This window comes from Clostridium sp. CTA-19 (assembly GCF_054767855.1).
Genome location: NZ_BAAABH010000003.1, coordinates 115,344 through 173,014 on the forward strand (window position 1 = coordinate 115,344; position 57,671 = coordinate 173,014).

The following is a 57,671-nucleotide window of genomic DNA, read 5'->3' on the forward strand; positions in this document are numbered from 1 at the left end:
CGCTTTTAGGTGCATCAACATCTAAAATTCTGCAAAGAGCTTCAAGTTTGTCTTTTTGACTTACTTCAAAATAAAATTGCTTTATTTTAGATACAGTTAGAGATTGTTTTGCAATAGCAATATGTTTAGCGTCAGATTTCATATAGTTTTGAGCTAAGCTTTTAATAGCTTTTGGCATTGTAGCTGAAAACAATAATGTTTGTCTGTCTTTCTTTAAATTGCTTATAATAAGCTCGATATCTTCTATAAATCCCATGTTTAACATTTCGTCCGCTTCATCTAAAACTAGGAATTTAGCGTGGTCTAATTTAAGAGTTTTTCTATTTATATGATAAAGAATTCTTCCAGGAGTTCCAACAACTATATCTACACCTTTTTTTAATGGTTTAAGTTGTTTATCAATTGATTGACCACCGAAAATTGGAAGTATTTTATATTGAGCATACTTATTTAGTTTGCTTAATTCTTCACTAACTTGTATTGCAAGTTCTCTTGTTGGAGCTAACATTATTGCTTGAACGTTTCCGTTGGAGGGTTCCATTAGACTAAGAAGTGGAGCACCAAATGCAACAGTTTTTCCAGTACCAGTTTGTGCTTGACCGATTAAGTCAAAACCTTCTAAACTTACTGGTATACTTTTAGCTTGAATATCAGACGGATATTCAAATTTTAAATCATTAATAGCCTCTAATATTGAAGGCTTAAGATTTAAATCTTCAAATTTAATTTTATTCATTAACATTCCTCTTTCTATTATGTTTTATATAAAAATTTAAATAACTTATAAACTTAATAATGTTATTCTATAATGTAGTTAGTCATATAAATCTATAAACTTATTAAATAATTAATATTTTAAGTTTTTCTAAAGTTGAAATACAACTTATAGTAACATAGTATTAACATAATATCAATGGAATATATTGAAAAAATATATATTATAACATCAATCGTGAAAATAATATAGTAGGAAAATGCAAAAAAAATTATAAATTTGATGATAAAATATAAGATTTGCTTTAGTAAGGGCAATATATTATAGTAATTTATAGGAATAAAAGAATTATTCTTGTTATGTTGAAATAAAATGATATAATAAAAATATTTAGTTTAAAACATTAAAAAATAATAATTCAGTATTCTTGTATATTTTGAAACAAAATATTATTTGGATTTTGAGTGTTATTTTTAAAAATATGTCTAAAATGATTATGAAAATTTTGGGAGGAGGGTATTACTATTAAGAATATATTTGATACCTGTGATATTATTTTAGAAAATGGAATAAGACTTATAACAATAAAGAAAGAAACTCAGTTAGCTTCAGTTCATGTTGGGTTTAATATAGGGGCGTTATATGAAGTAAATGATAAAAAAGGAATAGCCCATTTCGTTGAACACATGCTTTTTAAAGGTACTAAAAACAGAGATAATGAGGCTTTAAATTATGAATTAGAATGTTTAGGGGGAGAGTATAATGCTTATACAGATTATAAGTGTACAGTATATAGTACTACAACTCTTAATGAGGAATTAAATAAGTCTTTAGATTTGTTAGCAGATTTGACAACTAACTCTATATTTCCTAGAAAACAGTTAGAAAAGGAAAGAGGAGTTATTATCTCTGAAGTAAAAAGTGGAAAAGATGATTTAGAAGAATTAAGTTTTAATAGAATAAATAACATGGCATTTTTAAAAAGTCCACTAAAGTGTGATGTAATAGGAAAAGAAAAACATATAAATGCTATGACAAAAGAAGACTTAATTGAGTTTTATAATAAATATTATGTTCCAAATAATTGCTATATATCAATAGTTTCAAACTATGATCATGATTATATAAGAACTTTAATTAATAATTATTTTGGGGATTGGGAATCAAAGGAAGTAAATAAGCCTATTGTAGAATTTGAAAAGAATATATGTAAAAAAGAAATAACTTATAAAAAGGAAATAGAACAAAGTACAGTATTGTACTTATATTCTTTCAACAATCTTACAAAAGAGGAGGAATTAGCACTTAGAGTTTTGAATCATAAGTTCGGAGAAAGTTCCAACTCAATATTATTTAGAGAGTTAAGAGAAGACAGGGGACTTGCTTATGATGTGTATACAACATTAGACTTAAGTGAAGGATTAAAAACATTATATATTTATACATCAATAGCAGAAGAAAATGTTGAAGAAACATTAGAAACTATTGATAAATGTATAAAAGATATAACAGAAGAAAAGATAGTATTTGATGATGAAACTATAGAGATTATGAAAAAGGTATTTAAAACTGCAGTGGCATCAACGTTGGAAGATGTTACAGATTTAGGGAATTATGCATTGCATCAATCTATGGAAGGTGAACCTATATATGAATTCATAGAGGAAATGGAAAAGCTAAGTGATGTAACTAAAGAAGATTTATATAAAGTGGCAAGAAAAGTTTTAAAAAATCCTACAATTCATATATTACTTAGAGATAAATAAAAGTAAAGCTTAAACTAATGAAATTTTTATTGGTTTAAGCTTTTTTAAACAAGAACGCTTAAATATTCACTCTTAACTAAAGTAAATCGTTAACTAGAAGTGAAATATTAATTTTAAATTTTCTCATTTGAAATATTTTAAAGCTATTGAATAAATTTAAATGGGAGATTGTCTACCTAGAGTTCTTAAAGATATATAGATGCTAAAGAAAGGATCCTAATAAAAATTATTATGAAATACATTATAAGTAAAATTCAAGTTCAAAAAAATAATAAAGATAGAGTAAATGTATATGTTAATGACGAATTTTTATTTGCTTGTAGCGGTGAATTGGTTTATTATCATAATTTAAAAAAAGGTTTAGAATTAGACAAAAATAAGATTATAGAAGTTGTAGAGGAAGATAATTATATAAAGGCTAAAAATGTTGCATTAAAGGTTTTAGAAAGATCTTATAAAACAGAAAAAGAGATATATGATAAATTACTAAGTAAAGAATATGATGATAAAACTATACAAAGAGTTATAAAATTTTTAAAAGAATATTCATTTGTTGATGATATAAGATATGCAGAACTTTATATAAAAGATAAAATTAAAGTTCACGGGAAATCAAAAATAAAATTTTCACTGTCAAATAAAGGAATAAGTGAAGAGGTTATAGAAAATAAGTTAAGTAATATTTCTAATGAACAAGAGGAATTAACAGCATTAAAATTAGGCGAAAAGAAATATAACACTTTAATCAAAAGTGAAAAAAATCATTTAAAATTGAAAAAAAAATTAAGTGATTATCTTTTAAGAAATGGATATAATTTTAGTATAATAAATAAAGTGGTAAATAGTATTGTAGTTTGTGATGATTTTTCAGAAACTGTAGAACAAAAGGAAGTAAACTTTGAAGAATTAAATAATTTAGCATTAAAAAGATTAAATGTTTTAAAAAAATCAGAAAAAAATAAAGATAAACTACATAAAAAGTTATATGATTATTTATTAAGACGTGGATATAAATATGATGAAATAAAAACTATATTAAAAGAAATATTGTAGTATATGGGGAAACAAGCCAAATTTAATTTATCCGTCACATTTTTGTTATCAGTTAGGAAAAAATAAATATAACTATTAATTATAATCTTAAATGTTCTCATTTGATAAATGCATAAATTTAGATGCAAACTTAGAACCATATAACTATAAAAGGTGGTGTTATATTCTGAAAAATAATGTGGTAAATATAATATTGATAGCAGTTTTCATATATCCTATTATCATAGGATTTCTTAAAAAGAATTCATCAGAAGCATTAAAAGAAGTAATAAATTCTATTTTTACTAGTTTAGCATTGATAGTTTCTATAATAATAGGCAGTAAAAAGGTATGGATTATTTTTCAAATGCATAATGAAGGTAAGTTCAATAATATTTATGAATACTTACCTAATTGGATAATGAATTTATGTACTAAAAATCTTTTTATTACTAGAATTGTAGTAACAATATCTTTTATATTAGTAATTCAAGGGATACTTGTGTTTATTTTATGGGTTGCTAGTAGCATAATATTAACCCCAATATTAGAGGCTATTGATAATAGTTTAAAAAGAAAATCCAATTTGTCAAGAAGAATATATGGTGCATTATTTCAAAGTCCTAAGGCAATTTGCAACTTAGTTGTACTATGCTTTTTATTAAGCTTTGGAGCTATGTTTAATAAAAATCCAAAGTATATGAATACTTTGGAAAAATCACAAATATATACTTATCTATCAAATAATGTTGTAAATCCAGTTATAAATTCAAATGTAGTTAAAAATTTGCCTCAAGTAGTGAATGATTCTTTTAAGATAATTGTTGAAGATACGGACATTAGTAAAAATGATAAAAGTGTTTTTAATGAGTATTTGGATAGAAAAGCTATAATTTATTACAATGGAATTACTTTAGATGAAGGGGTTAAATCTAGCGCTTCTATAAATAAAACTGCTTTATCTATTGTAAAAGAAAATGGAAGTACCTATGAAAAATCAGAAGATATTTATAATTGGATAGGTAATAATATAAAATATGACGATGAAAAAGCAATGGAAGTTATATCAAACAACTTAAAAATAGTAAAATCAGGAGCAGTAGAAGCTTTTAACACAGGAAAAGGTGTATGCTTTGACTATGCATGTCTATTTGTGGCAATGTGTAGAGCTAATGATATTCAAGTTAGAATGGTTATAGGTGAAGGATTTAATGGCGAACAATGGGTAAGTCATTCATGGAATGAGTTTTATGATGAATCAAGTGATAGGTGGATAAGTGTAGATACAACATTTTATTCTGGTGGAAATTACTTTGATAATAATAATTTTGAAAATGATCATAGGAATTCTAAAGTTGTAGGACAATGGTAAAATAACTAGTCAATACTGTTGATGTTTTATAGAAAAAAGCTTAATTAAAAATTAGCTTTGCATATGGAAGTAAAAATCATTCCGTAACTTATATCAGGAGAAATTTCTTCCACTATAGTTTCTACAAAATTTGAAATATCAATAGGTTTTGACTAGTTATTTCTATGTTTTTTATGAAGATGCTTTGTGAAGATAAGATTTTAAAATTAAATTAATAGCTTTTTCACACTCAGTATCTTTAGGGTTTAATGACCATGCAATGTTAAAATAATTTAGTGCCTTATTTTTTTCATTAATCATTGCATAACAATAGCCAAGATTAAAGAAATAGGAGCTTTCCTTCTTTAGGTTTAATGCGTTATGTAAATTTATAATAGCTTTATCAAATTCTTTTAATTTGATAAAACATACTGCTGTATTATAAAGGGAAGCAGCCTCATTTTCTTTAGTTTCAATAGATTTTTTATAAAAATTTATTGCATGTTCATATTGTTTTTTATTATAAAGATCATTAGCTTTTTCAAAATATTTCATACAAGACCTCCCAAATAAAAATATAATTACATTTGTAATAATTGACAATAAGCCTTAAATTATACATATTTAAATATAATTAATAACAAATTTACAATTTAATCTAGTATTTTGGGAATACTATAGGGAAACAAGCACCAATTTAAATTTATTCAATAACTTTAAAATATTTTTATACAAAATATAGTGTTGAGTTCCAAGTGATTCAGAGAATGTCTCACTATTTGGGGTATCCAAGTTTTGGAATGAATAAATTTATATATAAAACTACAGTTTCGCTATATTTACTCTGTTGACTTTTATGGCAGAGTTAATATATAATTATTTAAAATAATATTTAAAATAAAAGCATTGAAAAAGAGGAGTAGGATTTGGAAATATCAAAGAGAGGAAAACTCTAGGGTGAAAGGTTTTCTATATGGAATAATCTGAAGGTAGCTTTGGAGCTTCTTTATTGAACTTTAGTAGATAAAGACGGTTGTCAAATCGTTAATTTATATGAGCCTGTTTTTGCAGGGAAAAAAGGTGGTACCACGAGTTTTTTCGTCCTTTTGGATGAAAGAGCTCTTTTTTTGTTTTATAAATTATGAAATTTAAGTATATACATTGAAAATTTAGCTTTGTAAAAACAAAAACAGATTAAGAAGAGGAGGATTTATTATGGAAAATAATAAAGAATTAGCAAAAAATTATGATCCGAAAGAGTTTGAAGAGAGATTGTATAAATGGTGGGAAGAAAAGAAGTTTTTCACACCAGAAGTTGATAAAAATAAAAAACCGTATACAATAATAATGCCACCACCAAATATAACTGGACAATTACACTTAGGTCATGCTCTTGATAATACACTTCAAGATATATTAATAAGAACTAAAAGGATGCAAGGATATAGTACTTTATGGCTTCCTGGACAAGATCATGCAAGTATAGCAACAGAAGTTAAAGTAGAAAATGCTTTACTTGAAAAAGGTTTAAAGAAAAAAGAAATGGGTAGAGAAGCATTTTTGGAAAAAGTTTGGGAGTGGTCAGAAGAATATAGAGAGAGAATAAGAACACAACTTAAAAAAATGGGTTGTTCCGCAGACTTTACTCGTGAAACATTCACAATGGATGAAGGGGTTAGTAAGGCAGTTAGAGAAGTTTTCGTAAAACTTTATAATGAAGGACTTATGTACCAAGGAAATAGAATAACAAACTGGTGTCCTAAATGTATGACAGCACTTTCAGATGCTGAAATAGAATATGAAGAACAAGGTGGACATTTCTGGCATATCAATTACCCAGTAGTAGGTAGTGATGAAAAAATAGAAATAGCAACTACAAGACCAGAAACATTACTTGGAGATACAGCAGTAGCAGTTAATCCAAAAGATGAAAGATATGCTCATTTAGTAGGAAAAATGCTTAAGTTACCACTAGTGGATAGAGAAATTCCAATAGTAGCAGATGATTATGTTGACGTTGAATTTGGTACAGGTGCAGTTAAAATAACACCAGCTCATGATCCAAATGACTATCAAGTAGGTAAAAGACATAAATTACCTGAAATAGTTGTTTTAGAGGAAAATGGTAAAGTAAGTGAAGGTTATGGAAAATTCTCTGGTCTTGATAGATATGAAGCAAGAAAACTTATTGTTGAAGAATTAGAAAAAGAAGGATATCTTGTTAAGATTAAAGATCATAGTCACAATGTAGGAATACATGATAGATGTAAAACAGTTGTAGAACCAATGTTATCAAAGCAATGGTATGTAAAAATGGATGTTTTAGCAGAACCTGCAATTAAAGCTGTAAAAGAAAAAGAAACTAAGTTTATACCAGAAAGATTCGAAAAAATATACTTTAACTGGATGGAAAATATTCAAGATTGGTGCGTTTCAAGACAATTATGGTGGGGTCATAGAATTCCGGTTTGGTATTGTAAAGACTGTGGAGCGTTAACAGTATCTGTAGACGATGTTACAGCTTGTTCAAAATGTAACTCTTCAAATGTAGAACAAGATAAGGATGTACTTGATACTTGGTTCAGTTCTGCATTATGGCCGTTTTCAACATTAGGTTGGCCAGAAAAGTCAGAGGATTTAAGTTATTTCTATCCAACAAATACATTAGTAACTGGATATGACATAATATTCTTCTGGGTAGCTAGAATGATATTCTCAGGACTTTATAATATGGATCAAGTACCATTTGAAAATGTTCTTATGCATGGAATTGTTAGGGATGATCAAGGAATAAAAATGTCTAAGTCTTTAGGAAATGGAGTAGATCCATTAGAAGTAATAGAAAATTATGGTGCTGATGCATTAAGATTCTCATTAGTAACAGGAAATGCTCCTGGAAGTGATATAAGATTCTATGAGTCAAGAGTTGAAGCTGCAAGGAATTTTGCAAATAAAATATGGAACGCTTCAAGATTTGTTATGATGAACTTTGATGAAGATTTAATGAAAAAATACAAAGATTGTACTAATTACTCAATAGCAGATAAATGGATATTATCAAGAATGAACTCTATTATCAAAGAAGTTACTGATAATATAGAGAAATTTGAGCTTGGAGTTGCACTTCAAAAAGTATATGACTTTATGTGGACAGAATTCTGTGATTGGTATATTGAACTTGTAAAACCTGTATTATATAGTGATGATGATGAAGCTAAAGGTGTTACATTAAATGTATTAAATGATGTATTAGTAGCTGGATTAAAATTACTTCATCCTGTAATGCCATTTATAACAGAAGAAATATATACTCACTTAAAAGAGGATTCAGAATCAATAACAATTTCTAATTGGCCAGAATTTGCAGAAGAATTGAAAGATGAAAAGGCAGAAGAATATATGAATTATATTATAGATGCTATTAAAAATACAAGAAATGCTAGAAGTGAAATGAATGTTCCACCTTCAAGAAAAGCAAAAACTTATATTTATGCAACAGAAGTATCAGAGCCTTTTAAAGAGGGAGTTCCATACTTTGAAAAATTGGCTTCAGCAAGTGAAGTTATATTAATAAAATCTAAAGAAGATGCACCAGAAAATGTTGTAACAGTAGTATCTAAAGGTGCTGAAATATATATGCCACTATTAGAACTTGTAGATTTAGAAAAAGAACTTGAAAGATTAAACAAAGAAAAAGTTAAATTAAAATCAGAAATTGAAAGAGTAGAAAAAAAATTATCTAATGAGAGATTTGTATCAAAAGCACCAGCTGCTGTTGTAGAGGAAGAAAAGGCAAAAGGTGAAAAATATAAAGAAATGTATAATGCTGTACTTGAGAGTATAGAAAATTTAACTAAATAATATATATAAAATAACTTGAAAATAGTCCTTATGATTAATTGTAAGGGCTATTTTATTTTTTATAAAATAAGATTTGTATTAAATTTTTGTTATCAGTTGAGAAAAATAATTACAATAACTCTTAACTAAAAATATATAATATTTTTAAAATGTACAGTCGTAACAATTATATAATTGACAATGGACATTTGACAATTGACAATGTCGGATGAAACTGGATCACCAGTTTCTTTTGAATTGAATGGAGTAAAACTTGAGGTTGAAAGAAAAATTGAAGAAAGTTTAGCAGCTAAGTGTACCACCGTAACAAGAAGGACAGGCGTACCAAAGTGAATTTTCCATAAGTTATTTTTACAGTGAAATCGAAAGATTATCAATAAAACCTAAAGCAATCAAAGCCGGTCCTAAAATAGCAGCTTTGCAGCGTAGTTGTTCGGGACCGACTTCGAGTACTATTGGAGAAAAACTAAAATCAACAAAAGCATCTAGCCCAAAGTATAGCAAAGTAGCCAATTACGCGTCTGTCCCTCTTGTGAAGGCGTAAAAATTTTGGATAATTGCTTATTCAGGTGTTCGGGACTGGCTTCGATTTATTAGTAGAAAAATATAAAACTAGAAGAGCATCAAGTGTTAGCGGAGAAAATAGACCTTGCCGTGCCTGTCCCATTTGTTATGGAGCCAATGTTTAGAGGTATTGCTTGTTTAAATTTTTAGATAAGACCAAATTAAAAAGATACGTTGAGAATTACTAGGAACTAAGTGAGTAGTAATAACCATAACTGTTAACTATTCACTCTTAACTAAAATAATCTGTTAGTTATTGATAAAATATTAATTTGAGTTTTCTCATTTAATAAATAAATAAGTTTAAAATTTAACTTGGAATCTTATATAGGGTTCCAAGTTGACTTTTAAAATTATCCATTCCAAAACTTGGATACCCAAAATAGCGAGACATGCTCTGAACCGCTTAGAATTCAACACTACATTTTATATGAAAATATTTTAAAGTTATTGAATAAATTTAAATTCGAGCTTGTTTCCCTATATGAATACAGTTTTATAAATTAAGAAAATAAGTTGGTAAAAGTTCTTTTAAATAGGTTTTATATTGTTTCAGTTTAAGAATAAAAAGAGTTATACATACAAGGTTTTTTCTATATTAAATGGATTAAATATGATAAAATCATATATAGATAAATTAAGAATTTTTACGTTACTTAAAGACAGGGGGCTTACAAATGAATTATGAAGAAGCTATTAGATATATAAAAGAAACAGCTAAATTTGGAAGTAAATATGGGCTTGAAAGAACAGAAAAATTATTAGAATTTTTAGGGAATCCCCATAAAAAAATAAAAACAATTCATGTTGCAGGAACTAATGGTAAAGGATCTACAACAGCAATGTTAACTTCAATTCTTATGGATAGTGGATATGATGTAGGAACGTATATATCGCCTTATATAGAAGAATTCGAAGAAAGAATACAAATAAATAGAAAAAATATACCTAAAGATGACTTGTGTTATATAGTTTCTAAGGTTAAAGAAGCAGTAGAAAAAGTTTGTGAATGTGGATATGGAAATCCAACAGAGTTTGAAATAATAACCTGTTGTGGTTTTTTATATTTCTACAATAAAAATGTTGATTTTGTAGTAGTGGAAGTAGGACTAGGAGGAAGATTAGATTCTACAAATGTTATAAATCCAATCTTAAGTATAATAGGTTCTATAAGTTATGACCATACACAGATATTAGGTGATACAATTGAAAAAATAGCCTATGAAAAGGCAGGTATAATAAAAGAGAATACACCGATTGTATTATTTCCACAAAAAAGAGAAGTAGAACTAGTTGTTGAAAGTGTTGCAAAAGATAAAAATGCTCCGCTTATAAAAGTACCAAAGGATATTGCAAAGTTTGACAAAGTAATTACTATAGATGAGGAGAAAAATTTAGCACAACATATATTAATTAACGATGATATGTTGCAAGAGTATGATTTAGCATTATTAGGAACTCATCAGATATCTAATTCTACTGTAGTTGTTTATGCAGCAAAAGAACTTATAAAATTAGGAGTGAATATATCTAAAAAGAATATAAAAGAGGGACTAAAAAAAGTTAAATGGCCAGCAAGGCTAGAAATTATGAATAATAATCCTATGGTAGTAATAGATGGTGCACATAATATAGATGGAATAAAAAAATTAGATGAAAGTATAAAAAAATACTTTAATTATAAAAAGATGGTGCTAATATTAGGGATATTAGCAGATAAGCAAGTTAAGGACATGGTAGAGGTAATAGCACCCAATGCATATAAAGTAATTTGTGTCACTCCAAATAGTGAGAGGGCAGAATTAGCAACAGAATTAAAAAAAGAAATAGACATGTTATCAATTGATTGTGAAGCTATAAAAACTTATGATAAGGCTTATGAAAAAGCCTTATCATACTGTGAAAATGAAGATTTATTATTAGTAAGTGGATCTTTATATATGATTGGAGATATGAGGAAAATAATAAGAAATTTTAAGTAAGGCATAATCAAAGAAATAATAGACCTATATGCTTCGAATCTTTGGTCTATTATTTCTTTTTTACAGGCCTAATAAATCAAAAAATGACAAAAACTGTATCAGAATAAATCACTTCAACATAAGATATATGTATAAAAGTAATAGACTTATATAGTGTAAGTTTTAAAATATGTATGTCTTGTGAGGAGGTGATTTTTTGAGTTATCTTTATATTTGCAATTCTACTAGAGATAGAATAGATAAAATAAATATTAATAATTTTACTGTAGAAGATTCTATAGAATTAAATTATCATGAGAAAATAAAACCATTTAAATTATGCCTTTATGATAAAACATTTATAATATCTAGTTTTGAGAATAATAGAATATATTTATTAAAAAATGATGGAGGGATAGAGGAGTTTTATATAGGTTCAGGGTGTAGTCATATGGATTTAATAGGTAGGCAGTTATATATAGTTTGCGAAGAATCTAACACAATAGTGTGTTTTGATGTTCTATCTAAAGAAATAGTAGAAGTAATAAGTTGTGGTATATCACCTCATAGTTTAGACTTTTCACCAGATAATAATAGCATTGTTATAGCAAATACTTTAAGTAATGATATAAGTATCATAGATTTAAAAGAAAAAGAAAAAATAAAGAATATAAAAGTTGGTAATTACCCTGTAAAAGCTGTATGGTATGAAAATGGTGAAAAAATATTAGTATGTGAAAGTAATATGGGAGAGGAAACAAAGGGAGAATTAAAGGTTATATCATTAAAATATAATGAAAGAAATAGTATAACTATAGGTAATATACCTATAGATATGTGTTGTTATAATAATTATTGTTATATATCGAATTTAGGTGATGGAACAATAACAATCGTTGACATTACAAAATTAGAAAAAGTTGATGAAATAGAAGTAGGGGGGGTATTAAAAGATATTATTGTAGATGAAAAAAATATATATGTTGAAGATATATATTATAATCAATTAATACAAATAAATAAAATAAGTAAAAACAAAAAAATCATTCCTTTAGATTTTGAACCAAAAGGAATGATTAAAATTTAAGTTTAATCTTCGTCAATTAATGCATTAATAATTTTTGTATATAAATCTGAAGAATTAGATTTCCATTTATAACAAAGTTCTCTAGCTTGCTTATTAGATGCAACACTAACTTTTAAATCTATAAGTGTAGTATCATTTTCGGAAGCAATTAAATTAACTAAATAACTATTTTTATTTTCTATAGTATAATCAGCAGTTACAGTAAGCTCTTTTTTTATACTAGAGATTTTATGCTCCATATATTCTTCAAGCTGAGAAAGTTTTTCTTTAGAGATTCTGTTTTCAAATAATGAAAGAACTTCTTTTCCGTTATCAGCAATAACTAGCCTATCTTTCCCATGGTCAGTAATATGTTTTAAAAGATTTGCAGAGGTTAGTTCTACTATATATTGCTGTAGAGTGAAATAATTCATAAAGTTATTCTCTAAAATTATTTCTGTAATTTGCATATTGGAAATAGGAAGTTTGATTTTATTTAGAATATATAATAATAATAATTTATTCTCTGCTAAGTTCATGGAATCTTCAAACATTCAATTTCCTCCTTTGAATAAAAGTAAAGAGTTATCAATAAAATGTAAGTTCTATTATTTAGTAATTTACATTTAGATTAATTATGATAGTGAAATACGTACTCCATTAATTAGTTTATAAATTATAAAAATATTTTAAGCATTTTTTATAATTAAGTTACTTAGAAGTATTATTCACCTTATGGGTATCCAAAATTCACATCATGTAATTTTGGAGCCCTATATATTTAATATTCATAATATATAAAGTAACCCAGTTAATTATATCTATTTAAATATAATTAAAGAAATTCACATTAAAATTTTTTTATTCACATTAAAGGTATATTTTAAATATTTTCTCTTTAGTAAAATAATCTTGAGCATGTATTTATTCTTTTAATGTTCTTAAATATATTTTAAAATGTAATGTAAAAATTAAGTTCATATTACATTATATCAATGATTAAAAATTATTTCATTATATTTATATGAAAAATTAAAATAGTTTTAGTAATATAGTGAATCAGATTTGAATAATATTTAATTGAACTAGGGAGTTAATTTTGTGGAGGGGATAGAGATATTTAAAGGGGAAAAAAGATTTATAATTACTTTATCAATACTTATGATAATGGGACTTACTATTATAGGAATAAGTAGTACAAGCACTCTTCAGGCATTTTCACAAAGCAATAAAAAGTTACCTATTTATTCAGTTGCTACAAAAGAGAAAAAGATAGCTATAACATTTGATACTACATGGGGAGAAGACAATATGGATGAAATTTTAAATGTTCTTGATAAATATAATGCTAAGGCTACATTTTATGTAGTAGGCCTTTGGATAGATGATTTTCCGGAAGAGGTAAAAGAAATTGATAAAAGGGGTCATGAATTAGGAAATCATAGTAATAAACATCCAAATATGACTACTATATCAGAAGAAAAAATAATAAAAGAATTGGATATAACTGACGCAAAACTATTAGATATTACTGATAAGACCAGTAAAACTTTTAGGTTTCCAGAAGGTGCTTTTAATGATGCAGCATTAGATATTGTAGAAAAAACAGGTAGAAAATGTATACAATGGGATGTAGATAGTATAGATTGGAAAGGTGAAGGTTCAGAAATTGAAGCGGAGAGAGTTTTAAAAAAAGTTAAAGAAGGATCTATAGTATTATTCCATAATGCAAGATATACACCACAATCTTTAACAATAGTTTTAGAAAAATTATCAAAAGAAGGCTACGAATTTGTTACTATCACAGACTTAATCTATGATGATGAATATAAAATAGATGGTAATGGAAGGCAAATAAAAAACAAATAATACATTGCATAGAAATACTATTTGTATTATAATGGAAACAAATGATTGAAAGTATAAAATTAAGAATTATAAGAATTTTCATAAAATTGGTCATAGTTATCGAATAACAAGAATATACTATGATATAAAACTAAACTGAACTAAGGGAAAGAGGGGTTACTATGGACAATACAATGTTGAATAACAAAATTTATTTAGAGGGTAAAATTATATCAGGATTAGAATTTAGTCATGAAATGTATGGAGAAGGGTTTTACAATTTTAGTTTAGAAGTTCCAAGATTAAGTGATACTACTGATATTTTAAATATAACAGTTTCAGAAAGACTTACAACTGGTATAGATATGAGTTTAGGCACTGAAGTAATAGTAGAAGGACAGTTAAGGTCTTATAATAAATTTGTAGATGGATCTAATAGACTTATATTAACTGTTTTTGCTAGAGATATTAGAGAATTAAAAGAAAAGAGCAAAAACCCAAATCAAATTTTCTTAGATGGATATATATGTAAGGAGCCTATATATAGGACAACTCCTTTTGGTAGAGAAATTGCAGATATGCTATTAGCAGTAAATAGATTATATAACAAGTCTGATTATATACCTACTATTGCGTGGGGAAGAAATTCAAGATTTTGTAAGAGCTTAGAAGTTGGAGATAACATAAGAATTTGGGGAAGAGTTCAAAGTAGAGAATATCAAAAAAGAGTATCTGATACTGAGGTGGTTAAGAAAATAGCATATGAAGTATCTATATCAAAAATGGAAAGAGTTGAAGAAGACGAAAGCGATGTGGCTATTTCTGATACAGAAAACAAGGAATTTGATATGGAAGAGAATGAAAATAAAAATTGTAATGAGAGTGAAGAAATTCAAGATGTAATATAGAAGATAAGAAAAAGGTGCTTTGCACCTTTTTTATTTTCTAAGATCATCTAATAATTCAGTTTTACCTTTAGTCTTATTATCTACAGATTTAATAATTTTAGCAGGACAACCTGCAACAACTACATTATCAGGTACATCTTCAGTAACAACAGAACCTGCTGCTACAACAGAGTTTGCACCAATTTTTACACCTTCAAGTATAACAGCATTAGCACCAATTAGAGTGTTATCTCCAATTTCACATGGAGATTTGCTAGGTGGTTCTAAAACCCCAGCAACAACAGCACCAGCTCCAAGATGAACTCTTTTGCCAAGTTTTCCTCTAGCACCTATTACTGCATTCATATCAACCATGCTCTCTTCGCCGACTTCAGCACCAATATTAATAACTGCACCCATCATTACAACTGCATTTTTACCAATACTAACTTTATCTCTGATTATAGCTCCTGGTTCTATTCTGGCATTGATATCTTTCATATCTAGCATAGGGATTGCGGAATTTCTTCTATCATTTTCTACTCTAAAATTATTGATTATGCTATTATTTTTATCTAAGAAATCTTTAACCTCATCATAGTTTCCAAATAATATGTAAAAATTTCCATGACCATAACATTCTATGTTATCAAATTTACAATTGTTTAAATCGCCGTTTACATATACTTTTACTGGGGTAGCTTTTTTTGATTCTTTTATAAATCTAGCTATCTCATATGGATCTGTTAAATTATAATTCATATATATAACTCCTTTCATTAGTTAATACTCACAACATAAATGATATAATAAAATAAAAATTATTTAAAGACATATATGTAATATTTATGTGTTTTTATAAAAAAGTTTATACGTTAATATAAAACTATACATTAATCATTATAAATTATCAACATAAATCCAATTTATGTAGGGTTCAAAAATTCATTTGAATTTATAGTTTTATAAAGGAAAATTTTTTAGAAGTTTTCTAACCCCAACTTTTAGTTTAAAACTAATTGAAAATGATGAAAATCTTAAATTTAAAATTAAAGCTTTTTATAAAAAGTGAATAGTATTTTACAATTAGATTTAAAATACATATATAATAAAGTAGGAGGAAATAATTTTGGGAAATTTAAAAGAAGGATACATTCAAATATATACAGGAAATGGAAAAGGAAAAACTACTGCAGCTATGGGATTAGCAACTAGAGCAGCCGGAAACAAATACACTGTATATATTGTTCAGTTTTTAAAAACAGGTAATACAGGAGAACTTGAAAGTGCTAAAAAAATGGCTCCATATTTTAATATATTTAGGTTTGAAAAGACTAAAGGATTTTTTTGGACTTTAAATGAAGAGGAAAAACAACAATTAAAGCTAGAAATACGAGAAGCATATAACTTTTGCTTAGAAACTATAAAAAATAGAACATGTGATATTTTAATATTGGATGAAGTAATTGGTGCTGTAACCAATAAACTTTTAACAGAAGAACAGATAATATATCTTATGGATAATAAGCCTAACGATATGGAACTTATAATCACTGGCAGAGATCTTCCTGAAAAAATAGCAGAAAAGGCAAATCTTATAACAGAGATGAAAGAAGTAAAGCATTATTATAATGAAGGAATTCCAGCTAGAAAAGGAATAGAATTTTAATATAGAATTGGGGTAATTAAAGATGGATAATATTTTTTGTGAAAATATAAAAAAAGTAGAAATATCAGGTATAAGAAAATTTTATAATAAGGTTTTAAAGGTTAATGATGCAATATCATTAACGCTAGGTCAGCCAGATTTTCCAATGCCACAATCAGTAAAAAATGGAGTTTTAAAAGCAATTGATGAAAATAAAACTACATATACACCAAATGCTGGTATATTGGAGCTTAGACAAGAGATAAGTAATTACTTGAAGAATAGTAGCATAGAGTATGAGGAAGATGAGATATGCATTACAGTAGGTGGTAGTGAAGGTCTTATGAGTACTTTTATGGCACTTATAAATAGTGGAGATAAAGTATTAATACCTAATATAGCATATCCTGCATATGAAAGTATAACTCAAATTGTAGGTGGTGATATAGTAAATTACAAATTGAATGAAGATTTTACTATAAATATTACTCATTTAAAGGAAATGATTAATACTCACAAACCTAAAATATTAGTATTATCATGTCCAAGTAACCCTTGTGGAAGTATACTTACATTAGAAGAAAAGGAAAGTTTGCATCAGATAATAAAGGAAAATGATATTATAGTTATAAGCGATGAAATTTATGCGTCTCTTTGTTATGGTGATTATTATTCTATAAGTCAGTGCTATGATATAAGAGAAAAGATAATAATGGTTAGTGGTTTTTCTAAGATGTTTTCTATGACGGGTCTAAGAGTAGGGTATATATGTACTACAAAATATATTATGGAAAATATATTAAAGGTTCACCAATATAATGTATCTTGTGCTACATCTATAAGTCAGTATGGGGCTTTATCAGGATTAAAATATGGTCTTAAAGATGTTGAAATTATGAAATTAAAATTTAAAAAGAGAAGAGATTATGTATATACACGATTGAAAGATATGGAATTAGAGGTATGCAGACCAGATGGAGCTTTTTATATATTCCCATCTATAAAAAAATTTAATATGACAAGTGAAGAATTTTGTCATAGACTTTTAAATGAAGAAAAAGTAGCAATAGTTCCAGGAACTGCTTTTGGAGAAGGCGGGGAAGGATATATTAGAATATCTTATTGCTATAGTGATGAAGAATTGCAAATTGCTTTAGAAAAATTAGAAAATTTTATAAAAAAAATATAGCTCTAGGTTTTCTAGAGCTATATTTTTTTATAAATTAGTATTTACGATATTATCCATAGAGTATAGACCTTTAGATTTATTAAATATAAATTCACAGGCTCTTAATGCACCTATTGCAAAAACTTCTCTAGATATAGCAGAATGTTTTATTGAAATAACTTCACCGGCACCGGCAAATATAACTTCATGTTCTCCAACTATATTTCCACCGCGAACTGTGTGTATGCCTATCTCTTTTTCATCTCTTTTTGAGATTCCTTCTCTTCCATATATGAAATTAGTATCTGAATCTATAGAATCTTTAATAGTGTTAGCAAGAAGTAATGCAGTACCACTAGGAGCATCTACCTTTTGATTATGATGTTTTTCTATTATTTCTATATCAAAATCTTTAAAAAGTAAATTACTTATATTTTTTAGTATAGCATTAACTATATTTATACCAATAGACATATTTGCAGAATAGAAAACAGGAATAGCATTAGCTAATTCTAATATTTGTGATTTTTCTTCATTAGAATATCCTGTAGTACAAAATATTACTGGTTTATTGTTTTTAAGTGCAAAGGTTGAAATATCTTTTAAAGAATCAGGTCTAGAAAAATCCAAAATTACATCTATATCTACATTGCAATCAGATATAGTACTGAATATTGGATAATTTAAAGTATTATCGTTAAATTTATCAATACCAGCTACTATTTCTAAATTTTTAAAGTTTTTAGATGTGGCAGAAATCATTTTTCCCATTTTCCCACTACATCCAACTAAAAGTACTTTTACCATAGTATCCTCCTAAATGATTTAAAGCTTCTATAAGGTTTAAAATTAGAAACATATAGAAGCTTTAAATTTTATAATAAGTTATGAGCAGATAAAGAAGATTTTAAAGTTTCCTTATTTTTATCTTCCATATCAACAAGCGGTAATCTTAAATCACCTACATTTTTATTCATTAAATTAAGAGCTGTTTTAACAGGGATAGGGTTAGTTTCTATAAATAAATTGTTAGATAAATCTAATGTATCTAGTTGTAGCTGTAATGCTTCATTAACTTTACCTTCTTCAAATAATTTGCATATATTATGAACTTTATCAGGAATTACATTAGCAAGAACAGATATAACACCTATACCGCCCATAGCTAATATTGGAACTATTTGATCATCATTTCCAGAATAGATATCTAGTTTATCTTTACATAAAGCTTTTATTTTTATAATTTGGCTCATATCACCACTAGCTTCTTTAACTGCAACTATATTTTTAAATTCACATATTTCTTTTAATGCTTCAGGTGGTATATTCATACCAGTTCTACCTGGAACATTATAAACTATTATTGGCGTATTTACATTATCATTTACAGCTTTAAAATGTGCAACAAGACCTTTTTTACTAGTTTTGTTATAGTATGGATTTATAACTAATAATCCATCTACTCCTACTGATTCAGCATATTTACTCATTTCTATAGCAGAAGCTGTATTGTTACTTCCAGTACCAGCAATTACAGGAATCCTTTTGTTTATAATATCAACAGTAAATTTTATTGTATCCTTTTTTTCTTTTTCAGTCATTGTAGAAGCTTCACCAGTAGTTCCACAAATTATAATTGCATCTGTATTATTAGATATATGCCATTCTAATAATTCTTTTAATTTATTAAAGTCAACTCCTGTTTTAGTAAAAGGGGTAATTATAGCTACTCCAGAACCTTTAAAAATACTCATAATAACAATCCTTTCTAAAATAAATTTTTGTTTTTAAAATATATAATTAAATAAGATTTTTTTCAATAAATACTTCAGCAATTTGAATTGCATTTAGTGCGGCACCTTTTCTTATGTTGTCGGCAACAACCCAAATATTAACCCCATTGTCTGTGCTAAAATCTCGTCTTATTCTACCAACATAAACCTCATCTTTTCCAGCAACGTCTATAGGCATAGGATAAACACAATTTTCAATATCATCTTTTAAAACTATGCCTTTAGCAGAGGCGTAAAGTTTGAATATATCTTCTATATTAAAAGAAGATTTTAATTCAATATTAATACTTTCACTATGTCCATGATATACAGGAACTCTAACAGTAGTTGCTGTTATTTTTAAAGAATCATCATGAAAGATTTTTCTTGTTTCATTTATCATTTTCATTTCTTCTTTAGTGTATCCATTCTCTAGGAACACATCTATTTGTGGTATTAAGTTAAAAGCTATAGGAGATGTGAATTTTTTAGGGCTTTCTCCTTTTGAACCATTTTCAAGATCTTTAAATCCACCTAAACCAGCTCCAGAAACAGCTTGATAAGTTGAATATATGATTCTATCTATTCCATATGCATCATATATTGGTTTTAAAGCTACCATTGCTTGTATTGTAGAACAATTAGGATTAGCAATGATGCCTTTATGATTTTTTATATCTTCCCAGTTAACCTCTGGAACAACTAATGGAACTTCAGGATCCATTCTAAAAGCGCTACTATTATCTATAACGATGGCTCCATACTTTACAAAGGTTTTAGCAAATTTTAAACTAGTGTCACCACCAGCTGAAAATAGTGCGAAGGTAATTTTTTTGTTTTTAATATTATCTTCAGTTAATTCTTCTACAATTACTTCTTTATTTTTAAAAACTAAAGTACTACCTGCAGAACGTTTAGAAGAAAAAAAATAAATATTATCTATAGGAAAGTTTCTTTCTTCTAATATACTTATAAATTGTCGTCCTACCATCCCAGTAGCACCTACAACAGCTACATTATAATTCAAAATAATCACTCCTCAAATATATATTATAATCGTATTATATGAGAAAATATAATTGATGTATTAGCTCTAAAATTAAGTTGTTAATTTAGAATTAAAATTTATTTATTTCTCTATAATATTATTATATATTTTTACATAATAAAGTTATATACTTTTGTAAAAATATGCATATTAAAATATATGAAACAATATAAAAAATATTAGCTTCTATTAGTATATTAAAATAATTATATAAAAAAAGATATATATATATGAATAAAAAATAAAAAAATAAGTTTGAAAACAATTACAAAACGAAAAAAATGCAATTTATAGCAAAATTAATTGCAAAAAAAAATTAGAAAATAAAAATAAAATAAAATAATTTTATGTAATATTTTTACAGAGATTAAAACAATATATGAATTGTTAAAAGTTGGTTTAAAAAAAATTGCAATTTCTATGAAAAATAGATGAATTTAAAAAATAAAAAGATTAAACTTAGTATAATAAATAAAATATACTAAATTGATTAGAAAAATCTACTTTAAAATAGTAAACGTTGTACAAATAAAATTCATTTTAAAATTAGTACTGTTAAAAAAAAATTAAAAAATAATTTTAAATTTAAGCATAATAAATATAATTACTTACATAAATATATATATAAATAAAATATTATAAGTTAAAAAATAGAAAAAATATTAAAAAAATCAGGAGGATATTTATTATTACTTAAATTTAAATAAGAAATAGTAAAAACAAATAATTAAGACTTAATTTTAGCACAACTTAAAAATAGTAGTTTTAAAGAGAAACTTTATACTAGTTATTTGTAAAACAATTAGACTATATTAAAAAATAAATAATTAATATAAAATTGTAAAAAAGTATATTTTAGATTGAATATAATAGTAGAAAAAAGAACAATGTTTACAAATTAGAAATAAGTTTTTCCAGAATAAAGAAAATTAATTGTTTTTAGCATTAAAAAAATAAAAAAAATTTGAAAAAACCATTAAAAGTAATAAAATTTCATAAACAAATGAAAACTAAATTGTTTGACAATTGAAAAGTGATATGATAGTATTATAAAAAATAAAAATTTCCAAATAATTCTGTTTGGATTTTTATAAAAAGTTAAGTGTAAAAGTTAAGTGGCAGTGGTTGAAGATGTATATAAAATATGAATATGTTTAAAATTAAAATATTAATAAATTGAAAATTTAGATAAAAATATAATTTTATGATTTAGGGCGTAGAATTAATTGGAATTATCTAAAAATTCAAAATATAATACGCAATTAGATTCATTGCCACCAAATAAGGGGGACTAATTAATGAAAAGCAAAAGAATGTTAGCGACAATATTAACAGTTTCATTAACAGCTTCAATAGCTCTTGCTGGCTGTGGAAGTGGTGGAAATGAAAGTGCTAATGGAGAAAATGTAGGAGAAGGAACAAAAGATGCAGAGCAATACTTAAATGTACTTGCATTAGAACCAAAAACTTTAGATGTTTCTAAGAGTACTGATACATACTCTTCAGATGTTTTAGTTCAATGTATGGATGCATTAACAAGAACAGAAACTAAAGATGGAAAGGAAGAAGTCGCTCAAGGAGTAGCTGAAAGTTGGACAACTTCTGAAGATGGATTAAAATGGACATTTAATTTAAGAGACTCTAATTGGAGTGATGGAAAACCTGTTACTGCTAAAGATTTTGAATACTCAATAAAAAGAACAATGAAACCGGAAACTGGTTCACCTTACGCATTCTTATTATATCCAATAAAAAATGCAGAACAAGTAAATTCAAGTAAGTTACCAATTGAAGAATTAGGAGTTAAAGCAGTTGACGATAAAACATTAGAAATTACACTAGAAAGTCCATGTCCATACTTTTTAGGAATAACATCTTTTAAAGTAATGCAACCACAAAGACAAGATATTGTAGAGCAAAATGGAGAAAAATATGGCTCTGAAGCGAATACATTAATATTTAATGGACCATTTAAAATTACAGAGTGGACACATAATAACCAAGTTGTATTAGAAAAAAATGATCAATATTGGGATAAAGATAAAGTAAGTTTAGATAAACTAACAATGAAAATAATAAAAGAAGTGCCATCAAGAATGAGTGAGCTTTTAAATGGATCACTAGACACTTGTGCGGTTACTAAGCCTGAATGGATTAAAAAATTTGATGAAACTGGAAACTTTAATGTTATAAATGCTTATGATGGAGCTACAACATATGCATTCTTTAATACTAAAGATAAGTATATGTCTAATGCTAAAATAAGAAAGGCATTTATGATAGCTGCAGATAGAGAAGGTACAGTTCAAACTTTATTTAAAGGGTTAGCAGAGCCGGCATATGCTTGGTGCCCACCAGCAGTAAAAAGTGGTGAGGAAACATTTAGGAGTAAATCTGAAGATTTTGTTAAAAAACTAAAAGATGAAAATCCGGATCCAAAGGCATTGTTAGTAGAAGGATTGAAAGAGTTAGGACTAGATACAGATCCATCTAAACATACATTTAAGTACTTACAATCTGGCACTAATGCAGAGGCAAAAGAATTCTCTGATTTTGCACAACAAAATTACAGTCAAGTATTAGGTGTAAATGTTCAAGTGGAACAGGTTGATTTTCCAATTTTCCAAAAGAGAACAAAGGAATTGGATTATCAAATAGCTGCAGCTGGATGGACAGGAGACTATAATGATCCAATGACATTCTTTGACGTGTTTATAACAGGTGCAGGTGCTATTGATAATGGTTGGGAAAATCCAGAATATGATGAAATAATTAAAAAAGCTAAAAATTCTAATGACCAAAATGAAAGAGCGGAACTGTTTAAGCAAGCAGAAGAATTACTTTTATATAAAGAAGGAGTTATTTCGCCATCAGTTTATAGAAAAAGAAATACTTATGTAGCTAAATATGTTCATGATGTAATGTATCCATTATTCGGAGTAAATGATTATAAATACGCTTATACTTCTGGAAGAAAGTAAGGGTGTTTTACAATAAAAGTGCAACGAACTTATAAAATAGTTCGTTGCAAGCACTTTATTTTAATGGAGGGATGATGTGATGTTAAAATTTACGTTAAAAAGACTGGGGTACATGTTTGTAACGCTATTTATAGCTATAACAATAACATTTATGTTAATACATGCTATACCAGGTGACCCACTGGCTTCTATGGCTAGAAACTTGCCACCACAAATTAAGGCAAACTATTATCAAAAATATGGTTTGAATGAGCCGGTAATAGTGCAGTATCAAAAATTTATAAAAAATGCACTACATGGAGATTTAGGAGAGTCTATAACTTATGCAGGAAGAAGTGTTACAGAATCTATTACAAGTTATGCACCGATTTCAGCTAAAATAGGAATACAAGCTATAGCAATAGGATTTACTTTAGGAATTTTATTAGGTATTATAGCGGCATTTAATAGAGGAAAATGGCCTGATTATTTAGTTATGTTTATAGCGATTTTAGGTATTTCTGTACCTAGTTTCGTAATCGGAGCGTTATTACAATTCTTCTTCACAGTTAAATGGATGTTATTGCCATCAACTGGTTGGGCTGGGTTTGGAATAAGTGGACTTAAATACACAGTACTTCCAACTATAGCATTAAGTTTTGGATCTATAGCGACTTATGCAAGATATATGAGAGCAAATTGTCTTGATGTAATAGGACAAGATTATATATTAACTGCAAAATCTAAAGGTGTTTCAAAGGTAAGCTTAATATGGAAACATGTTATAAGAAATGCGATACTTCCAGCTATAACATTATTAGGACCTCAAATTGCGAATATATTTACAGGATCATTTGTTATTGAAAGTATATTTGCTATACCTGGATTAGGACAATATTTCGTTTCATCAATAAACGACAGAGATTATCCAATGGTTATGGGACAAACAATATTCATTTCTTTTTTATTTATCTTCTCACTATTTGTAGTTGATATAGTATATGGATTAGTTGACCCAAGAATCAGAGTTTCAGGTGGAAAGAAATAGGGGGGGGTGTGTATTATGGCAGAATTATCAAAAGAAAAGTTTGAAATTATAGGTTGTAAAGAATTAGATTCAGATTTGATTTTAAGACCTAGTATGACTTATTGGCAAGATGCTTGGAGAAGATTAAAGCAAAATAAAGTTGCAATATTATCACTTTGTATACTGATAGCTTTAACTATAATGGTTATTATAGGTCCTATAATAGCGAGAGCTATATCTGGTGTAGGTTTTGAAGTTACAAATAATGATTTAGTAAATCAACCACCAAATTCACAGTATTGGTTTGGTACAGATCAATTAGGAAGAGATACTTTCGGAAGAGTATGGCAAGGTGGTAGGGTATCTATATTTATAGGTATTGTTGGAGCTATTGTAGATACTGTTATTGGTTCTATATATGGCGGTGTATCAGGATTCTTCGGTGGAATAGTTGATGATATAATGATGAGAATATTGGAGATACTATACAGTATTCCTTATTTAATAATAGTAATATTATTTTCTTTGATATTTGGAAAGGGAATTGGATCGCTGATTTTAGCCATGACTGTTACAGGATGGTGTTATATGGCTAGACTTGTCAGAGGGCAATTACTACAAATAAAAGAGCAAGAATATGTTCTTGCGGCAAAGGCATTAGGCGCAAGTTCATCAAGAATAATAGCAAGACACTTAATACCAAACACACTAGGTGTTATGATTGTTGCCATAACATTTGATATACCTGGATTTATATTTGGTGAAGCATTCTTAAGTTATATCGGACTTGGCGTACAATCACCAGACACAAGCTGGGGTGCATTAGCATCAGCTGCTCAACAGAATTTAATATTCTATCCAGAGCAATTGTTATTCCCAGCATTAGCGATTTCTTTAACGATGCTATCATTCCAATTACTTGGAGATGGTCTGAGAGACGCATTAGATCCAAAATTACGTCAGTAGTAGGAGGGAATAGCTATGGAAAAAATATTAGATATAAAAGATTTGAGAGTTTCGTTTCATACTTATGCTGGTGAAGTTCAATCAGTAAGAGGTATAAGCTTTCATTTAAATAAAGGCGAAACATTAGCAGTAGTTGGAGAATCTGGTTGTGGTAAAACTGTTACAGCGAAGGCTATAATGAGATTGCTTCCAGAACCAATGCCGGCAGAAATAAAAGAAGGAAGTAAAATTGAATTTGATGGAAATAGTGTTTTAGATATGGATGAAAAAGATTTAAGGGAGCTTAGAGGTGCAGATATATCTATGATATTCCAAGACCCGATGACTTCTTTAAATCCAACTATGACAATCGGAAAACAAATATCAGAAAGTTTAATTATTCATAGAGGAATGAGCAAAGATGAGGCTATGAAAGAAGCTATAAAAATGCTTGATCTTGTTAATATTCCTAATGCAGATAAGAGGGCTTATCAATACCCACATGAGTTTTCAGGCGGTATGAGACAAAGGGCCATGATAGCTATAGCGCTTGCATGTAACCCTAAAATTCTTATAGCAGATGAGCCAACTACTGCCCTTGATGTTACTATTCAAGCGCAAATTATGGACCTTATAGGAGATTTGCAAGAAAAACTTGGAACAGCTGTTATTTTGGTAACTCATGACTTAGGTGTTGTTGCAGACGTTGCAGATAGAATTCAAGTTATGTACGCAGGCCAAATAATAGAAAGAGGAAATGTAGATGAAATATTCTATAATCCACAGCATCCATATACTTGGGCGCTATTGCAATCAGTTCCTAGATTAGACACTAAAAATAAAGATGTATTATATGCATTAAATGGAACACCTCCAGATTTGATAAAGCCACCTGTTGGATGTCCTTTTGCAGCTAGATGTGAGTATTGTATGGGAATTTGCAGAGAAGCAATGCCAGAGGTTACAGTTGTTAGCGATACTCATGAAGTATCTTGCTGGTTAAAACATTCAATGGCACCTAAGATTGAAGTTCCTAAAGTTCTGAAAAGAGGTGAAGAGTAATGGCTAGTGAAAGAATAAAGAAAGATAATAATGAAATTTTAATAAATGTTAAAAACTTAAAAAAATACTTTAATGTAGGAAAAAATGCTACATTAAAAGCTGTTGATGACGTTAGTTTTCATATCTATAAAGGAGAAACTTTAGGACTTGTTGGTGAATCAGGTTGTGGTAAAACAACTTGTGGTAGAACAGTTATGGGTCTTTATGAGGCTACAGATGGAGAAATATTATTTGATGGTCATGATATAAGTAAACTAAATAAAAAAGAAAAAAAGCAGTTTGCAAGAAGAGCTCAAGTAATATTTCAAGACCCATATGCATCATTAAATCCTAGAATGACTGTTGGTGATATAATCGGTGAAGGTATAGATATACATGGATTATATAGCGGTCAGGAGAGAACGGATAAGATATATCACCTTTTACAATTAGTTGGATTAAATAAAGAGCATGCATCAAGATTTCCACATGAATTTTCAGGTGGACAAAGGCAAAGAATAGGTATAGCTAGAGCTCTTGCTATAGAACCAGATTTTATAGTTTGTGATGAGCCTATATCTGCACTAGATGTGTCAATACAGGCTCAAGTAGTAAACCTACTTATAAAATTACAAAACGAGCTAGGATTAACTTATCTATTTATTGCCCATGATTTATCTATGGTTAAGCATATATCAGATAGAGTTGGAGTTATGTACCTTGGTACTATGGTTGAGCTTGCATCAAGTCATGATTTATACGAAAAGCCATTACATCCATATACTCAAGCACTACTTTCATCAATTCCTATACCAGATCCGGAGATTGGAAGGAGCAAAAATAGAATAGCCCTTGAGGGAGAAGTTCCAAGTCCAATAAATCCAAAGCCTGGATGTAGATTTGCAGCTAGATGTAGATATGCTAAACCTATTTGTAGTGAAAAAAATCCAGAGTTTAAAGAAGTTGAACCAAATCACTTTGTAGCATGTCACTTATTATAAAGTGTAATATGAAGTTTTTATAAAAAGAATGGTTTTAAATGAGTTTATTCATTTAAAGCCATTCTTTTTAATTGATTTAAATTTATACAGGGTTCTAAAGTTATTCATTTATCAAGTGAGAAGGCTTAAATTAATATTTTATCAATAACTAACAGATTATTTTAGTTAAAAGTTAAGAGTGAATAGTGAACAGTTGTGGTTATTACTACTCACTTCGTTCCTAGTAATTATCAACGTATCTTTTTATAAATTTGCAAAGCAAATTATATTGATAGATTTTTAAAAATCATTTTCAGAAAGTGGTTGACACTTTCATCCTAAATTCATAATTCATAATTCATAATTCTTAATTAACTATATTTGTACTTATTTTTCTGAACTGATAACAAAAATTTCATGAATAAATTTAAATGGGAGCTTGTATCCCTATATTACTCACTATGCTCTTGATAATGCTAAACATACTTTTTTAGGAACGGCTTTGATTTCTTTAGGTTTTATTGATATCCTTTCGATTTTATTGAAAAAGCAACTTACGGAAAATAGATTTCGGTACGCCTGTCCTTCTTGTTACGGCTGTAAACTTTGAATATAACTTTAGTTAGTTTTATATCTTTAACTTAGATTTTACCTGCTCTAATTTAAAGAAAATAGTAATTATAACTTAAAATTTTAGTTTAAAAATCCATAGGGGTAAAGTTAAGCCTAAAAATTCCTAAATTATAAAGTTGAAAGTAATAATGAAAAGAAGGATATTTTATTTAAATAGAGTGGCTTAACTTTACACATATGTTTATAACCTTATATAAATGTTCACATTCATATAAAAAAGTTTAAAAATACTAATTTTTCATGTAAAAAGGTATTAAAATAGTTTCCTTTTTAAATAAATAATAAAGATTGTTAACTGGAAAAACTTGAATTGAATTCTGAAAAAATTGTCAAAAGGTAAGAGAAATATCTGTAAAAACCTTTTCAAACTTATAATTAGCCTTATAATATTCAGAAATTTGAATCTATGTTATTAAAATATTTCAAAGTTCATAAAAAAGTAACTTGATTTGAGTAATGGTTTAATATAATCTATAGATATAAATAAATATTACAATTAAGTAAAAAAAAGTAATTTTTTTAATTATATTCAAATATATATAAGTATACAATGTTGCCAAGTGAATTATTCATTTACTTAGGTTAATAAAAGGGAGGCTATTTTTATGAAAGGTAAAAGATTATTAGCGGCTTTATTAACACTTTCTTTAACTGCATCTTTAGCTTTAACTGGTTGTGGAGAAAGTAAAAAAAATGATGAAAATGCAGCAGGTGGGGATAATAAAGAAGAAGCAAAAATGGATGATGAGCAGTATATAAATGCGTGGTTAACTCAAGAACCTAAAACATTGGACCAATCAAAATCAAGTGATTTATATTCATCTATTATTTTAACCAATATAAATGAAGCACTAACAAGAGTGGAAACTGATGAAAATGGCAAGGAAATAATTAAGGAGGCTGGAGCAGAAAGTTGGGAAAAATCAGAAGATGGTCTAAAATGGACATTTAAATTAAGGGATATGAAGTGGTCTGATGGTCAGCCGGTAACAGCTGAACAATATGTTTATGGTATAACTAGAACGTTAGATCCAGATGTTGGTTCGCCATATGGATTCTTATTGTTCCCAATTAAAAATGCACAAGTATATAATGGTGGAAAAGGTAAATTGGAAGATGTAGGGGTAAAGGCTATAGACGATAAAACTGTAGAATTTACTTTAGAAAATCCATGCTCTTACTTTTTAAATTTAACATATTTTAAAGTAATGCAACCACAAAGAAAAGATATATTAGAAAAGTATGGAGATAAATATGGAACAGAAGCAGAAACTATGATGTCTTGTGGACCTTTTAAAATGAAAGAGTGGGTACACAATAATAAAGTTGAATTGGAAAAAAATCCTGAATACTGGGATGCAGAAAATGTTAAATTAGAGAAAGCAACAATGAAGATTATAAAGGAAACAAGTTCTGCTATGAATGAGCTTTATAATGGTTCTTTAGATATGGCTACAGTTACTAAACCAGAATGGATAAAGAAATTTGATGAAAGTGGAAATTTTGAAATATTAAAAGGCTATGATGGTTCATCAGCATATATGTTCTTTAACCACAAAGACCAATATTTCCAAAATGCAAAAATAAGAAAGGCATTTATGCTAGCAACAGATAGAGAAGGTATGTGCGAAACTTTATATAAAAAGTTAGCAGAACCGGCATTAGCTTGGTGTCCTCCAGCAGTTTTCATTGGTGATGAAGAGTATAGAAAGAAAATTGAGTTCAATCCTGTTGAGGAACTTAAAAAGGAGAACCCAGATGCAAAGGCTTTATTTATAGAAGGGTTAAAAGAATTAGGGTTAGATCCAGATCCATCTAAGCATACAATAACATTTTTACAAGCAGGAACAGATGCAACATCTAAAGAATTTGCTGATTTTGAACAACAAAATTTCCAAAATGTATTAGGAGTTAATATAAAATCAGAGTTTTGTGAATGGGCTGTTTTCCAAAGTAGAGAAGAACAACTAGATTACCAAATAGCTTCAATGGGATGGACAGGAGATTATAATGATCCTATGACATTCTTTGATATGTGGATGTCTACAGCTGGAGTTGTACACAACGGCTGGAAAAACGAAAAATATGATGAAATAATACAAAAAACAACTAAAACTATAGATCCAGAAGAAAGAGCTAAATTATTTGCAGAGGCAGAAAAAATGTTAGTTTATGATGAAGCGGTGTTTAGTCCAACGGTTTATAGATTTAAAAATTCATATGTTCGTAAGTATGTAAAAAATGCAACAACAAAAACATTTGGCGTTGGAATTATGGATCTTAAATATCTATATACTTCAGGACGTTAATAAAAAAATAAGGGCTATTCCATTTGTGGAATAGCCCTTTTAAAAATATTTAAAAATACAAATTGAAAATAATACATAATGGTAAAAGTTTTATTGGCTATGAATAAAATAATGCAACTGTTAATATATGATTTAAATTATATTAATAAGACTTAAAACTAGAATTACTTAAGCTGGTTAAGAATATATATAAGTGAGGAATAAAAAATCTTAAGGGGGTAGGGAATATGAAAGGGAAAAGGTTATTGGCAGCTATATTGACAATTTCTTTAGGAACGTCTATTTTTTTAGCAGGATGTGGAAATGAAAAAAAAGGTGAGAATAGTAAAAATGACAATAAAGAAGAAGCAAAAATGGATAAAGATCAATATTTAAATATGATCTTAGATGCAGAACCTAAAACATTAGATCCATCTAAAGCAACAGATACAGTGTCATCTCGAGTTTTAGGAAATACAATGGAAGCTGTAACTCGTTTAGAAGTAGATAAGGATGGAAAAGATACAATTGTACCAGCTGGTGCAGAATCTTGGGAAATGTCTAAAGATGGAATGAAATGGACTTTTAAAATGAGAGATATGAATTGGAGTGACGGACAAAAGGTTACTGTAGATGATTATATATATGGTATAACTAGAACTTTAAATAAAGAAACAGGTTCTCCATATGCGTATTTGTTATATCCTATAAAAAATGCACAGGCATTTAATACGGGAAAAGCTAAAGCAGAAGATTTAGGACTTAAAAAAGTTGATGAATCCACTTTAGAATTCACACTAGAATCACCATGTACCTATTTCTTGGAGCTTACTTATTTTAAAGTTATGGAACCTCAAAGAAAAGATTTAATAGAAAAGCATGGAGATAAATATGGAACAGAGGCAAATACATTTTTGTTTACAGGTCCTTATATGATAACTGATTGGGTGCATCAAAGTAAAGTTGAGTTAGTTAAAAATCCTAATTATTGGGATAAAGATGCAGTAAAGTTAGAAAAAGTTACTATGAAGATTATAAAAGAAGAAAGTTCAAGAATGAATGAATTATATAATGGCTCTATAGATTTAGCTGGTGTTTCTAAACCGGAATGGATAGAAAAATTAGATGAAACTAATAATTTTGAGGTTAAAAAAGGTTATGATGGTACTGCTTGGTATATAGCGTATAATTTTACAGATCCATATTTAAAAAATGCAAAGATAAGAAAGGCATTTACTTATGCGATGGATAGAGAAGGAATGAGTAAAACTTTATTTAGGAATTTAGCAGAACCGGCAACAGCTTGGTGTCCTCCAGGAATACAAATTGGTGGAGAAGAGTATAGAAAGAAAGTTGATTTTAATTTCTTAGATGAATTAAAGAAAGAAGGAACTACAGATCCAAAGGCATTATTAATAGAAGGGCTTAAAGAAGAAAATATGGACCCAGATCCAACAAAGCATACATTTAAATACTTAGAATCTGGAACTGATGCTAGATCCAAAGAATTTGGTGATTTTATGCAACAAAATTTCAAAAGTGTTTTAGGGGTAAATGTAGATGTAGATTATGTTGAGTGGCCAATATTCCAAGAAAGGACTAATAAACTAGATTATCAAATGGCTCATAAAGGTTGGCTTGGCGATTATAATGATCCAAATACATTCTTTGATATGTGGATATCAACTGCTAAAATGGCACCTAACGGATGGTCTAGCGAAAAATATGATGACTTAATAAAGAAAGCAGGTCAAACTACAGATCAGAAGGAAAGAGTTAAAATATTTGAGGAAGCAGAAAGATTATTACTTGTAGATGAGGCTGTTATAGGACCAACAGTATTTAGATTTAAAAACACTTATGTTCGAAATTATATTAAAAACTATATGTCTCCAACATGGGGTGAAGTAGAGTTAAAACACACTTATATATCAGGTAGAGAATAGATAAATAAAATAGGCGATTTCAAAATAAAAAAATATTTTGAAATCGCTTTTCGTTTTTAAAGTCAAAGAAAGGGGGAAAACGATAAAAAAACACAAGCTTTATGTGTAAAAAATGATGTAAAAGCAAGAAGTTTGGGGAAATGTTTTAAAAAAATTAATAAAGTTATTAAAAAATTAACAAAACAGTTTAAAAATGAACTTCTTACATTAATTGTTATGCAAATGTATATATTTTTAAAATATTGTAAAAAATGTGACAATGTTATTGATTTATTTAAATGTATATATATAATCATAAGTATAAGGTAATTTTAAATTAAAAAATAAACTTTACAGTATACGCTAGTTAGCAATAAGTAAATTGTTGATTTACTTTTACCTGTGATGGTGCGTAATGGTAATAAAAGGGGGAAATCTTATGAAGAGCAAGAAAATATTAGCGGCTTTACTTACACTTTCATTGACTATGTCAATGGTATTTACTGGATGTGGAAATACTGGAAAGAGTACTGGGGATGCTGCAGAAGACGGTAAGGAAAATATAGACAAGGAGCAGTATGTTAATTTAATATTGGTAGACGAGCCTAAAACAATAGATCAATCTAAGTCAACGGATTTATATTCATCTCAAGTTTTAACAAATGTAAATGAAGCATTAACAAGACTAACTGTAGATGAAGATGGAAAAGATAAAGTAATTGAAGCTGGAGCGGAATCTTGGGAAAAATCAGAAGATGGATTAAAGTGGACTTTTAAATTAAGAGATATGAAGTGGAGTGATGGTCAGCCTGTAACAGCAGAACAGTATGTTTATGGTATTACAAGAACTTTAAACCCAGAAGTAGCATCACCATATGCATTCTTATTATATCCAATAAAAAATGCACAGGCTTATAACGGTGGAAAAGCAAAGATTGAAGATGTTGGAATTAAAAAAATAGATGATAAAACTCTAGAATTTACCCTTGAAAATCCATGTTCATACTTTTTAGATTTGACATACTTTAAAGTAATGCAACCTCAAAGACAAGATATAGTTGAAAAATTTGGTGACAAATATGGTACAGATGCAAATACAATGGTATTTTGTGGACCGTTTGTTATGAAAGAATGGGTTCATAACAATAAAGTAGAATTAGAAAAAAATCCAGAGTATTGGGATGCGGAAAATGTTAAGCTAGAAAAAGCTACAATGAAAATTATAAAAGATGAAAATGCAAGAATGAATGAAATATATAATGGATCCTTAGATTTGTGTACAGTTACTAAACCGGAGTGGATAGAAAAACTTGATAAAATGGAGGCCTTTGAAATTAAGAAAAGTTATGATGGTTCAACAACTTACACAATGTTTAATACAAATGACAAGTATTTTAAAAATAAAAAAATAAGGAAGGCATATGCTATTGCTAAGGATAGAGAAGGTTCTTGTTCTACTTTATATAGAAATTTAGCAGAGCCAGCAACAGCTTGGTGTCCTCCAGCAGTTAAAATTGGAGATGTTGAATTTAGAGAAAAGATTAAATTTAATGCTTTAGATGAAATTAAAAAAGAAAATTCTGATCCAAAAGCATTATTAATAGAAGGATTAAAAGAAGAAGGTCTTGATCCAGATCCATCAAAACACACATTTAAATATTTAGAATCTGGAACAAGCGCTCAAAATAAACAATTTGCTGAATTTGAACAACAAAATGTTAAAGAAGCCTTAGGCGTGAACGTAACAGTTGACTATGTTGATTGGCCTATATTCCAAGATAGAACTAAACAATTAGATTTCCAAATAGCTTCTCAAGCTTGGGGCGGAGATTATAATGATCCTATGACATTCTTTGATATGTGGATGTCTACTGCTGGAATAGTTCCAACAGGCTGGAAAAGCGAAAAATATGATGAGTTAATAAAGAAAACAACTGAAACAATGGATGTTGAAGAAAGAGCTAAGCTTTTTGCAGAAGCAGAAAAACTATTATTAGTTGATGATGCAGTTATAACTCAAGGTGTATGGAGATTTAAAAACACATATATTCGTAAGTTTGTTAAAGGATATGTATCTCCTACATTTGGAACTCCTGATTTAAAAAATGTTTACACTTCAGGAAGAGAATAATATAAATATAAAAACAAGAAAAGTGGCGTTATGTACGTCACTTTTTTTATTTTAAACTATAACTATTCACCCATTATGTGTTTTGTTTAAAATGAAAAATCTTCACTTGATAAAAGTATAAGTTGAAATTTGAAACGCTATATCGCTATATAAATTAAAAGATTATGTATTAAAAATTTAAGATTATTTCCCTTATAAGATTTATATGATAATATATTAATATAATTGAATATTTACATATAATTAATATATAATTAATATATAGATATTTTTATGAAGTGATGAATTAAAGAAAATTTAAAAAGATATCACACTAATTATGAGAAAATTATCTATTTTGCTAAAAGTATAAAAAGATTTAACAGAGTCTTAATATAAGTTAAGGAGTAGTAGAGATGAAGTTCAAAAATATATTTAAAATATCTATTGCGATTATTCTTTGTATGATTGCTTTAGTCGGATGTAATAAAGGAAAAGAAAATAAAGATAAAATAGTAGAAGAGGATAAAAATCATATCCAAGTGCTTTTAGATTCCGATCCTAAAACTTTAGATCAATCAAAAACAGTAGATACTTATTCATCTCAAGTTTTAACTAATGTTATGGAAGGTCTTACTAGAATAGAAGTTGATGAGAATGGCGAAGATATCATAAAGCCAGCAGGAGCTGAAAAGTGGTCTGTATCTGATGATGGATTAGTCTGGACTTTTAAGTTAAGAGATATGAAGTGGAGTGATGGAGAACCTGTAAAGGTAGAGGACTATATATATGGGATAACACGAACATTATCTCCAAGAGTAAATTCTCCATATGCTTTCTTATTATATCCAATAAAAAATGCAGAAGATTTTAATTTAGGACAAGTTTCTGAAAGGGAATTAGGAGTGAAGAAAATAGATGAATCTACATTGCAAATAACTTTAGAAGTACCAACGGCATATTTTTTAAACCTAACTTATTTTAAAGTTATGGAACCTCAAAGACAGGATGTAGTAGAAAAATATGGGGAGCTATATGGTTCAGGTTCGCAATATATGGTTTATACAGGACCTTTTATTATATCTAGTTGGACTCATGATGATGAAATTCAACTTTTGAAAAATAAAAATTATTGGGATGAGAAATCCGTGAAATTAGAAAAAATTACAATGAAAGTTGTACAAGATGAAGAGAAAAAGATGAATGAACTTTTAAATGGAGATTTAGACATAGCAAATGTTTATGATAAAATAACTATTGAAAAATTGAATGATAGTAACAGCTTTAATATTAAAAAGGGGTATGACGGTTCAGTAAATTACACTATATTTAATCAACAGGATAAATATTTTAAAAACAATAAAATAAGAAAAGCATTTATAATTGCAGCTGCAAGAGAAGAAGCCTGTGAAGATGATTTCAAAAATTTAGCAGAACCAGCATTAGGTTGGTGTCCCCCAGGTGTTCAGTTGGGTAGTGAAGAATATAGAACAAATGTGAATTATTTCCCAGTGAATAACCTGAAAGAAGAATATGGTAATCCTAAACAATTGCTGATAGAAGGACTTAAAGAACTTGGTTTAGATCCAGATCCTAAAAAGCATACATTTAAATATTTACAATCAGAGATAAATGAAAAATCTAAATATTATAGTGAGTTAGAAAAGAGTGTTTTTGAGAAAAATTTAGGCATAAATATAGATATAGAATATGTTGGTTGGGTTGAATTTCAACAAAAGACAAGGGCTATGGATTATCAAATGGCAGCTCAAAGTTGGATTGGTGATTATAATGATCCAAGTACGTTTTTTGATATATGGTCTTCTACAGCTGGAATAATACAAACAGGGTGGTCTAATGAAAAATATGATAGATTAATAAGAGAAGCTTCTAGAACTAATGATCAAAAGAGTAGAATGGAATTATTTAATGAGGCGGAAAAAATATTGGTAGAAGAAGATAGTGTTATTAGTCCATGCTTATGGAAGATAAGGAATATATATGTTAGAAAAGAAATTAAAAACTTTACTAGACCTATGTGGGGAACTATAGATTTTAAATATACCTATATTGAACAATAAAAGGACTTGCGTTTTGCAAGTCTTTTTATGTATAAAAATCCTTTTATCGTAAAGAATATTAATACGATAGGAGGGGTTTTTATGGGAAAAACACCATTGAAAAAAGTTATAAAAGCAAAGTTGAAAAGTAATAGAGAACTAACTCCTTATGAAAAATTGAGAGAAAAAATGAAATATGAAATAGCAGAAGAGTTAGGACTTAAAGATAAAGTTGAAAAACATGGTTGGAGCAGTTTGACTACAGAAGAAAGTGGTAGAATAGGTGGTTTGATGACTAAAAAGAAAAAGCAACTTAAAATACCCAAAAATAATGAAATAAATGATTAATAAAAAACCTTCTTGTGTGTATTTTAACAATTTAGTATTATATATTAAGAAAAGCTATAAACATTAAATCTTATAAATTGTATAGAATAATAAGTTTTTAATATATAATTGCAGTAGATTTTAAAATGAAGATATATTTATAATATATAGAGGATGGAGGTTCAATAGTGAGTTGTTATAAAGATTTTGCTACTATTTATGATGAACTTATATATGGAGACGTTGATTATAAAAAATGGGCAACTAAAATATTAAGCATATGTGATGAACTTAATATAGAAAGAAAAAATTATTTAGATTTGGCTTGTGGAACTGGAAATTTAACTGTCGAGGTTGGTGAAAAATTTCAGAATGTATATGCTGTAGACTTATCTCAAGAAATGCTTACTGTGGCAGAGGAAAAATTAAGAGAAAAATCTATAAGAGCAAAGGTACTTTGTCAAAATATATGTAATTTGAAAATAAAAAATAAATTTGATCTTATTACATGTTGTTTAGATTCTACTAATTATATAACAGAAGAAGAAGCATTAGAAGATTACTTCAAAGGTGTTTATGAAGTGTTAAATGTAGGTGGAATATTCATTTTCGATATGAATTCTAGTAATAAATTATTAAATATATTAGGTAATAATTTATTTAATTATGATAGTGAAGATGTTGTTTATATTTGGGAAAATTATCTTGAAGATGACATAGTAAATATGTATCTAACATTTTTTGTAAAAGAAGGACAAGTTTATAAAAGGTTTGATGAAGAACATGTAGAAAGGGTGTATGAAAGTAAATTTATATTAAATGTTCTAAATAAAATAGGATTTAAAGTAAATTGCATATTAGATTGTTATGAAGATAAAGAAATAACAAAAGATAGTGAAAGAATAACTTATGTAGTAAGAAAATAATGTTTTAATATTAATTGCAAACAGGAGGTTGGAGATTTATGGATAAGATAATAAGAGCAACAGCTAAAGATGGAGAGGTTAGAATAATAGCAGCTATAACAACAGATATGGTACAAAAGGCTACTAAAATACATAATTGCACACCGACAGCATCTGCGGCATTAGGAAGAATGCTTACATCAGCAGGCCTTATGAGTGCCATGTTAAAATCAGAAAATGATAGTTTAACATTGCAAATAAATGGAGGGGGAGAGGCAAAAGGTGTTGTGGTAACAGCTCATACCGATGGAAAAATTAAAGGATACATAGGAAATCCTGGTGTAGATCTTCCTTTAAATAGTAAAGGAAAACTAGATGTAGGTGGAGCTATAGGAACAGATGGATATCTACAAATTATAAGAGATATGGGATTAAAAGAGCCATATGTAGGTCAAGTGCCAATATGTACTGGTGAAATAGGTGATGATTTAGCATATTACTTTACTGTTTCAGAGCAAACTCCTTCAGCAGTAGCAGTTGGCGTTTTGGTTGATAGAGATTTAAGTATAAAAGCTGCTGGCGGATTTATAATACAAATGATGCCAGGTGCATCTGATTTTGTAGCAGATATTATAAGTTATAGACTTCAAGAAATACCTTCAGTTACAACAATGATAAGTGATGGAAAAACAGTACAGGATATTATAAATTCTTTATTTGATGATATGGATGTAAAGTTTTATGATGAGGGTATTTTAGAGTTTGAGTGTGATTGTTCAAGAGAAAAAGTTGAAAATGCATTAATAAGTATAGGAAAAAAAGATTTACAAGAAATATATGATGATGGAAAAACAGAAGAACTTAAGTGCCATTTCTGCAATAAAAGCTATGACTTTACTCAAGAGGATATAGGCAACTTGTTAAAAGAAATTGAGAAATAATGAAATAATAATGTAAAAATTTAAAATATAGGATTCCAAAATAAATATTTAACTTATGATAAGTATATTGTTTAAAGTATTGAAGTTAAATTTTAAAATTGGAATCTTATATTTTAGTTAAGAGTTAATAGTGAACAGTTGTGGTTATTACTACTCACTTCTTTCCTAGTAATTCTCAACGTATCTTTTTATAAATTTGCAAAGCAAATTATATTTATAGATTTTTTAAAATTATTTTCAGAAAGTGGTTGCCACTTTCATCCTAAATTTTTAATTCATAATTCATAATTTTTAACTAACTATAGTTGTACTTATTTTCCTCAACTGATAACAAAAATTTGATGTATAAATTTAAGTTATAGATTGTATCCCTATACAAATAATAGAACATAAAAAGAAAATTTAAGCATTATATATAAAAAATAGATTATAAAGAAAAATAAAGAAACAAGAATGAAATAAAAGAAAAATAAAAATAAATTAATATAATTAATTACTGAAGTGTTGACATATAGCTAAAGATTTTGTATTATGTAAATGTGCTCAGTAAGAGCACGAGAGATGGTCGCATAGCTCAGCTGGGAGAGCATCTGCCTTACAAGCAGAGGGTCACAGGTTCGAACCCTGTTGTGACCACCATTTTGGCCTAGTGGCTCAGTTGGTTAGAGTACCGGCCTGTCACGCCGGGGGTCGAGGGTTCGAGTCCCTTCTAGGTCGCCATTAAATTAAATAAATTTTAGGCTCGATAGCTCAGTCGGTAGAGCAGAGGACTGAAAATCCTCGTGTCGCTGGTTCGATTCCTGCTCGAGCCACCAGAAAATGCGGGAGTGGCTCAGTGGTAGAGCGTCACCTTGCCAAGGTGAACGTCGCGGGTTCGAATCCCGTCTTCCGCTCCAATTTGGCGCCATAGCCAAGTGGTAAGGCAGAGGCCTGCAAAGCCTTTATCCCCAGTTCAAATCTGGGTGGCGCCTCCAAAAACTCATTACATTTGTAATGAGTTTTTTTGCGTTTGAAAAAATATTCTGGTACATATTTAGAAAATTTAGAGTTAAAGCTACATTAAAAATTAATTAGTCTTAAATAAGCTATTAAATTTCAGATGTAACTTTAAAAGATATGTTTAATTAAGTTTAAAATTTGTAAATTTACAAATTTTAAAGTCGAAGTTAATTTTTAACAAAAAACTATAAATCAAAATATAATAAATTAAGAGTCTAATCTAAAAGCTTAAATATCTAAAAAGAAAATACTTCCTCTATCTATTAACGTTGTATTAGATAGATAAATAGGTGTGACGTTATGTTTATCTAAAAAATTTAGAATATCATCTTTAAATTTATATTGATTTAAAGAACCATAAAAAACTAAATGCTTAGTATCTAGCAAGCCACAGGTTCCACCAATAAATCCATAGTCTAGACCAGGAAGATTTATGTCTCCTGATGGAAGTAGTAAAACATCTAAATCATGATGTGACAAAGCACTATAAATAGATTTATCAGTAGTTATCAATGCTTTTTCATTTATTATTGCAGTGGAACATTTAGTGTATCCTTGTTTAACATTTATTAAATTTTTATGTGAAACTAAATTTAAAAGTTTCTTATCTGTATATTTTAAAGCGTGTATAAAATAGTTATCTAAATTTACTGCGTTTAAAAATATATCATAAGGATATTTATCTGTAAGTCTGTTATTTGAATACATAAAAGAGATATTATATTTGTTTTTCAAAACGTTAATAAAATCTGTATTCATATCAGGATGTACTATTAGTTTGTTATTAGAAATTACAGTTAGGAGCATGTCTGGATGTCCGCAGACCGCATCATAAAGTTTATTACAAGGAGGACATTTCATTACTATACAATTTAAATTTTCAAGAGCTCTAAGTTCTTCTTGAGAAATTCTAAAATCAACTAATGCTAATTTCAATGATAAACACTTCTTTCTTTGAGTTTTGGTGAGAGGTTTTAGATTTAATTTATACATTAAATTTTTACTATCAATTGAGAAGGATAACTATCTACTAACATGGATTTTAGTCACATGAAGATTTCTCATTTGACAAATGGATGAATTATAACTTCAACTTAAAACCTATAAGTTTGAATTTTACAATTTGGCTGTCGATAATTGTTAAAAATATTAATGTATATGAATTTTTATAAAACACATAATAATTACGAAATATAATTTTTTATATATTATCATTTAAATAATATGTTTACAAGTTATAGCTTTTATAGTTAGGTAGTTACCATGCTAAAAAGGAGTGAGCTATATGTTGATGCTAACACTTATAAAAGAAAATTCTAGAGATTATTTAATAGATGCTATAAGAAATGCAAGAGAGTATTTTAAAATTAAAGGCGTAAGAATAGGAGTTTCTGAGAGTATAGAAAACAAACACCATATTATAAAGATTTATTGTGATGACGAAAATTATGATGTGAAATTCGAAAAAATGTTTAACTTGTATATAGCAAATATTTTGTTTAAAGAGCTTGTAGATGACTTTTGTGAAAAAAATCTTTCTAAGTATTTAGTTGATAATTTTTACTTTTTAAAGTGTGAAGATATTATAGAAATAAAGAAAGAAGTTTTAAATATTTTACAAAAGGAAAATAGTCCAATAAATGAAAATATGATTTACTATATGAATAGAAAAAATGATATTGTAGATAAAATAGTATTATTTTTAGAAGAAAACAATGATATAAATATAGATGGATTTATAAAATTTAGAATGAAGCAATTTTCATGTGAAATACAAGATATAATTGAAAAGATAGTAGAAAAATTTATGGTTGAAAAAGAATATGATGAGTTTATAAAATTGTTAAAGTATTTTATAGATGTTCAAGAAAGCAAAATAGATGAACTTCACATAATAATAAATAATGATGGGAATTATGCTCTTGTGGATAAATTAGGCGAAGATGTTCTTCAAAGTATAATGGATGAACTTTCTGTAGATAATTTAAATTTGAATGTAACAATTGAGGATTTAATAATAAGTGGATTGATTACAACAGCACCTCAAAAGGTTATAATGCATTGTGTTCAAAATTGTAAGAGTAAAGAACTTATAGAAACTATAAAAAAAGTATTTGGGGATAGAGTTTCCTTTTGCGATGAATGCATAAAATGCAAGCAAATAAAAAGTTTTTTAAAAGTTTAAAAAAGGTATTGACATTAAATCGAAATTAAGTTACAATACATGATGTTGAAATAAATAAAAGATTAAACAAGAAGAAACAGCCGTTTCTCACCTTGCAGTTATGCTAGTAAGGTTACACTGTAATAAAATTATTCTATGAATGCAGTAGGACGGCTTTGCCGTCCTTTTATTATTATATAAGTATAATCAGTGTTAGAAATATATTTAAGATATATTCTATATATTACACCAGGAGGTGAATTGCTATTAGTAAAAATAAAGACTTCATGATGAATGAAGACATAAGGGAAAAAGAAATTAGGGTTATTACTGATGAGGGTGAGCAATTAGGAGTTCTAACATCTAAGGAAGCATTAAGAATTGCAGAGGAAAAAGAATTAGATTTAGTTATGATTTCTCCAAATGCAAAACCACCAGTTTGTAAGATTATGGACTTTGGTAAGTTTATCTATGAACAACAGAAAAAAGACAAAGAAGCTAAGAAGAAGCAAAAAACAATAAGCATAAAAGAAATCAGATTGAGTGCTACTATTGAAGAAAATGATATAACTATAAAAGCTAATAGAGCGAAAAAATTCTTATTAGACGAAGATAAGGTAAAAGTTACTGTGAGATTTAGAGGTAGAGAAATTGAAAACTCACAAGTAGGACATAAGATATTGAACTCTTTTGTTGAAAAGTTAGGTGATGTTTACACTATAGAAAAGCCAGCTAAACAAGAGGGAAGAAATATGATATTAATATTAGCTCCAAAAAGAGCATAAACACTGAGAGGAGGAATTTATTATGCCAAAAATGAAAACTCATAGAGGTGCAGCTAAAAGATTCAAGAAAACAGGAACAGGAAAGTTAAAAAGAGCAAAAGCTTTCAAAAGCCATATATTAACTAAGAAAAGTTCAAAAACAAAAAGAAATCTTAGAAAAACTGGATACGTTTCAGTTACTCAAGAGAAAGCAATGAAAAAATTACTACCATATTTATAATTTAGGAGGTATTTTAAATGGCAAGAGTAAAGAGAGCTATCAATGCTCGTAAAAAACATAAAAAAGTATTAAAACTTGCAAAAGGATACTACGGTGGAAAGAGCAAGTTATTTAAGACTGCTAATGAGTCAGTTATAAGAGCATTAAGAAATGCATATGTTGGAAGAAAGTTAAAGAAAAGAGACTTCAGAAAACTTTGGATAGCTAGAATAAACGCAGCTGCAAGAATGAATGGTCTTTCATATTCAAGATTCATGAACGGAATGAAACTTGCAGAAATAGATATAAACAGAAAAATGCTTTCTGAGATAGCTATAAATGATCCAAAAGCATTTGCTGAATTAGTTGAAGTTGCTAAAAAACAATTAGGAGCTTAATTAAATACAATACATAAAAATGTAGCCTTGTGCTACATTTTTGTATTATCTAATTATTTAAAAAAAATAAATAAAAATACTATAATATATTAGAAAAAGAGTATATAATTACATTCAAGAGAAAATATATGATTAGAGGTGTTATTGGTGAAATCAAAGCTAGGCAATTTTTTTAAGATGAAAAATTTTACAGCTATGCAAATATTAGCTATTGGTTATGCCGGAATTATATTCTTGGGAGGAGTATTATTAAGTTTACCTATATCAAGTAAAGATGGAACCGTTACTCCATTTATAGATTCGGTATTTACATCTACATCAGCAGTATGTGTAACAGGTTTAATTACGGTAGATACTGGTACTCACTGGAATTATTTTGGCAAAACAGTAATAATATGTCTTATACAAATAGGTGGATTAGGGTTTATGGCTTTTGCAACAATGTTATCATTACTTATAGGTAAAAAAATAACACTGCAGCAAAGGCTAATAATGCAGGAGTCCATGAATTCAACCTCGCTACAAGGAATAGTTAAACTTGCAAAGTATATACTTATATTTACTTTTTCCATAGAAGGACTTGGAGCATTATTATTAAGCACACAGTTCATACCTGAGTTTGGATTGATAAAAGGAATATATTATAGTATATTCCATGCCATATCTGCATTTTGTAATGCTGGATTTGATCTTATGGGTAACTTCAATAGTTTAGTTAATTATGGAGACAATGTTGTTATAATATGTACAATAGGAGCACTAATTGTAATAGGTGGATTGGGCTTTTTTGTATGGGATGAAATATATAACTATAGAAATAGAAAGAAATTGTCACTACACAGTAAGGTAGTAATAGCTATGACTTCTACTTTATTAATTGGAGGAACAATACTATTTTTTGTATTTGAATACAATAATCCTGAAACTATGAGAAATATGGGTATAAAAGAAAGACTTTTAGCATCTATGTTTGCATCTGTAAGTCCTAGAACGGCAGGATTTAACTCTATATCCGTAGCTGGAATGACTATTCCATCAATTTTTTTAACAATAATATTGATGTTTATAGGTGGTTCACCAGGGTCTACAGCAGGTGGATTAAAAACATCTACAGCTGGCATACTTTATATGACAGTGAGATCAGTTATAGCTGGTAGTGATGAAACTGTAATATTTAAAAAGAGAATTAATCAAGATATAGTGTATAAATCTTTTGCGATTATGATTATAGCAATAGGACTAGTAATTACAGTTTCTGTATTATTAGCTATAACACAATCGGCTAGTGGAGAACCTTTTGAATCTTATATATTTGAGGCTACATCAGCCTTTGGTACAGTTGGGGTGACCATGGGGTTAACTCAAAAGTTAAACACTATTGGAAAGATAATAGTGGCACTTACAATGTATGCTGGAAGAGTTGGTCCATTAACATTAGTTTTAGCTATTGCGAAAAAAAGGAAAAATAAAAAAGTATGTATAAAATATCCGGAAGATAAAATTTTAGTTGGGTAGAGGTGATTATTATGGTTAAAAAGCAATTTATTATAATTGGACTAGGTAGATTTGGAACATCTGTTGCAGAAACATTGTATGCACTAGGAAATGATGTTTTAGCATTGGATAAAGATGAAGAAGTAATACAAAATATATCTGATAAGGTTACTCATGCAGTTCAAGTTGATGCTAATGATGAGCATAGCTTAAGAGCATTAGGAATTAGTAATTTTGACGTCGCTATAATAAGTATAGGATCTGATGTCCAAGCGAGTATATTATCAACTTTATTAGTTAAAGAATTAGGTGTTAAACATATAATAACAAAAGCTAATAATGCATTACATGCAAAAGTTTTATATAAAATAGGAGCGAATAGAGTAATTTTCCCAGAAAAAGATATGGGAGTAAGAGTAGCTCATAATTTATGTTCTTCTAATATTTTGGATTATATAGAACTTTCTCCAGATTTTAGTATTGCAGAAATTGTAAGTTCACCGGTTTGGTATGGCAAAACATTACGAGAACTTAATTTAAGAGCAGAGTATGGAATAAATATCATGGCTATAAAAACTCATAACGAAATAAATGTTGCTCCATCACCAGATGAGAGAATACAAGAAGAAGATATAGTAGTAGCTATAGGTGAAACTAAGCAGTTAAATAATCTTGAAAAATTAATTAGATAGGGGATTAAATATTGCAATACATTAGTAGTAAAGAAAATACTTTAATAAAAAATGTAAGAAAACTAAAAGAAAAAAAACATAGAAATTCTCAAGGGTTATTTTTAGTTGAAGGCTTTAGATTTATAGAAGAAGCAATAAAATCTGAATTTAATATAAAGTATATATTTATAAGTGAAAATTGTACTAGTGAAAATTATGATAGATATATAAATTTTTCAGGAGACGTTTATACAGTAAGTAGTAGTATTTTTAAAATCATAAGTAGTACAGATACTCCTCAAGGTGCTATTGCTGTAGTGGAAAACAAAGCATTAAATTTATCAAACAGGGACGGAGTATACATTTTAGTAGATAGAATTCAAGACCCTGGAAACCTTGGAACTATAATAAGAACTGCTCATGCATCTGACTGCTTAGGAATTATAATTACAAAAGGAACAGTTGATATATATAATGAAAAAACATTAAGATCAACAATGGGGTCAATATTTAATATTCCAATAATTGAAGATAAAGATTTATCTTTTGTAAAAGAGTTACAAGAACGTGGATATAAATTAGTTACTAGCTCTTTAGATACTGAGAATAATTTCTATGACATTAATCTTACGGGAAAAGTTATTATAGCTGTAGGCAATGAAGGAAATGGAATTAGTGATGAAATTTATGAACTTTCCAATGAAAAGGTAAAAATTCCAATGCCAGGTGGAGCAGAATCATTAAATGCTTCAGTTGCAGCATCTATAATGATGTATGAGGCAGTAAGACAAAAAAATATTAAATAAAATGTTGAATTTAAAATGAAACATGGGTATAATAGAAACTATATTTAAAAATTAATATTTGAGGCATATTGTATTAAATGATAAACTAAGCATTATTATATTAATTTATGTGTCTAAACTGTGAAGGAGAAAAGTAGTTATAAAAAGCATACAGGGAATAAGAATCATAGATTGAGAGTTCTTATATGAAATGTTTTATAGTGAAGTTCACTCTGGAGTTCTAATTGTGAAGTTATAAAAATGGTAGTAATTAGCGGGTTAAACCGATATCTTTTAACTAAGAGAAACTTATTTTAAGTTTAATTAGGGTGGTACCGCGGATATATCCGTCCCTTTGTAGGGGCGGATTTTTTATATGCAAAAATATAAAAATAAATATAAAACATTATTATTTGATAAATGCATAAACTTAAAGTTAATCTTAAAAATCTATGTAATTTATAAGATTAAATTAAAATTTTTAGTCTAGGATTAAGATAGTAAATGTTATATAACTTATAACAGTTTTACATAAAGGTTTAATTTATTTTAAAGAAGGGAGTTTATTTAATTATGAAGGAAAAATTAGAAGCAATTAAGTCTTCAGCACTAGAAGAAATAAAAGCTGTTGTAGAAAAATCTAACCTTGAAGATATAAGAGTTAAGTACTTAGGAAAAAAAGGTGAACTTACTCATATATTAAGAGGAATGGGAGGTTTATCTAAAGAAGAAAGACCTGTGATTGGAAAACTTGCCAATGAGGTTAGAAGTGCTTTAGAAGCGTCTATAGAGAAAGTAGCTACTGACATTGCTAAAAAAGAAAAAGATAATAAACTTAAAAATGAAGTTATAGATATTTCTATGCCAGGCAAAAAACAAACAATAGGTAATAGACATCCTTTAGATTTAACACTTGAACATATAAAAGAAATATTCCTATCAATGGGATTTTCTATAGAAGAAGGACCAGAAGTAGAGAAGGATTACTATAATTTTGAAGCTTTAAATATACCAAAAGATCATCCAGCAAGAGGTGAACAAGATACTTTCTATATAAATGACAATGTAGTGTTAAGAACACAGACATCTCCTATACAAATAAGAACAATGGAAAACCAAAAGCCACCTATAAAAATGATAGCTCCAGGTAAGGTTTATCGTTCTGATGCAGTTGATGCTACTCATTCACCTATATTTTACCAAGTTGAAGGACTTGTTATAGATAAAGGTGTAACATTTGCAGATCTTAAAGGTACATTAGAATCATTTACTAAAAAGATGTTTGGTGATGTTAAAACTAAATTTAGACCACATCACTTCCCATTTACCGAACCTTCAGCAGAAATGGATGCAACTTGCTTTGTATGTAATGGAGAAGGTTGTAGAGTATGTAAAGGTAGTGGTTGGATAGAAATACTTGGATGTGGAATGGTACATCCAGAAGTTCTAAGAAAATGTGGAATAGATCCAGAGGTTTATAGTGGATTTGCATTTGGATTCGGATTAGATAGAATGGTTATGCAAAAATATGCGATTGATGATATAAGATTGCTTTATGAGAGTGACATGAGATTCTTAAATCAATTTTAGTAGATTATAATTTAAAGGAGGAAGAACAATGAAAGTTCCAGTAAATTGGCTTAAAGATTACGTTGATATAAATGTTTCACCGAAGGAATTAGCAGATGCGTTAACATTATCAGGATCAAAGGTAGAAGAACTTGTAATTACAGGAGATGATATTACAAATGTAGTTACAGGAAAAATAACAAAAATAGAGAAGCATCCTGATGCAGAAAAATTAGTAATTTGTGAGGTAAACATTAATAAAGAAGAACCAATACAAATAGTTACAGCTGCAACTAACATGAAAGAACAAGATATAGTTCCAGTAGCATTACATGGAGCTACATTACATGGAGGACTTAAAATTAAAAAAGGTAAATTAAGAGGTGCAGTATCTCAAGGGATGTTCTGTTCAGAAGAGGAACTAGGAACAGCTGGAGATGAGCCAGTACACGGTCTTCTAATATTACCAGGGGATACTCCAATTGGTGTAGATATAAAAGAAGTTGTTAAAATGGGCAGTGCAGTTATTGAGTTTGAAATAACATCTAATAGACAAGATTGTTTAAGTGTTGTGGGTATAGCAAGAGAAACTGCTGCTACTTTAAGAACTACTTATAAAATGCCTAAAATAGAATATAATGCAAAGTGTAATGAAAATATTTGTGATAGCTATAAAGTAGATGTAAAAGATGATTTATGTAGAAGATTTATGCTTAAAGGTATAAAAAATGTTAAGATAGAGCAATCTCCAGGTTGGATGCAAGAAAGACTTTTAGAAGTAGGTGTTAGACCTATAAATAACATTGTAGATATCACAAACTTTGTTATGATAGAGCTTGGTCAACCATTACATGCTTATGATGCAAGAGAAATAAAAGCTAACAATTTCGTTGTGGAAAGAGCTGTAAATGGTGAAAAGTTTACTACACTAGATGAGATTGAAAGAGAGTTAGATGAAAATGTATTATGCATAAAAGACGGAGAAAAGACAATTGGTCTTGCAGGCATAATGGGTGGATTAAATTCAGAAGTTAAAGATGATACAACTATGGTTCTTTTAGAATGTGCAAATTTTGAAGGTGTAAACATAAGAAATGTATCTAAAAAGTTGAATTTAAGAACAGAAGCGTCATCAAAATTTGAAAAAGACTTAGATCCAAATCAAACAGAAATAGCAATTTCTAGGGTTTGTGCTTTAATTGAAGAATTAAATGCAGGAGAAATAATGGAAGGAACTATAGACATTTATAATGAAAAAAAAGAAGATAAATATCTAGAAGTTGATAGTAACTGGGTAAATAAATTCTTAGGAACTTTATTGACAAAAGAAGAGATGAAGAAATACCTAGATAGCTTAGATTTAACTACTGAAATAGAGGGAGAAACTTTAAAAGTTAAATCTCCAACTTTTAGAAGTGATATAAATATTAAAGAAGATATTGCAGAAGAAATAGTAAGAATATATGGTTATAACAATGTTCCATATACAATGCCTTTATGTGAAGCTGAAAAAAGTGGAAAAAGTGAAAAACAAAATTTAGAAGAAAAAACTATAAATACTTTAATTAATAGTGGATTAAACCAATCAATAAGTTACTCTTTTGTAAGTCCTAAAATCTTTGATAAGCTTTTAATAAGTGAAGAAAGTGAATTAAGAAAAGCAGTTAAAATTAAAAATCCATTAGGTGAAGATTTTAGCATAATGAGAACAACAACATTAGCATCTGCTATGGAATCTTTAGCAAGAAATAATGCTAGGGGTAATAATATTGTAAGATTGTTTGAAATAGGAAAAGTATATATACCAACTGAAGATTCATATGAATTGCCAGAAGAGAGAAATATAGTTACTTTAGCAATGTATGGACAAATGGATTATTTAGATTTAAAAGGTGTAGTAGAAAATATTACTGATGAATTAGGAATTGAAAAAATCTCATTTAAAAGAGAAAGTGAGAATTCATCATTCCATCCAGGAAAGACTGCTGCATTATATATAGGCAAAGAGTATGCAGGGGTTTTAGGTGAAGTTCATCCAGATGTAGCTGAAAATTATGATATAGAAGAAAGATGTTACATTGCTGAATTAAATTTAGATGTATTATTTAAAAATGCTAAACTTGATAAAAAATATCAACCACTTCCAAAATTCCCAGCTGTAACTAGAGATATAGCAATACTTGTGGATGAAGAAATTTTAGTTCAAGAAATTGAAGACACTATTAAGAAACAAGGTGGAGCAATACTTGAAAGTTGCAATTTGTTTGATGTATACCAAGGTAAACAAATTCCAAAGGGAAAGAAAAGTGTTGCATATGCTATAATTTATAGACATAAGGATAAAACACTAACAGATAATGATGTAAATAAAGTTCATGATAAAATATTAAGATCTCTTCAGCATAAGTTAGGTGCAGAGTTAAGATAGAATATATAAAAGCAAAACAAATTTATTTGTTTTGCTTTTTTGTGATTTTAGATATAGAAACAGGTATAATAGAATTAAGGAATTTATAGGAAGATAAACATAGACGTAAAACTAAGCCTAAAAATTCCAAAATTATAGTGTTAAAAGTAATAATGAAAAAATTAAAATGCTAGTCTGAGAAAATTTCAAAGAAACTCTAAAAATAAAATGGTTAGATATGGTTTATTTTACTACAGTTTTATGATAAAATATTAGCAACTATAATCTTTAAGAGGGTGTTTTTTTGAACATTATAACCGTTAGAATAAATGGAATTGAATATAACTTAAAAGGCGAGGAAAATGATCAATACTTGCATAAGGTAGCTAAATATTTAGATAATCGTATTCAAGATTTAATGTCCACAAATAAAAAATTAAGCCCAGGAGATGCTACAGTTTTAGCAGCTTTAAATATGGGAGATGAAATTTTAAAAAGTGAAGAAGGCTATAAGAAGTTACTAGAAAACTATAAGAAGGTTGGAAATGATAATAAACTTCTAATTTCTGAATTAGAAAAAATGAAAAATGAAATTGAAGGATTAGAAGAAGAAAATTCAAAACTTATATCTAATAATGAAATTTTAGAGAAAAAATATTTAGAGATGGAACCAAAGATTAATGAGCTACAAGAAGAGGCTAGTAAATTAAAAGTTTTAGCAATAGATTCTAGTGAGAGAGATTCTGAATTGAAAAATGTAAAAGCAGAATTAGAAGAAAAAGAAAAGACTATTTTTTCAAAAGAAAAAGAACTTAATTTTATAAAAGAAGAATTAGAAAAGAAAAATGAGGAACTAACTAATTGGATTAAAGACGCTGAAGAGAAAAATGAAGAAATAAAATCTAAAGATATGGAATTATATATAAAAAATGATGAAATAAAAGAAAATGATATAAAAATAAAATCCATATCAGAGGAATTGGAAAGAAAAGATTTGGAACTTCAATCTATGGAAGAAGAGTTAGCACTTACAAAGGAAAAGTTACAATATAAAGTTGAAGAGATAGAAAATCAAAATTTAGAGATAGAATCAAAAGATATAGAAATTCAAAATAGAGAGAGTCAGCTTAATGATAAATTAAAAGATTTTGAAGATTTTAGAGAAAAAACTAAAATGAAAAATGAAAAGTTGACTAAAGAATTAGAAGAAATAAAAATAAAAAATGATGGTGAAGTTAAAGAAACTGAAAAGTTATTAAAGGAAATAGATCAAATTAATGAGGAACTTTTAATAGTAACTGATTTTTTAAAAGAAGTAAAAAAAAAGAATGATGACTTAGATAGAGAAAAGTTTATATTAACAAATGGAAATAAAAAATTATTAGCAGAATTAAAAAAATTACGATTAGAAAAAAGTGAACAATTAGCTAGAAATAAACAATTAGTCTTAGAGTTACAAGACTTGAGAAAAGAATTGACTAAAGAAAAGTTGAAAATTAATCCTTTATTGAATATAAAATAGCTTGTAGGTATTATATCTTACAAGCTATTTTCCTTTACTATGATTATAATTAAAAATATTAAAATGAAAAAAATTGTCTTTAAAACTTTATAAAATATACTTTAAACATACGAAATTTGAAGTTTTTATGTATAAATTGTATGTATTTTATTAATAATTGAAAATATAAGGTGCTAAATGCTACTTATAGTGCATAGTTATATTCTAACAGTTCACTATAGGAGGAAAGATGTGGCATGAAAGTTTTGTTGTGTGTAAGACAAGACTACTTGAAAAACACAGGTAGCGATACGGCTATAATAAAACAAGTTTATAAACATTTAAGATTATTAGATATAAATGTTACCATAAATAATGGGAATATTTATTCTTTTAAAGGCTATAATATAGTTCATCTTTTTAATATTAATGAAATAGGTCAAATTTATAAATATCACAAAGAAGCAGTAAAATGTAAGTGCAAGTTAATAATAACACCTTTGTATTTTAATATGGAGAAGTATTATAAATACAAAAATGAAGAGGATAAATTAAAATTTTGGAAAAGTTCCAATTTATATAGAGAAGAAGTGTTAAATAAATGTAATTTAATAGTTTGTAATAGTCAATGGGAAAAAAATGTATTACAGAAGGATTTTAAAGAATATAAAAATATTATAATTTTAAAAAATGGTGTGAGTGAAGTTGAAGATGAAAATGTTCCATTATATAATTTTGAGAAGAGACATAATGTAAGTAATTATGTTTTGGCTGTAGGAAGAATAGGAGCAAGAAAAAATCAGTTAACACTTAGTAGAATTTGTAATGAATTAAATATTGATTTAGTTTTAATTGGTGCAGTAGATGATAAAAATTATTTAAAAGAATGCTTAAAATATAAAAATGTAAAATATTTAGGATTTATGGATAATTATAATTTGTTTAATGCATATAAATTTGCAAGAGTATATGCAATACCTAGCTTTATGGAAATTACAAATTTGGCTGCATTGGAAGCTGCTGGAAGCGGGTGCAATATGCTTATAACAGAAGAGGGTGCAATGTCAGAGTATTTTAAAGAGCTAGCTGTATATTGTAATCCTTATGATGATCAAACTATAAAAGAAGGAATTTTAAAAGCTTACTATAAAAGAAAAAATGATTGTTTGAAAAATTATGTATTTAAAAATTATAGTTGGGAATCTACAGTAAATATACTTTTAGATGAATATAATAAGCTTTTAAATAGATGTCAATAAAGTGTATATAGGGTTCTAAGATAGGTGTTTAATTCTTCACTTGATAAAAGTATAAGTTAAAATCCTAACTTAGGACCCTATATAAATTATTGTTGGATTTATATTATTACAATTGGTATAATTGTATAAGGCATTGTAAAAGATTTATAATAAAAGGTAATGGAAATAGTTTTTAAGATATCAAGTTCAAAACTAAAGGCTCAAAATAGGAGTGAGAAATGATGAAAAAAGTGGAGTTACTAGCACCAAGTGGAAGTATGGAAAGCTTGTACGCAGCAGTGCTTTCAGGGTGTGATGCAATATATATGGGCGGAAGTAAATTTTCTGCTAGAGCATATGCAAATAATTTTGATGATGAAGATTTAAAGAATGCAGTAGATTATTGCCATATTTATGGAGTAAAAGTATATATTGCAGTTAATACATTAATAAAAGAAGAAGAATATAATGAGGCAATAGAATATATAAGATTTTTATATAAAATAGGTGTTGATGCGCTGATAATTCAAGATTTGGGACTATTTTATGGATGTAAAAAGTTATTTCCAGATTTTGAGTTGCATGCATCTACTCAAATGACAGTACATAATGGCGATGGTGCACTATTTTTAAACAAATTAGGATTTCAAAGGATAGTTTTATCTAGAGAGTTGTCGCTAAAAGAGGTAGAATACATATCTAAAGATTTAGGCATTGAAACGGAAATATTTGTTCATGGAGCTTTATGTGTTAGCTATTCAGGACAATGTCTTATGAGTAGCATAATTGGCGGTAGAAGTGGAAATCGTGGTAGATGTGCTCAACCTTGTAGGCTTCCATATACTTTAATAAATAAGAAAAATGGATTAAATAAGGCAGGATATTTATTATCTCCAAAGGATATATGTACCTATGATGAAATAAAAAAAATAATAGATAGTGGGACTTCTTCTTTAAAAATAGAAGGTAGGATGAAAAGACCAGAGTATGTTGCTGGTGTAGTTGGAAGTTATAAAAAGGCTATAGATAGCTATTATAATAATAAACCTATTGATGTTAAAAATGAATATAAAAAGCTTACTCAATTATTTAATAGAGAAGGATTTTCAAAGGCTTATATGTTTGGAAATGTTGGAAAAGACATGATGGCATATAATTGTCCTAAAAATAGTGGCATATACCTTGGTAAAGTTCAAAAGGACTTAACGATAACATTAGAAGAAGATATACATTTAAAAGACGGCATTAGAATTAAGGATGATGGATTTGCCGTGTCTGGAATAAAGCTAAACAAAAATGATGTTGAATATGCTAAAAAAGGAGAAAAAGTTACGTTAAAGCCAACTAAATATAAATCTGGAGATGTCCTTTATAAAGCAGGAGATATAACTTTATTAGAAGAACTTTCTAGCATATATGAAAATCTGTATGCTAAAAAATTACCAATAGATTTACAAATTGAGTTTAAGGTTGGATATTCTTTGAAATTAATTGGTAAATTTGAAGAAAATGAATTTGAAGTAAGTGGAGATATAGTACAAAAGGCTTTAAAAAGACCACTTGATAAAGAAGGATTATTAAAACCTTTAAATAAATTAGGGGATACTCCCTTTGAGTTAAACAAAATAGAGTTTTTAGACTTTGAAGAAGGGTTTATGGCAGTATCCTCAATAAATGCTATTCGTAGAGAACTTACAGACAAAATAATAAATTTCCTAATATTAAAGTATAGAAGAGAAGATAAAGTTAAAAAAGATATTAGTTATATTTCAAAGAAACCTAAAGAAAAAGCTGATCTTCCAGAATTTATGGTGGTGGTAAGTAATATAGAACAACTTAATGCGGCGGTAGATATTGGCGTTAAGGATATAGCACTGGACTGTTTCTTTAAGGGCAGTAAAATACGAATAGAAGAAGTTACAAATATTGAGGGAGTGAATGTGTATATAAAAACTCCTAATATAATTAAAGAAGAATTAGAAGGAATTTGTGGCTTAATAGAGAAACACATAAGTGGAATAAAAGGTATAGTTACTTCAAATTTAGCTATAATAGCTAGATTTTATAGTAGGATTAATATAATAGGTGATTATAAGCTAAATATATTTAATAGTTATAGTTCACAGTTTTATAGTGAATATTTAGATGGTGCAGTTATGAGTGTTGAACTAAATAACAAAGAGTTAAATAATTTAGCAAAAAAATCAACGTTAAAACCTCAAGTGATTGTTTATGGAAAGTATGAGCTTATGGTTAGTGAGTATTGTCCAATAGGTAGTTTGTTTGGAGGAAAGAGCAGCAAATCTTCATGTTCTGAAAAATGCTTTGAAGGAGATTATGTGTTAAAAGATAGAAAAGGTGAGGAATTTAAAGTTTTAACGGATAAATACTGTAGAAGCCATATTTATAATAATGTACCATTAAACCTAATCCCTAATATGAAGGAATATAGAAGAAATAATATAAATTCATTTAGAGTAGATTTGATAGATGAAGATTATAACAAATCTAAAGAAATAATAAAAATGGCTATGGAAGAGAAATTTGAAGGTGATTATAAAAGGTATACAAGAGGTCATTATAAAAGAGGAGTAGAATAAAGTAGGTGATATAAATGCAAGAAAAAACTTTAAGAGTATTAGAATATAATAAGATAAAAGAACAATTAAAAAAATATACAAAGACTACTGCAGCAAGAGAACTTATAGATAAGTTATCTCCTTATGATAATCTTTATGAGGTAAAAGAACATCTTGAGGAGACTAAAGAAGCATTTAAACTGTTAACAACAAAAGGAAATCCTCCTTTTGAAGGTATATATGATGTTAGAGAAGCAATAAATAAGGCTAAAAAAGAATCTGCATTAACTTGTGAACAGTTATTAAGAATTGCATCTATGCTTAAATGTAGTAGAAGTTTTAAAGAGTATATATCTCATAAAGAAGAAGAAGAAGGCTATAGGGTTTTAGAGGATATATGTATAGGAATAGTACCTATAAAAAAATTAGAAGATGAAATCTTTATGGCAATAGTAAGTGAAGAAGAAGTGTCAGATAGGGCTTCAGATGATCTTTATAATATTAGAAGAAAACTTAAACAAAAAAGTTCATCTGTAAAAGAAAAAGTAAATTCACTTTTAAGAGCTAATTCTAAATATCTTCAAGAAAATTTATATACTATAAGAGGCGATAGATATGTTCTTCCAGTTAGAGCAGAATATAAAGATCAAGTGCCAGGTCTTATACATGATCAAAGTGCTACTGGAGCAACTTTATTTATAGAGCCAATGAGTCTTGTAAATTTAAATAATGAGATAAGAGAGTTGTTTATAAAAGAAAAAAAAGAAGTAGAAAGAATATTACGAGTGTTATCTAAAAAGGTAACAAACAATATAGAGTTAATAGAAAATGATGCAAATATATTATGGGAATTAGATTTTATATTCGCAAAAGCTAAGTATGCTAGTGAAATAAATGGAATTTGTCCAGAAATAAATGATAAGGGAATTATTGACTTAATTGAAGTAAGACATCCATTAATTGATGCCAAAGTAGTTGTTCCTAATAGTGTATATCTAGGCAGAGAGTTTACATCTTTAGTAATTACAGGTCCTAATACTGGAGGGAAAACTGTAACTATAAAAACTGTAGGGTTAGTTCATTTAATGGCAATGAGCGGAATTTTAATTCCAGCAAGAAGTAATTCAGTAGTAAGCTTTTTCAAAAATGTTTATGCGGATATCGGTGATGAACAAAGTATAGAACAAAGTTTATCAACTTTTTCATCTCATATGACTAATATAGTTGGGATAATAGAAGAAGCAGATGAAAATTCTTTATGTTTATTTGATGAACTTGGTTCTGGAACAGATCCTACAGAAGGTGCTGCCCTTGCTGTGTCTATATTGGAGAACTTGAAAGAAAGAAGATGTAGAGTTGTTGCTACAACTCACTATAGTGAGCTAAAAGGATATGCATTAAAAACATTAGGCGTTGAAAATGGATCTGTTGAATTTAATGTAGAGACATTGAGTCCAACTTATAAACTATTAATAGGAGTTCCAGGAAAATCTAATGCTTTTGAAATTTCTAGAAGACTAGGACTTCCAGAATATATAATTAAAGATGCGAAAGAAAACATATCTACAGATAGTTTGAATTTCGAGGAACTTATTCAAAGTCTTCAAGCTAAGAGTATAAAAGCAGAGAATGATGCAAGAATAGCTGAAGCTCTAAAAAAAGATGCAGAAAAATTAAAAGAAAAATACGAAGAAAAGCTTTATAAACTTGAAAAGGCTAGAGAAAATGCACTATATTCAGCACAAAGAGAAGCTAAAAACCTTATAAAACAGGCTAAGGAAGAATCAGATACAGCTCTTAAAAATATAAGAGAAATTGAAAGACTTGGATATAGCTCTGATGCTAGAAAAAAACTTGAAGAAGAAAGAAAGAAAATAAAAGACAAACTTGAACATGCAGAATTAATAGAAACTAAAAAGCAAGAAGCCACAGGAGAAAAACTTAAAAAAGTTAATGAAGGTGACGAAGTATACCTTCCAAGATTGAATCAAAATGTTATAGTAATTTCGAAAATAGATTCAAAAGGAGAAGTTCAAGTTCAAGCTGGGATAAT

44 protein-coding genes, 5 tRNA genes and 3 other annotated features (2 of these 52 cut by a window edge) are annotated in these 57,671 nt (G+C 28.1%); of the genes, 41 read left to right on the forward strand and 8 right to left on the reverse strand.

Going from position 1 to position 57,671, the window contains the following annotated elements; genetic code table 11:
* Positions 1–736: the start of a DEAD/DEAH box helicase gene (locus ACYUE0_RS02810; RefSeq protein WP_460269433.1), read on the reverse strand. 905 nt of this gene lie to the left of the window's left edge; the window shows 736 of its 1,641 coding nt (coding positions 1–736); it begins with the start codon at positions 734–736; its stop codon lies beyond the left edge, outside the window.
* A gap of 512 nt (positions 737–1,248) precedes the next feature.
* Between ACYUE0_RS02810 and ACYUE0_RS02815 the strand changes: the two genes are divergently transcribed.
* From ACYUE0_RS02815 to ACYUE0_RS02825, 3 genes are all read left to right on the forward strand, one after another.
* Positions 1,249–2,481 (forward strand): M16 family metallopeptidase, encoded by a 1,233-nt coding sequence (locus ACYUE0_RS02815; RefSeq protein ID WP_460269473.1) that lies wholly within the window; start codon positions 1,249–1,251, stop codon positions 2,479–2,481.
* A gap of 231 nt (positions 2,482–2,712) precedes the next feature.
* Positions 2,713–3,534 carry a recombination regulator RecX gene (gene recX / locus ACYUE0_RS02820; protein WP_460269434.1) on the forward strand — a complete coding sequence of 274 codons (822 nt, stop codon included), beginning with the start codon at positions 2,713–2,715 and terminating at the stop codon, positions 3,532–3,534.
* A 193-nt stretch (positions 3,535–3,727) separates the two neighbouring features.
* Positions 3,728–4,885, forward strand: coding sequence for a transglutaminase-like domain-containing protein (locus ACYUE0_RS02825; RefSeq protein WP_460269435.1), 1,158 nt, complete (start codon positions 3,728–3,730; stop codon positions 4,883–4,885).
* Positions 4,886–5,056: 171 nt separating this feature from the next.
* Here the strand turns inward: ACYUE0_RS02825 and ACYUE0_RS02830 are convergent, their stop codons facing one another.
* Positions 5,057–5,419 (reverse strand): tetratricopeptide repeat protein, encoded by a 363-nt coding sequence (locus tag ACYUE0_RS02830; RefSeq protein WP_199870234.1) that lies wholly within the window; start codon positions 5,417–5,419, stop codon positions 5,057–5,059.
* A 342-nt stretch (positions 5,420–5,761) separates the two neighbouring features.
* Positions 5,762–5,973: a binding site (T-box leader), on the forward strand.
* Positions 5,974–6,079: 106 nt separating this feature from the next.
* On the opposite strand from ACYUE0_RS02830, the gene ACYUE0_RS02835 reads away from it, so the two are divergent.
* The 4 genes from ACYUE0_RS02835 to ACYUE0_RS02850 all read left to right on the forward strand — a co-directional run bounded on the left by ACYUE0_RS02835 (position 6,080) and on the right by ACYUE0_RS02850 (position 12,337).
* On the forward strand, positions 6,080–8,725 hold the full coding sequence (locus ACYUE0_RS02835; RefSeq protein ID WP_460269436.1) for a valine--tRNA ligase: 2,646 nt from the start codon (positions 6,080–6,082) through the stop codon (positions 8,723–8,725).
* Positions 8,726–8,920: 195 nt separating this feature from the next.
* Positions 8,921–9,058, forward strand: a complete 138-nt coding sequence (locus ACYUE0_RS02840; protein WP_460269437.1) for a hypothetical protein — start codon at positions 8,921–8,923, stop codon at positions 9,056–9,058.
* A gap of 908 nt (positions 9,059–9,966) precedes the next feature.
* The gene (locus ACYUE0_RS02845) at positions 9,967–11,271 is read left to right on the forward strand and encodes a bifunctional folylpolyglutamate synthase/dihydrofolate synthase (RefSeq protein ID WP_460269438.1); all 1,305 of its coding nucleotides are present in this window, start codon (positions 9,967–9,969) and stop codon (positions 11,269–11,271) included.
* A gap of 196 nt (positions 11,272–11,467) precedes the next feature.
* Entirely contained in the window at positions 11,468–12,337 is an 870-nt protein-coding gene (locus ACYUE0_RS02850) for a YncE family protein (protein WP_460269439.1), read from the forward strand.
* Between the two features lie 2 nt (positions 12,338–12,339).
* Here the strand turns inward: ACYUE0_RS02850 and ACYUE0_RS02855 are convergent, their stop codons facing one another.
* Entirely contained in the window at positions 12,340–12,870 is a 531-nt protein-coding gene (locus tag ACYUE0_RS02855; protein WP_061996664.1) for a DUF4364 family protein, read from the reverse strand.
* A 547-nt stretch (positions 12,871–13,417) separates the two neighbouring features.
* Here ACYUE0_RS02855 and ACYUE0_RS02860 point away from each other — a divergent pair.
* On the forward strand, positions 13,418–14,185 hold the full coding sequence (locus ACYUE0_RS02860; RefSeq protein ID WP_061996663.1) for a polysaccharide deacetylase family protein: 768 nt from the start codon (positions 13,418–13,420) through the stop codon (positions 14,183–14,185).
* 161 nt (positions 14,186–14,346) lie between these two features.
* Complete coding sequence (locus tag ACYUE0_RS02865) at positions 14,347–15,072, forward strand: single-stranded DNA-binding protein (protein WP_061996662.1); 726 nt, start codon at positions 14,347–14,349, stop codon at positions 15,070–15,072.
* Positions 15,073–15,102: 30 nt separating this feature from the next.
* On the opposite strand, the gene dapD is transcribed toward ACYUE0_RS02865, so the two are convergent.
* The gene (dapD, locus tag ACYUE0_RS02870; RefSeq protein WP_460269440.1) at positions 15,103–15,813 is read right to left on the reverse strand and encodes a 2,3,4,5-tetrahydropyridine-2,6-dicarboxylate N-acetyltransferase; all 711 of its coding nucleotides are present in this window, start codon (positions 15,811–15,813) and stop codon (positions 15,103–15,105) included.
* 367 nt (positions 15,814–16,180) lie between these two features.
* On the opposite strand from dapD, the gene ACYUE0_RS02875 reads away from it, so the two are divergent.
* Both ACYUE0_RS02875 and ACYUE0_RS02880 read left to right on the forward strand, forming a co-directional pair.
* A complete protein-coding gene (locus tag ACYUE0_RS02875) occupies positions 16,181–16,720 on the forward strand; it encodes a cob(I)yrinic acid a,c-diamide adenosyltransferase (RefSeq protein WP_460269441.1) in 540 nt (179 codons plus the stop codon).
* Between the two features lie 22 nt (positions 16,721–16,742).
* Positions 16,743–17,888, forward strand: coding sequence for a pyridoxal phosphate-dependent aminotransferase (locus ACYUE0_RS02880; RefSeq protein WP_460269442.1), 1,146 nt, complete (start codon positions 16,743–16,745; stop codon positions 17,886–17,888).
* A 27-nt stretch (positions 17,889–17,915) separates the two neighbouring features.
* Here ACYUE0_RS02880 and dapB read toward each other — a convergent pair whose 3' ends face one another.
* From dapB to ACYUE0_RS02895, 3 genes are all read right to left on the reverse strand, one after another.
* On the reverse strand, positions 17,916–18,674 hold the full coding sequence (gene dapB, locus ACYUE0_RS02885; protein ID WP_460269443.1) for a 4-hydroxy-tetrahydrodipicolinate reductase: 759 nt from the start codon (positions 18,672–18,674) through the stop codon (positions 17,916–17,918).
* A 68-nt stretch (positions 18,675–18,742) separates the two neighbouring features.
* A complete protein-coding gene (gene dapA, locus ACYUE0_RS02890) occupies positions 18,743–19,621 on the reverse strand; it encodes a 4-hydroxy-tetrahydrodipicolinate synthase (RefSeq protein WP_460269444.1) in 879 nt (292 codons plus the stop codon).
* 46 nt (positions 19,622–19,667) lie between these two features.
* Positions 19,668–20,666 carry an aspartate-semialdehyde dehydrogenase gene (locus tag ACYUE0_RS02895; protein WP_061996656.1) on the reverse strand — a complete coding sequence of 333 codons (999 nt, stop codon included), beginning with the start codon at positions 20,664–20,666 and terminating at the stop codon, positions 19,668–19,670.
* Between the two features lie 1,319 nt (positions 20,667–21,985).
* On the opposite strand from ACYUE0_RS02895, the gene ACYUE0_RS02900 reads away from it, so the two are divergent.
* The 17 genes from ACYUE0_RS02900 (at position 21,986) to ACYUE0_RS02980 (ending at position 39,803) form a co-directional block, all read left to right on the forward strand.
* Positions 21,986–23,668: a peptide ABC transporter substrate-binding protein gene (locus ACYUE0_RS02900; protein ID WP_460269445.1), complete on the forward strand. Its 1,683-nt coding sequence runs from the start codon at positions 21,986–21,988 to the stop codon at positions 23,666–23,668.
* A gap of 79 nt (positions 23,669–23,747) precedes the next feature.
* Positions 23,748–24,695 carry an ABC transporter permease gene (locus ACYUE0_RS02905; RefSeq protein WP_061996654.1) on the forward strand — a complete coding sequence of 316 codons (948 nt, stop codon included), beginning with the start codon at positions 23,748–23,750 and terminating at the stop codon, positions 24,693–24,695.
* Positions 24,696–24,710: 15 nt separating this feature from the next.
* Positions 24,711–25,640, forward strand: coding sequence for an ABC transporter permease (locus ACYUE0_RS02910; RefSeq protein ID WP_061996653.1), 930 nt, complete (start codon positions 24,711–24,713; stop codon positions 25,638–25,640).
* A gap of 15 nt (positions 25,641–25,655) precedes the next feature.
* Positions 25,656–26,681 carry an ABC transporter ATP-binding protein gene (locus tag ACYUE0_RS02915; RefSeq protein WP_460269446.1) on the forward strand — a complete coding sequence of 342 codons (1,026 nt, stop codon included), beginning with the start codon at positions 25,656–25,658 and terminating at the stop codon, positions 26,679–26,681.
* Positions 26,681–27,661 (forward strand): ABC transporter ATP-binding protein, encoded by a 981-nt coding sequence (locus tag ACYUE0_RS02920; protein WP_061996651.1) that lies wholly within the window; start codon positions 26,681–26,683, stop codon positions 27,659–27,661. The genes ACYUE0_RS02915 and ACYUE0_RS02920 overlap by 1 nt, the downstream gene beginning before the upstream one ends.
* Positions 27,662–28,878: 1,217 nt before the next feature.
* Positions 28,879–30,582 (forward strand): peptide ABC transporter substrate-binding protein, encoded by a 1,704-nt coding sequence (locus ACYUE0_RS02925; RefSeq protein ID WP_460269447.1) that lies wholly within the window; start codon positions 28,879–28,881, stop codon positions 30,580–30,582.
* A 227-nt stretch (positions 30,583–30,809) separates the two neighbouring features.
* Positions 30,810–32,507, forward strand: a complete 1,698-nt coding sequence (locus ACYUE0_RS02930) for a peptide ABC transporter substrate-binding protein (RefSeq protein WP_460269448.1) — start codon at positions 30,810–30,812, stop codon at positions 32,505–32,507.
* Between the two features lie 418 nt (positions 32,508–32,925).
* Positions 32,926–34,617, forward strand: coding sequence for a peptide ABC transporter substrate-binding protein (locus tag ACYUE0_RS02935; protein WP_460269449.1), 1,692 nt, complete (start codon positions 32,926–32,928; stop codon positions 34,615–34,617).
* 395 nt (positions 34,618–35,012) lie between these two features.
* Positions 35,013–36,677 (forward strand): peptide ABC transporter substrate-binding protein, encoded by a 1,665-nt coding sequence (locus ACYUE0_RS02940; protein ID WP_460269450.1) that lies wholly within the window; start codon positions 35,013–35,015, stop codon positions 36,675–36,677.
* 81 nt (positions 36,678–36,758) lie between these two features.
* Positions 36,759–37,004 (forward strand): small, acid-soluble spore protein, alpha/beta type, encoded by a 246-nt coding sequence (locus tag ACYUE0_RS02945; RefSeq protein ID WP_010293088.1) that lies wholly within the window; start codon positions 36,759–36,761, stop codon positions 37,002–37,004.
* Positions 37,005–37,171: 167 nt separating this feature from the next.
* A complete protein-coding gene (locus ACYUE0_RS02950) occupies positions 37,172–37,909 on the forward strand; it encodes a class I SAM-dependent DNA methyltransferase (RefSeq protein WP_460269451.1) in 738 nt (245 codons plus the stop codon).
* A 38-nt stretch (positions 37,910–37,947) separates the two neighbouring features.
* Positions 37,948–38,829 carry an Hsp33 family molecular chaperone HslO gene (gene hslO, locus ACYUE0_RS02955; protein WP_460269452.1) on the forward strand — a complete coding sequence of 294 codons (882 nt, stop codon included), beginning with the start codon at positions 37,948–37,950 and terminating at the stop codon, positions 38,827–38,829.
* Between the two features lie 563 nt (positions 38,830–39,392).
* A tRNA-Val gene (locus ACYUE0_RS02960) sits at positions 39,393–39,468 on the forward strand.
* 4 nt (positions 39,469–39,472) lie between these two features.
* Positions 39,473–39,549: transfer RNA gene (locus ACYUE0_RS02965), tRNA-Asp, on the forward strand.
* A 19-nt stretch (positions 39,550–39,568) separates the two neighbouring features.
* Positions 39,569–39,644: transfer RNA gene (locus tag ACYUE0_RS02970), tRNA-Phe, on the forward strand.
* A gap of 6 nt (positions 39,645–39,650) precedes the next feature.
* Positions 39,651–39,725, forward strand: a tRNA-Gly gene (locus ACYUE0_RS02975).
* A 4-nt stretch (positions 39,726–39,729) separates the two neighbouring features.
* Positions 39,730–39,803, forward strand: a tRNA-Cys gene (locus ACYUE0_RS02980).
* A gap of 253 nt (positions 39,804–40,056) precedes the next feature.
* On the opposite strand, the gene ACYUE0_RS02985 is transcribed toward ACYUE0_RS02980, so the two are convergent.
* Positions 40,057–40,764 carry a DUF6873 family GME fold protein gene (locus ACYUE0_RS02985; protein WP_460269453.1) on the reverse strand — a complete coding sequence of 236 codons (708 nt, stop codon included), beginning with the start codon at positions 40,762–40,764 and terminating at the stop codon, positions 40,057–40,059.
* Positions 40,765–41,113: 349 nt separating this feature from the next.
* On the opposite strand from ACYUE0_RS02985, the gene ytxC reads away from it, so the two are divergent.
* The 13 genes from ytxC to ACYUE0_RS03050 form a co-directional block, all read left to right on the forward strand.
* Positions 41,114–42,013 (forward strand): putative sporulation protein YtxC, encoded by a 900-nt coding sequence (gene ytxC, locus ACYUE0_RS02990; RefSeq protein ID WP_199869224.1) that lies wholly within the window; start codon positions 41,114–41,116, stop codon positions 42,011–42,013.
* A gap of 62 nt (positions 42,014–42,075) precedes the next feature.
* Positions 42,076–42,189 (forward strand) — a sequence feature (ribosomal protein L20 leader region).
* 90 nt (positions 42,190–42,279) lie between these two features.
* A complete protein-coding gene (gene infC, locus ACYUE0_RS02995) occupies positions 42,280–42,777 on the forward strand; it encodes a translation initiation factor IF-3 (protein WP_010293077.1) in 498 nt (165 codons plus the stop codon).
* 22 nt (positions 42,778–42,799) lie between these two features.
* Positions 42,800–42,997: a 50S ribosomal protein L35 gene (gene rpmI / locus ACYUE0_RS03000; RefSeq protein WP_010293075.1), complete on the forward strand. Its 198-nt coding sequence runs from the start codon at positions 42,800–42,802 to the stop codon at positions 42,995–42,997.
* A gap of 17 nt (positions 42,998–43,014) precedes the next feature.
* Positions 43,015–43,374: a 50S ribosomal protein L20 gene (gene rplT / locus ACYUE0_RS03005; protein WP_010293074.1), complete on the forward strand. Its 360-nt coding sequence runs from the start codon at positions 43,015–43,017 to the stop codon at positions 43,372–43,374.
* Between the two features lie 177 nt (positions 43,375–43,551).
* Entirely contained in the window at positions 43,552–44,889 is a 1,338-nt protein-coding gene (locus ACYUE0_RS03010; RefSeq protein WP_199869231.1) for a TrkH family potassium uptake protein, read from the forward strand.
* Between the two features lie 11 nt (positions 44,890–44,900).
* Positions 44,901–45,560 (forward strand): potassium channel family protein, encoded by a 660-nt coding sequence (locus tag ACYUE0_RS03015; RefSeq protein ID WP_199869223.1) that lies wholly within the window; start codon positions 44,901–44,903, stop codon positions 45,558–45,560.
* 11 nt (positions 45,561–45,571) lie between these two features.
* Positions 45,572–46,345, forward strand: coding sequence for a TrmH family RNA methyltransferase (locus ACYUE0_RS03020; protein WP_460269454.1), 774 nt, complete (start codon positions 45,572–45,574; stop codon positions 46,343–46,345).
* 111 nt (positions 46,346–46,456) lie between these two features.
* Positions 46,457–46,682 (forward strand) — a binding site (T-box leader).
* A 215-nt stretch (positions 46,683–46,897) separates the two neighbouring features.
* Positions 46,898–47,914 (forward strand): phenylalanine--tRNA ligase subunit alpha, encoded by a 1,017-nt coding sequence (gene pheS, locus ACYUE0_RS03025; RefSeq protein WP_061993892.1) that lies wholly within the window; start codon positions 46,898–46,900, stop codon positions 47,912–47,914.
* 28 nt (positions 47,915–47,942) lie between these two features.
* The gene (gene pheT / locus ACYUE0_RS03030; RefSeq protein WP_460269455.1) at positions 47,943–50,321 is read left to right on the forward strand and encodes a phenylalanine--tRNA ligase subunit beta; all 2,379 of its coding nucleotides are present in this window, start codon (positions 47,943–47,945) and stop codon (positions 50,319–50,321) included.
* A gap of 283 nt (positions 50,322–50,604) precedes the next feature.
* The gene (locus ACYUE0_RS03035) at positions 50,605–51,822 is read left to right on the forward strand and encodes a cell division protein ZapA (RefSeq protein ID WP_460269456.1); all 1,218 of its coding nucleotides are present in this window, start codon (positions 50,605–50,607) and stop codon (positions 51,820–51,822) included.
* Between the two features lie 236 nt (positions 51,823–52,058).
* Positions 52,059–53,060 (forward strand): glycosyltransferase family 4 protein, encoded by a 1,002-nt coding sequence (locus tag ACYUE0_RS03040; RefSeq protein WP_460269457.1) that lies wholly within the window; start codon positions 52,059–52,061, stop codon positions 53,058–53,060.
* A gap of 221 nt (positions 53,061–53,281) precedes the next feature.
* Positions 53,282–55,639 (forward strand): U32 family peptidase, encoded by a 2,358-nt coding sequence (locus ACYUE0_RS03045; protein WP_460269474.1) that lies wholly within the window; start codon positions 53,282–53,284, stop codon positions 55,637–55,639.
* Between the two features lie 14 nt (positions 55,640–55,653).
* Positions 55,654–57,671, forward strand: partial view of an endonuclease MutS2 gene (locus ACYUE0_RS03050; protein WP_460269458.1) — the 5' portion only. Its footprint extends 349 nt past the window's final position; the window shows 2,018 of its 2,367 coding nt (coding positions 1–2,018); the start codon lies at positions 55,654–55,656; its stop codon lies off the right edge, out of view.

Coding starts and splice junctions, on each gene's coding strand:
- recX (WP_460269434.1), top strand. CDS start 2,713: ATGAAATACATTATAAGTAAAATTCAAGTTCAAAAAAATAATAAAGAT.
- ACYUE0_RS02830 (WP_199870234.1), bottom strand. CDS start 5,419: ATGAAATATTTTGAAAAAGCTAATGATCTTTATAATAAAAAACAATAT.
- ACYUE0_RS02835 (WP_460269436.1), top strand. CDS start 6,080: ATGGAAAATAATAAAGAATTAGCAAAAAATTATGATCCGAAAGAGTTT.
- ACYUE0_RS02845 (WP_460269438.1), top strand. CDS start 9,967: ATGAATTATGAAGAAGCTATTAGATATATAAAAGAAACAGCTAAATTT.
- ACYUE0_RS02855 (WP_061996664.1), bottom strand. CDS start 12,870: ATGTTTGAAGATTCCATGAACTTAGCAGAGAATAAATTATTATTATTA.
- ACYUE0_RS02865 (WP_061996662.1), top strand. CDS start 14,347: ATGGACAATACAATGTTGAATAACAAAATTTATTTAGAGGGTAAAATT.
- dapD (WP_460269440.1), bottom strand. CDS start 15,813: ATGAATTATAATTTAACAGATCCATATGAGATAGCTAGATTTATAAAA.
- ACYUE0_RS02880 (WP_460269442.1), top strand. CDS start 16,743: ATGGATAATATTTTTTGTGAAAATATAAAAAAAGTAGAAATATCAGGT.
- dapB (WP_460269443.1), bottom strand. CDS start 18,674: ATGGTAAAAGTACTTTTAGTTGGATGTAGTGGGAAAATGGGAAAAATG.
- dapA (WP_460269444.1), bottom strand. CDS start 19,621: ATGAGTATTTTTAAAGGTTCTGGAGTAGCTATAATTACCCCTTTTACT.
- ACYUE0_RS02900 (WP_460269445.1), top strand. CDS start 21,986: ATGAAAAGCAAAAGAATGTTAGCGACAATATTAACAGTTTCATTAACA.
- ACYUE0_RS02905 (WP_061996654.1), top strand. CDS start 23,748: ATGTTAAAATTTACGTTAAAAAGACTGGGGTACATGTTTGTAACGCTA.
- ACYUE0_RS02910 (WP_061996653.1), top strand. CDS start 24,711: ATGGCAGAATTATCAAAAGAAAAGTTTGAAATTATAGGTTGTAAAGAA.
- ACYUE0_RS02915 (WP_460269446.1), top strand. CDS start 25,656: ATGGAAAAAATATTAGATATAAAAGATTTGAGAGTTTCGTTTCATACT.
- ACYUE0_RS02920 (WP_061996651.1), top strand. CDS start 26,681: ATGGCTAGTGAAAGAATAAAGAAAGATAATAATGAAATTTTAATAAAT.
- ACYUE0_RS02925 (WP_460269447.1), top strand. CDS start 28,879: ATGAAAGGTAAAAGATTATTAGCGGCTTTATTAACACTTTCTTTAACT.
- ACYUE0_RS02930 (WP_460269448.1), top strand. CDS start 30,810: ATGAAAGGGAAAAGGTTATTGGCAGCTATATTGACAATTTCTTTAGGA.
- ACYUE0_RS02935 (WP_460269449.1), top strand. CDS start 32,926: ATGAAGAGCAAGAAAATATTAGCGGCTTTACTTACACTTTCATTGACT.
- ACYUE0_RS02940 (WP_460269450.1), top strand. CDS start 35,013: ATGAAGTTCAAAAATATATTTAAAATATCTATTGCGATTATTCTTTGT.
- ACYUE0_RS02945 (WP_010293088.1), top strand. CDS start 36,759: ATGGGAAAAACACCATTGAAAAAAGTTATAAAAGCAAAGTTGAAAAGT.
- hslO (WP_460269452.1), top strand. CDS start 37,948: ATGGATAAGATAATAAGAGCAACAGCTAAAGATGGAGAGGTTAGAATA.
- ytxC (WP_199869224.1), top strand. CDS start 41,114: ATGTTGATGCTAACACTTATAAAAGAAAATTCTAGAGATTATTTAATA.
- infC (WP_010293077.1), top strand. CDS start 42,280: ATGATGAATGAAGACATAAGGGAAAAAGAAATTAGGGTTATTACTGAT.
- rpmI (WP_010293075.1), top strand. CDS start 42,800: ATGCCAAAAATGAAAACTCATAGAGGTGCAGCTAAAAGATTCAAGAAA.
- rplT (WP_010293074.1), top strand. CDS start 43,015: ATGGCAAGAGTAAAGAGAGCTATCAATGCTCGTAAAAAACATAAAAAA.
- ACYUE0_RS03010 (WP_199869231.1), top strand. CDS start 43,552: ATGAAAAATTTTACAGCTATGCAAATATTAGCTATTGGTTATGCCGGA.
- ACYUE0_RS03015 (WP_199869223.1), top strand. CDS start 44,901: ATGGTTAAAAAGCAATTTATTATAATTGGACTAGGTAGATTTGGAACA.
- pheS (WP_061993892.1), top strand. CDS start 46,898: ATGAAGGAAAAATTAGAAGCAATTAAGTCTTCAGCACTAGAAGAAATA.
- pheT (WP_460269455.1), top strand. CDS start 47,943: ATGAAAGTTCCAGTAAATTGGCTTAAAGATTACGTTGATATAAATGTT.
- ACYUE0_RS03040 (WP_460269457.1), top strand. CDS start 52,059: ATGAAAGTTTTGTTGTGTGTAAGACAAGACTACTTGAAAAACACAGGT.
- ACYUE0_RS03045 (WP_460269474.1), top strand. CDS start 53,282: ATGAAAAAAGTGGAGTTACTAGCACCAAGTGGAAGTATGGAAAGCTTG.